The sequence below is a fragment of the Geobacillus sp. LEMMY01 genome, from assembly GCF_002042905.1.
In the GTDB taxonomy this organism is placed as follows: domain Bacteria; phylum Bacillota; class Bacilli; order Bacillales; family Anoxybacillaceae; genus Geobacillus; species Geobacillus proteiniphilus.
Window position 1 is genome coordinate 1 of sequence record NZ_MVKA01000041.1, and the last position, 48,169, is coordinate 48,169.

33 protein-coding genes and 2 pseudogenes are annotated in these 48,169 nt (G+C 51.0%); 9 read left to right on the forward strand and 26 right to left on the reverse strand.

Translation table 11 applies throughout. The features are described 5' to 3' along the window. Window positions 1-369: 369 nt before the first annotated feature. Together B1A75_RS16620 and B1A75_RS16630 are read right to left on the reverse strand one after the other, a co-directional pair. A pseudogene (locus B1A75_RS16620) lies at window positions 370-822 on the reverse strand (hypothetical protein); the annotation flags it as partial. A gap of 296 nt (window positions 823-1,118) precedes the next feature. Then, window positions 1,119-2,561 (reverse strand): NAD-dependent malic enzyme, encoded by a 1,443-nt coding sequence (locus B1A75_RS16630; protein WP_079936543.1) that lies wholly within the window; start codon window positions 2,559-2,561, stop codon window positions 1,119-1,121. Between the two features lie 373 nt (window positions 2,562-2,934). Between B1A75_RS16630 and B1A75_RS16635 the strand changes: the two genes are divergently transcribed. After that, a complete protein-coding gene (locus tag B1A75_RS16635) occupies window positions 2,935-3,828 on the forward strand; it encodes a DMT family transporter (protein ID WP_074044477.1) in 894 nt (297 codons plus the stop codon). Window positions 3,829-4,029: 201 nt separating this feature from the next. Here B1A75_RS16635 and B1A75_RS16640 read toward each other — a convergent pair whose 3' ends face one another. Beyond that, window positions 4,030-4,581, reverse strand: a complete 552-nt coding sequence (locus B1A75_RS16640; RefSeq protein ID WP_079936544.1) for a DJ-1/PfpI family protein — start codon at window positions 4,579-4,581, stop codon at window positions 4,030-4,032. 159 nt (window positions 4,582-4,740) lie between these two features. Here B1A75_RS16640 and B1A75_RS16645 point away from each other — a divergent pair, with 159 nt between their 5' ends. After that, window positions 4,741-5,469, forward strand: coding sequence for an NAD-dependent deacylase (locus B1A75_RS16645; protein WP_079936545.1), 729 nt, complete (start codon window positions 4,741-4,743; stop codon window positions 5,467-5,469). Beyond that, a complete protein-coding gene (locus tag B1A75_RS16650) occupies window positions 5,466-6,338 on the forward strand; it encodes a fructosamine kinase family protein (RefSeq protein ID WP_079936546.1) in 873 nt (290 codons plus the stop codon). The genes B1A75_RS16645 and B1A75_RS16650 overlap by 4 nt, the downstream gene beginning before the upstream one ends. Before the next feature lie 213 nt (window positions 6,339-6,551). On the opposite strand, the gene B1A75_RS16655 is transcribed toward B1A75_RS16650, so the two are convergent. From B1A75_RS16655 to gltB, 5 genes are all read right to left on the reverse strand, one after another. Then, a complete protein-coding gene (locus tag B1A75_RS16655) occupies window positions 6,552-8,645 on the reverse strand; it encodes a GDYXXLXY domain-containing protein (RefSeq protein ID WP_079936547.1) in 2,094 nt (697 codons plus the stop codon). 146 nt (window positions 8,646-8,791) lie between these two features. Next, entirely contained in the window at window positions 8,792-9,601 is an 810-nt protein-coding gene (locus tag B1A75_RS16660; RefSeq protein WP_079936548.1) for a hypothetical protein, read from the reverse strand. Window positions 9,602-9,777: 176 nt separating this feature from the next. Next, window positions 9,778-10,380, reverse strand: a complete 603-nt coding sequence (locus B1A75_RS16665) for a phosphatase PAP2 family protein (RefSeq protein ID WP_254866652.1) — start codon at window positions 10,378-10,380, stop codon at window positions 9,778-9,780. A gap of 92 nt (window positions 10,381-10,472) precedes the next feature. Continuing rightward, a complete protein-coding gene (locus tag B1A75_RS16670) occupies window positions 10,473-11,954 on the reverse strand; it encodes a glutamate synthase subunit beta (protein WP_074044483.1) in 1,482 nt (493 codons plus the stop codon). A 145-nt stretch (window positions 11,955-12,099) separates the two neighbouring features. Continuing rightward, entirely contained in the window at window positions 12,100-16,659 is a 4,560-nt protein-coding gene (gene gltB / locus B1A75_RS16675) for a glutamate synthase large subunit (protein ID WP_079936550.1), read from the reverse strand. 125 nt (window positions 16,660-16,784) lie between these two features. Between gltB and gltC the strand changes: the two genes are divergently transcribed. Further along, window positions 16,785-17,696 carry a glutamate biosynthesis transcriptional regulator GltC gene (gene gltC, locus B1A75_RS16680; RefSeq protein ID WP_011230926.1) on the forward strand — a complete coding sequence of 304 codons (912 nt, stop codon included), beginning with the start codon at window positions 16,785-16,787 and terminating at the stop codon, window positions 17,694-17,696. A gap of 308 nt (window positions 17,697-18,004) precedes the next feature. On the opposite strand, the gene B1A75_RS16685 is transcribed toward gltC, so the two are convergent. Next, window positions 18,005-18,991 carry an NADPH:quinone oxidoreductase family protein gene (locus B1A75_RS16685; protein WP_074044485.1) on the reverse strand — a complete coding sequence of 329 codons (987 nt, stop codon included), beginning with the start codon at window positions 18,989-18,991 and terminating at the stop codon, window positions 18,005-18,007. A gap of 218 nt (window positions 18,992-19,209) precedes the next feature. On the opposite strand from B1A75_RS16685, the gene B1A75_RS16690 reads away from it, so the two are divergent. Beyond that, the gene (locus B1A75_RS16690; RefSeq protein ID WP_079936551.1) at window positions 19,210-19,779 is read left to right on the forward strand and encodes a Uma2 family endonuclease; all 570 of its coding nucleotides are present in this window, start codon (window positions 19,210-19,212) and stop codon (window positions 19,777-19,779) included. Window positions 19,780-20,027: 248 nt separating this feature from the next. Here B1A75_RS16690 and B1A75_RS16695 read toward each other — a convergent pair whose 3' ends face one another. The 8 genes from B1A75_RS16695 to B1A75_RS16730 form a co-directional block, all read right to left on the reverse strand. After that, complete coding sequence (locus B1A75_RS16695) at window positions 20,028-21,380, reverse strand: aspartate aminotransferase family protein (protein ID WP_074044487.1); 1,353 nt, start codon at window positions 21,378-21,380, stop codon at window positions 20,028-20,030. Window positions 21,381-21,409: 29 nt separating this feature from the next. After that, the gene (locus tag B1A75_RS16700; protein WP_011230922.1) at window positions 21,410-22,876 is read right to left on the reverse strand and encodes a CoA-acylating methylmalonate-semialdehyde dehydrogenase; all 1,467 of its coding nucleotides are present in this window, start codon (window positions 22,874-22,876) and stop codon (window positions 21,410-21,412) included. A 284-nt stretch (window positions 22,877-23,160) separates the two neighbouring features. After that, complete coding sequence (locus B1A75_RS16705; protein ID WP_079936552.1) at window positions 23,161-24,789, reverse strand: PucR family transcriptional regulator; 1,629 nt, start codon at window positions 24,787-24,789, stop codon at window positions 23,161-23,163. A 306-nt stretch (window positions 24,790-25,095) separates the two neighbouring features. Beyond that, window positions 25,096-25,326: a hypothetical protein gene (locus B1A75_RS16710; protein ID WP_011230920.1), complete on the reverse strand. Its 231-nt coding sequence runs from the start codon at window positions 25,324-25,326 to the stop codon at window positions 25,096-25,098. 79 nt (window positions 25,327-25,405) lie between these two features. Beyond that, entirely contained in the window at window positions 25,406-26,821 is a 1,416-nt protein-coding gene (gene hydA / locus B1A75_RS16715; protein ID WP_033012436.1) for a dihydropyrimidinase, read from the reverse strand. Window positions 26,822-26,839: 18 nt separating this feature from the next. Further along, the gene (preA, locus tag B1A75_RS16720; protein ID WP_013523521.1) at window positions 26,840-28,129 is read right to left on the reverse strand and encodes an NAD-dependent dihydropyrimidine dehydrogenase subunit PreA; all 1,290 of its coding nucleotides are present in this window, start codon (window positions 28,127-28,129) and stop codon (window positions 26,840-26,842) included. A gap of 19 nt (window positions 28,130-28,148) precedes the next feature. Then, a complete protein-coding gene (locus B1A75_RS16725) occupies window positions 28,149-29,498 on the reverse strand; it encodes an NAD(P)-dependent oxidoreductase (RefSeq protein ID WP_011230917.1) in 1,350 nt (449 codons plus the stop codon). A 74-nt stretch (window positions 29,499-29,572) separates the two neighbouring features. Continuing rightward, window positions 29,573-30,463, reverse strand: coding sequence for a nitrilase-related carbon-nitrogen hydrolase (locus B1A75_RS16730; protein ID WP_014195599.1), 891 nt, complete (start codon window positions 30,461-30,463; stop codon window positions 29,573-29,575). 345 nt (window positions 30,464-30,808) lie between these two features. Between B1A75_RS16730 and B1A75_RS16735 the strand changes: the two genes are divergently transcribed. Then, on the forward strand, window positions 30,809-32,317 hold the full coding sequence (locus B1A75_RS16735) for an NCS1 family nucleobase:cation symporter-1 (RefSeq protein ID WP_079936553.1): 1,509 nt from the start codon (window positions 30,809-30,811) through the stop codon (window positions 32,315-32,317). A 265-nt stretch (window positions 32,318-32,582) separates the two neighbouring features. Then, complete coding sequence (locus tag B1A75_RS16740; RefSeq protein ID WP_074044626.1) at window positions 32,583-32,894, forward strand: hypothetical protein; 312 nt, start codon at window positions 32,583-32,585, stop codon at window positions 32,892-32,894. Between the two features lie 99 nt (window positions 32,895-32,993). Here the strand turns inward: B1A75_RS16740 and B1A75_RS16745 are convergent, their stop codons facing one another. Next, complete coding sequence (locus B1A75_RS16745; protein WP_074044625.1) at window positions 32,994-34,427, reverse strand: site-specific DNA-methyltransferase; 1,434 nt, start codon at window positions 34,425-34,427, stop codon at window positions 32,994-32,996. Window positions 34,428-34,627: 200 nt separating this feature from the next. Next, on the reverse strand, window positions 34,628-38,395 hold the full coding sequence (locus tag B1A75_RS16750) for a bifunctional RecB family nuclease/DEAD/DEAH box helicase (protein ID WP_079936554.1): 3,768 nt from the start codon (window positions 38,393-38,395) through the stop codon (window positions 34,628-34,630). A gap of 182 nt (window positions 38,396-38,577) precedes the next feature. Here B1A75_RS16750 and B1A75_RS16755 point away from each other — a divergent pair, with 182 nt between their 5' ends. Then, window positions 38,578-39,264, forward strand: coding sequence for a coiled-coil domain-containing protein (locus tag B1A75_RS16755; RefSeq protein ID WP_079936555.1), 687 nt, complete (start codon window positions 38,578-38,580; stop codon window positions 39,262-39,264). Between the two features lie 71 nt (window positions 39,265-39,335). Here the strand turns inward: B1A75_RS16755 and B1A75_RS16760 are convergent. From B1A75_RS16760 to B1A75_RS16780, 5 genes and pseudogenes are all read right to left on the reverse strand, one after another. Next, window positions 39,336-39,614 (reverse strand): annotated as a pseudogene (locus B1A75_RS16760) (sigma 54-interacting transcriptional regulator); the annotation flags it as partial. A 34-nt stretch (window positions 39,615-39,648) separates the two neighbouring features. Continuing rightward, the gene (locus B1A75_RS16765; protein WP_079936556.1) at window positions 39,649-40,230 is read right to left on the reverse strand and encodes a Uma2 family endonuclease; all 582 of its coding nucleotides are present in this window, start codon (window positions 40,228-40,230) and stop codon (window positions 39,649-39,651) included. Between the two features lie 133 nt (window positions 40,231-40,363). Continuing rightward, window positions 40,364-41,830, reverse strand: coding sequence for an alpha-ketoglutaric semialdehyde dehydrogenase GucD (gene gucD, locus B1A75_RS16770; protein WP_079936557.1), 1,467 nt, complete (start codon window positions 41,828-41,830; stop codon window positions 40,364-40,366). Between the two features lie 357 nt (window positions 41,831-42,187). Further along, window positions 42,188-43,909, reverse strand: coding sequence for an assimilatory sulfite reductase (NADPH) hemoprotein subunit (cysI, locus tag B1A75_RS16775; RefSeq protein WP_079936558.1), 1,722 nt, complete (start codon window positions 43,907-43,909; stop codon window positions 42,188-42,190). A 24-nt stretch (window positions 43,910-43,933) separates the two neighbouring features. Continuing rightward, window positions 43,934-45,763 carry an assimilatory sulfite reductase (NADPH) flavoprotein subunit gene (locus B1A75_RS16780; protein WP_079936559.1) on the reverse strand — a complete coding sequence of 610 codons (1,830 nt, stop codon included), beginning with the start codon at window positions 45,761-45,763 and terminating at the stop codon, window positions 43,934-43,936. A gap of 240 nt (window positions 45,764-46,003) precedes the next feature. On the opposite strand from B1A75_RS16780, the gene B1A75_RS16785 reads away from it, so the two are divergent. Continuing rightward, window positions 46,004-46,900 carry a LysR family transcriptional regulator gene (locus B1A75_RS16785; protein WP_079936560.1) on the forward strand — a complete coding sequence of 299 codons (897 nt, stop codon included), beginning with the start codon at window positions 46,004-46,006 and terminating at the stop codon, window positions 46,898-46,900. Between the two features lie 93 nt (window positions 46,901-46,993). On the opposite strand, the gene B1A75_RS16790 is transcribed toward B1A75_RS16785, so the two are convergent. Next, window positions 46,994-47,554 (reverse strand): hypothetical protein, encoded by a 561-nt coding sequence (locus B1A75_RS16790; protein WP_074044700.1) that lies wholly within the window; start codon window positions 47,552-47,554, stop codon window positions 46,994-46,996. A gap of 165 nt (window positions 47,555-47,719) precedes the next feature. Then, the coding region (locus B1A75_RS16795) for an IS66 family transposase (RefSeq protein WP_139761755.1) at window positions 47,720-48,169 on the reverse strand (450 nt) is incomplete at its 5' end.

Genomic DNA, 48,169 nt, shown 5'->3' on the forward strand with positions numbered 1-48,169 from the left:
ATCCTCCTTTTCGATGATCGAGTGCGCAACCAGCGAATCCACGGGAGAAATGCGGCAGTTTTCCGTTCGTCGTCACCTTTCCTCTATCACAGGAAAGGGCGGACAATGGGTGGTGCACCCAGTGGATTCAAACACTTTTCCGTACAGGGTCTAAGCCACCATTAAGCATAACGTCCTGTTGAACTGTTTGCGCCTATTCTTCATTATGGGAAGAAAAGGGGGATTTTCATGCCCGGGTGGAGAGCAAAAATTGCTCATGGAACTTTTTCGGAGAAATGAAAGTGAATCCGGTTTGGAAGTTCGTTTCGCTTTTCGCTCGGAAGCGCCGTTTTCTTTTTCGGGCTTATTTGGTTTCGAACGGTGCCAGTTTTTATTCGCGTGAGAATAATGCCAATCGCACCCTTGAATAGTGCGTGTTGCCCGTGACGAGGGCTTGGTTTTTTGGCAAATCGTATCATCGATCGAAACAAAAATGGGTGAATTCTCCCGTTTCGAGCTACGTTCGACACGACGAAGGATCCACTGCTGGAGTTTGCGAAGCAACGTCTCTTCCTCCCACGGGCTTTTCGTAAAAAAAAATGGCTGAGTGTCGTGCGATGGTTCGGATGAAAGCTTCCATGATGAAGATCGGTCAACGTTCCCGAAAAACCTTTCGTCACCATCGCATCCACGAGATGAACGAGATGCTTCATCACAGGTTTCGAGAAATAAAGCGCCAACCCTAACATCGTGAAAAACTTGTGAATTCCTTGATGATGTGCTCATCGATTCATGAGACATGAACCTCCTTGTGATAGTTGTGGGCACATCTATTCGAACCAAGGAATCGGGTTCATGTCTTCTTTTTTGTTTGGTTGTAAATTTGTGTTAGTGAATTTGCTCATCTACAGTCAAGAAAAAAATGAAACGGCCTTTTCTCGAAGAAATATCGAGAAAAGGCCCAAAAATATAACTTTGCGCAAAAATGCACCTTGCCTTGATGGGTCATTTTCATACCTAGGTGAAGAGCAAAATTTGCTCATGGAACTTTTCTGTGAAAAAACATATACGTTCATATTCACAATGGAGGAATTTACTTATATTGTGCAATAAAAAAGGGAGTTAACTACACACCTATTTTATTTTTGCTCCCCTGTATACCCACCTAAAGGAATATGATCTTTCCGCGCCACCCCAGTGCGGTAAGCGGCTTCGATGACCGCTTGTCTGACGCGTTCAACGACTTTGCTGTTGAAGACGCTCGGGATGATGTATGTTTCGTTCAATTCATCCTCCGTCACGACAGAGGCAATCGCCTTCGCGGCAGCGAGCTTCATTTCCTCGTTAATTTCTCTCGCCCGGCAGTCGAGCGCCCCGCGGAAAATGCCCGGGAAGCAAAGGACGTTGTTAATTTGGTTCGGATAATCAGAACGTCCGGTCGCCATAACGCGCACGTACGGTTCGGCCAGCTCCGGATCAATTTCCGGAATCGGGTTGGCCATCGCAAACACGATCGGGTCGCGCGCCATTTTTTTCACATCTTCCACTTTTAAAATGCCGGGAGCTGAGACGCCAATAAACACATCTGCGCCGGCGATGACATCGGACAAGCTTCCTTTCAGATTATCCGGGTTCGTGATTTGCGCATATTCTTGCCAATACGGATTTTCATACGTTTCATCGCGATGGATGGCGCCATGACGGTCGACCCCGATAATGTTGCGTACGCCGGCCACAAGCAAAATTTTCGTGCAGGCGATGCCAGCGGCGCCAATGCCGGTGAGAACCACTTTAATGTCCTCGAGCTTTTTGTCGACGATTTTCAACGCATTAAGCAACCCGGCCAAGAGCACGACCGCCGTGCCGTGTTGGTCGTCATGGAACACCGGGATGTCGAGCTCTTCCTTCAACCGCTTTTCAATCTCAAAGCAACGAGGAGCGGAAATGTCTTCGAGGTTAATGCCGCCAAACGCTGGGGCGATCGCTTTCACTATTTGGATGATCTCTTCCGTATCTTTCGTATTCAAGCAAATCGGAAACGCGTCCACTCCGGCAAATTCCTTAAACAGCATCGCTTTCCCTTCCATGACCGGCATCGCCGCATACGGGCCGATGTCGCCAAGCCCGAGCACCGCCGTGCCATCCGAGACGACGGCTACCGTATTCCGTTTAATCGTCAGCGAATACGCCTTGCGCGGATCCTCAGCGATGGCCGTGCAGACGCGCGCCACGCCCGGCGTGTACACCCGCGACAAGTCATCACGCGTTTTCACTGGGATTTTTGAATTTGTTTCAATTTTCCCCCCGATGTGCATCAAAAACGTGCGGTCGGAAACGTTGATGATTTTGACGCCTTGAATTTTTTTCAGCGCCTCAATGATCAAATCGCACTGCTTCGTGTCGAGCGCGCTGACGGTGATGTCGCGCACCGTATGGACTTTGCTTGATGAAATGACGTCAATCCCGACAATGTCCCCGCCCGCTTTGCCAATCGCGGCGGCGATATCGCCGAATGAGACGATATCTTTTTCGAACTGGAGACGAATCGTAATGTTCATCGCTGCCCCGCCTGGTAATGCCATAATGATCGTCCTTCCTTTTCTCTATTTTCATAAGTAAATCATCCTACGGTACAAATGTTATCCTATGAGTAGGAAAAAGACAACCCTTATTGTGCAAGCCTCTTCCTTGTGGGTGCATATTCTTGCAACGGTTTTTCCGCCAAAAAGCAAAACGAGCCAACATCATCGGTATACGCCTTGATCCGTCCGTGTCATCCCTATCGCTTCCCCCATACAAGCTGCCATTCGTTTCTCAGCATTGCCAAAAAGGCAAGGATGATGCATTGATGTTAGGAAAACAAACCGACCGGTGCCCAGCAAATGTTAAGAAGGAAATCAGGACGACGATGAAGTAAAAGTAAAAGAAAGGAAAACAAGACAGGAGCGAAAAAAAATGAAAGAAAAACTGTTTCTAGTGCTGGCAAACTTGTTTTGGGCTGGAAATTACGTCATCGGCAAGTCGGTGATCACGGAAACAGGCCCATTTTGGCTGACGTTAATTCGTTGGTGCGCCGCCTTCATCGTGTTGGTTCCCGTATCGTACTGGCTCGAGCGGCCGCGCTATCGGGATGTCATGAAACAATATTGGCTTCCGCTCGCTGCGGCCGGGGTGCTTGGCATCATTGGCTACAACTTGCTTTTGTACAGCGCGCTCGCCTATACGTCATCGATGAATGCGGCGATCGTCAACTCGCTCAATCCGGCTATCATCGTCGTGTTGTCATATGTATTGCTGCGCGAGCGGCTGTCGAAAACAAATATCGCCGGCTTTTTGTTGTCGCTCGCCGGCGTGCTCTTTATTTTAACAGACGGACACGTGACGCACGTCTTCCAAACAGATTATAACCGCGGCGATTTGATGATGCTCGCGGCCGGCGTCGTCTGGGCGCTTTATTCGATCATCGGCAAAAAGCTGCCCGTTCCGCCGATTACAGCGACAACGTGCTCCGTCTTTTTCAGTTTGCTGATGTTATGGCCGTTCGCGTTTTTTTATCCGTTTCCGGCTGGGCACATAAGCGCGGCCGGGCTCGCCGGGGTCGCTTATATTGGCCTGTTTCCGTCTGTTCTTTCCTTTTTGTTTTGGAACGTGTCAGTGCAAAAAGTCGGTCCGAGCCATGCCGGCGTGTATTTGAACTTGATTGCCGTCTTTACCGCCGCCATTACGTTTTTGCTCGGCGGCGCCCTGTCCGTCCCGCAGCTTGCCGGCGGCGCGGTCGTCTTATTTGGCGTCTATTTGGCGACGAAAGCACCGAAAGCAAAGCCGGAACAAGCGAATATCGCCGGATGAGGGAGATTGCCGCCGCACACGATCGGGCCGCTTGTCTCTGTTTTTCTTCCGTGCCGGCTGGCGTAATGGTAAAAACGGTTACACACCATGACAGGGGAGCCTTCGGCCACCAAAAGAAACAGCGCTGGCCGCCGGCCAAGGCTCCTTCGCCTCAAAAAACGGCCTCCCCATGCCATTGCAAAGGGGGAGACCGATTTTCCGCTATTGAAGCAATCGGAGAAACTCGCGCATAAACGCCGGCAAATCCGGCCACGCATGGGCAGAAACAAGGTTGCCGTCAACATGCACCGTATTGTCAGACACATACGTCGCCCCAAGCGCCTCTACCCCCGGTTTGCAGGCGATATACGCTGTCAAGCTTCGTCCTTTCAAGACATCCGGCATCGTTTCAAAAATGAGTGAAGCATGGCAAATTGCGGCGATCGGCTTATTCGCCTCAAAGAAATGGCGAACGATGCGCTGCACGTTCTCATCAAGGCGAATGTATTCCGGAGCGCGCCCGCCCGGGATGACCAATCCATCGTATTGCGCCGGGTCGACCTCGGCGAACGACGCATGAGCGTCGATCAAATAGCCTTGCTTTTCCACGTACGTATCCCAGTCGGCAAAATCATGGACGACGGTGTGCAGCTTCTTTTTCTTTGGCGCGGCAATCGTGACCTCATACCCCTCTTCGAGCAAGCGATAATACGGGTAGTACACTTCAAGCGCTTCAACAGCATCGCCGGTGATGATCAACACCTTTTTGCTCATTTTCCTTGCCCCCTTGTCCATTTTTTCCTTCTCTTTTATCATAATGGAAATGGACGGAAAGGAAAAGCAAAATGATTGTCGAACATTTCATTGGACTCGTTCTCTCACCGAAAGGCAAGAGAGCTCTTGCACATCCATCAGCATAAGGAGGAAAAAAGCATGACAATCGCTTCATGGCTTGCGGCCTCGCACCAGACAGTTGTGCTGACTGGCGCCGGCATGTCGACCGAAAGCGGGCTGCCCGACTTCCGCTCGCCGCGCACCGGGCTGTGGGCGCGCTTTAACCCAAGCGAGCTCGCTACAGTGGATGCGTTGCATCATCACCGTGAATCGTTCGTTGAGTTTTACCAATATCGCATCCGCATGTTGCAAGAGTGCCAGCCGCACGACGGACACCGCTTGTTGGCCGATTGGGAGCGGCGCGGGATCGTGCAGACGATTGTGACGCAAAATGTCGACGGATTTCATCAAGAAGCAGGAAGCCGACGCGTCATTGAACTCCACGGCTCATTGCGCACTGTCCATTGCCAGCAGTGCGGACAACAAAAACCCAGCTTCGCCTATTTGCACGGTGTATTGACGTGCGAATGCGGCGGTGTTTTGCGCCCGTCAGTTGTGTTGTTCGGTGAGCCGTTGCCGGAGAAAGCCATTGACCAAGCGTGGGAAGCGGCCCGTCGCGCCGACTTGTTCGTTGTGCTTGGCTCTTCGCTACAGGTGTCCCCTGCCAACCAGTTGCCGCTTGTCGCCAAACGGGGCGGAGCAAAGCTCGTGATTATCAATTGGGAGCCGACTGACCTGGACGATCTCGCCGACGCCGTCATTCATCAGCGGAAAATCGGCGAAGTGCTGAATGAGCTCAACGAGCAGTTGACGGAGGTGGATCAATGAACAAGGAAACGATGTTGCAAGTGGCGCTCCAATCGATCGGCGACCATTCCCGCATCCGCCATTGGCGCCGCGTCTCGGGCGGCGACATCAATGACGCCTACCGCGTCCAAAGCGACCAGTACACGTACTTTATCAAAATGCAACGTTTCCCGCCAGCCGATTTTTTCACCGCTGAACAGACGGGATTGGAGCTGATCCGACAAACCCATGCCATCCGCGTTCCCCATGTCTTTGGCTCTGGGAAAGCGGACGGCTGGGGATGGCTCGTCTTGGAATGGATCGAAGGAACAGAAACGGCGCAGACAGCCGAACAGCTCGGCCGCGGCCTTGCCCGCCTCCATCAATGCCGCGGGCCGGCGTTTGGCCTTGCCCGCGATACATATATCGGAACGCTGCCGCAGCGAAACGGATGGTACGGCCGTTGGCTCGACTATTACCGCGACGCCCGCCTCCTGCCGCAAATGATGCGAGCGGCGGAGAGAGGTCTCCTGCCCGCCAAGCGGCGCAAACGTCTCGAACGGCTGCTCGAGCGTCTTGACCAATGGCTCCCGGATGACTGTTTTCCGTCACTTTTGCATGGCGATTTATGGGGCGGCAACTGGATCCCAGGGCCAGAAGGCGTCCCATATTTGATCGATCCATCTGTTTTATACGGCCATCATGAGTTTGAGATCGCTTTTACCGAGCTGTTTGGCGGTTTTCCAGTCCGGTTTTATGAGAGCTATCGCGAGCTCATGCCGCTCTCTCCGGAGTATCATGAGCGGAAACCGCTCTACCAACTGTTTTACTTGCTCGTGCATTTGAATTTGTTCGGTGAGGCGTACGGTGGGGCGATCGACCGCGTGCTTGAACGTTATACGGAGGATTGACACTCCACACGGCTAAATCCGTGGGATTCTTGGGGCGTTAGCGTCCTCATCCATTTTTGTCCCCACGCCTGCCACAGCGATATATCGCAGCCCAAGGTCCACCCCCATGACTTTCGTTTACTTGTCATATGGCACGTCCAGTTGATCCAGTGATTCATTGAAACAATCAAAAAAAGCGAACGCCCCTAACGCCGAGCCCGCTCTCCGGCGGGCTCATTTTGCGCTGATCGCCTCAAGCAGTGCATCGCCATTTTCGCTCACGCGCACATAGGCAAAGCGGGCGCGCTCTTGCCATTGCCTTCCGGTCTTTTCTGGAACGAAATACGATTCAATGCCATACACCACTTGTGGGCCGTGAAACGTGCCGGTGATGATCACATCTCCCGGTTGCGGCGTGTATCCCGGCCTTTTTTCTCCATTGACCGCATATACTCCAGCCAAACGATGCACCCCGTCCGCTCCTTTTCGCAATCCAACTTGCACCCGTCCGCTGCCGTTCAACGATGGAATCGTGGAAATATCGTACCGAAGCTCGATATAATCTCCTTGCAACAGCGAGCGCGGGTCCAACGGCTCAAGCTCAAGTTTCACGACATCGCCATATTGCAACAGACGTTCCTTTTGCCATACGGTATAACCTAAGAACGAAAATTGGGCAGCAACTACAGCGAGCACCAGCAGCGAAACACGCCGGCCCCAGCGCGTCCCCTCAGACAACGCGGCCCCATTTCGTTTCTCCAGCCAGACCGTCCACGTAAGCAACACGACTCCCGCCGCGAGCAAACTGACCGATTTATGAAGCAAATTCCACGCCAGTTCATAATACTTCAACACAAGATAAAGCACGAAATACACCGAAGCGACCTTTCGCTCCGGCCGCCGCCCGCGAAAAAGAAAGAAGGCAAGCGCGGCAATCATGGTGATATTCAGAGCCATGTACAGACCATCAGCCGCAAACACATCAACGCTTGTCGCAATCCCAAGCGCGCCGAACGCCAAGACAAGCGGAGTGAGAAACGGCGTTCCACTCCAGCGGCCATACGCATACAGCCCGCCGTTGACAAAAGCCAGCGCGAGCAACACCATCCGTCCGTTATCCACAACCGAATCAAGCCCTGCTGCCAAATATAGCGTCAGCGCTACCGTTGTCAACCGGCGCACCGCACTGTCTGATGATCGGACGACCCCGATAGCGAGCCCGATGGCATAGATGAACAGCGCCGCCCGAGACACTTCCCACGCCATCGTCAATCCAAGCCCGTAGCCGACAGCAAGCAGCGTATAACGAACCGCCGTATTCCAACGCCGACCAAGCCAAGCGGGAACGACAAATCCAAAGACGGAAACGAAAAAGAGCACATACGGCGACCATGACTCCGCCCAAATCAAATACAAACCGAGTAGGCTCGCCGTTGCCAACGCCGATGCTGCAAGCGTGACAATGGCTTGAAACGCCGCCAAAAACCGCCTCCCGGCTTTCGTCTCCGCTGAAAACAGCCCAGTCCGCCGCAATAGCACAATTCCACCGTATAGCACTGCAACAGCCGCCATAAGCCCAATAAGAAGCAGCCACGTTTCAAAATGATCAGCGAGCAGGCGAATGTATTGAATCAACAAAAACAGTCCGGAAAACAAACTCGTCAACAACACATACGACCGCTGCTTAGCGATGACAAGAAAATAATAAAGCAACCCGGCAAGCAACGCCGCATAAACGTATGGCCACCAGACGTCGCGCCCATATGAAAAGCCGGTCACCCCAACAGCAAGCAGCCAGCCATGCATGGCAATATAAGCGAGATGGGCGACTAACGGCGTACGGCTGACACCAACCAGCACGCCGTTGATCGCTGCAAACAATAAGAGCAAACCAAACGACGACCATTCCGTCCATTCAATCCGATAAGCCGACGGAAAATAATAAAACCAGCACGCGAGTTGCAACAAACCAAGCGCAATAACCGACAGCGACCGTTCTTTTGTCAGTGGCGCTAACACAGCAGTCGGCACAAGCCAGGCAAGAAACAGCCAATAACTGTCAGCGTGCGAATTGTAAATTTGCCCAAGCAACGCCAACGCAATACCAAACGCCAACACCCCACCGATCAACATCCAGCGTCCTAAAAAACGATGGCGGCCCGCCAGCGCCGCGCTTGCCCCGTAAAACCCCACCATCATGCCGATGCTGATCCCGACTTTCGCCTCTCGCCCCATTTCAGGCCAGTTGGCGGCAAAAAAATAAACAATACCGGCAATGATGCACAAAAACGCCAACGCATACCCCGTTTTCACGATACGGGCCGCCATATCGCTTCCCCCTTGTGACTTTATCTTTTCTATAACATATGCTGAAAAAGCTGTCTAGAAGACCAGTGAAAACACGCCTTATTCAATCGCATTTTCCTAGTTACCACCGGCCTTTTGGACTTTTTTCTTTGTTGCGGTAAAGAACATTATGGTTGGAGATAATTTTTTAAGTGGAAAATTTCCATATCATGCTCTGTCACTTTTTTCATCAAATAATCGATGGATGCCTGTTTGGAAGAGAACTCGCGCGAAGCCATATCAAGAGCGGCCTGATGCTTATGGAGCATGTTTTCAATGTGGCGAAAGTGGCTCCGCATTTCTGTAGCAAGGTAGTCAACTTTTTCTTCGAGCCGTTGCTGTCCTTCTTTCAATGTTTGGACATCGTCCTTGACCGCGTCCATATCGGCTTTCAATGTTTGGACGTCGCCTTTGACCGCGTCCATATCCACTTTTAATGTGCGCACATCCTCCTCAACCCGGTGAAGCCGTTGTTCCAAGCGGGCTTGTCCCTCCTGTAACAACTGCACTTCATCTTCCAAGCGCGCCTGCCCTTCCTTGAGCGCTTGCACCTCGCCTTCCAGCCGCGCCTGCCCTTCCTTGAGCGCTTGCACCTCGCCTTCCAGCCGCGCCTGCCCTTCCTTGAGCGCTTGCACCTCGCCTTCCAGCCGCGCCTGCCCTTCCTTGAGCACCTGCACTTCTCCTTCGAGGCGTGCTTGCCCTTCTTTGAGCGCCTGCACCTCTCCTTCGAGGCGCATCTGCCCTTCCTTGAGTGCTTGCACTTCTCCTTCCAGCCGCGCTTGCCCTTCCTTGAGCGCTTGCACCTCGCCTTCCAAGCGCGCCTGTCCTTCTTGAAGCGCTCGGACATTTCCTTCGATCCGATCGAGCCGCACGTGGATGGGATTCAGCTTTTGGTCAAGCACTTCGGCCATCATTTGCACGAATTCGGCTTGCCCCATCGTTTCACCTCCTTTTCCCCATTGTATCATTGTCTCGATCAACGCGATAGTATAGAAAAAGAGATTTTCTCCTTCCTTTCGACAGCATCAAAGCACAATATAAAGCCGCAAATCGGCTTCACAACCGAATAAAAACGGGACAAAAATCGTTTTTTGTTATGACCCAACATATCGGACTATAAACGCCCGCATTGCTGGACCAGCGTACGATAAAGAGCAAGACAGGCCGATACGTAGGCACCCCCAAGCAAAAACCCGCCAAGCACATCAGACGGATAATGCACTTGCAGACTTAACCGGCTTAAGCCGGTCAACAGAGCAAGCGCTCCAAAAACGCCGTAAATCGCGGCCCGCTCGCCGCGCTTCGTGCGCGTTTGCGCCAAAAAGTACGCCAAAAGCAACAAGTAAATCGTCCCAATCATCGCGTGACCGCTTGGAAAACTGAACCCGCCGATTTCAGCATGAGGCGGTCGAGCCCGTCCAATGATATGTTTTAGCCACTCATTGATGCCATATCCCCCGCCAACAGCGACCACAACCAACACCATTCCGTAGACATCGCGGCGGAAGAACCATAAACCAATGACAAGCATCACACTAATCATGCCGATCGTTTCCCCGTTGCCAAAGAAGGTGAACGGATCAAGCCATTGCCATGAATCAAACAACCGCAGCCCACCTTCATCGATGGCCTTTGTCAGCCCAGTGGCCATCGCCGCCCAAACAAGCAAAAAAAGGGCAAGGCCTATGGCTGACGTGATCCATAATCGCCGATTCATGTTGAGCACCACTCTCCTCCTTCTATTCCTTTTCCAGCAAAACAAAAAAAATCCTCCTTAAAAAGCGCCACTTTTTAAGGAGGAAACAACCATTACGGCAATTTCGTCTCTCCCATCAGGAACCGGTCGACTTCACGGGCCGCCCCCCGGCCTTCATGGATGGCCCAGACGATCAAGCTTTGGCCGCGGCGGGCGTCGCCAGCGGCAAACACGCCCTCGATGTTTGTTGTATATTTGCCGTAAGGGGCTTTCACTTTGTTGTTGGTCGTTTCAACGCCAAACTGCTTCAACAACGGCTGCTCCGGCCCTTCAAACCCGATGGCGATAAACACCAAATCGCACGGCCATACTTGTTCCGTCCCCGGAATTTCTTTAAAGATCGCTTTGCCGTTTTCATCGATGATTTTTTCCATTTGAATCGTATGCAGCTCTTTCACGCGGCCGTGCTCGTCGCCAACGATTTTCTTTGTTTGAATGCAATATTGGCGCGGGTCGGCGCCGAATTTCGCTTTTGCTTCTTCGTACGCGTAGTCAAGCGTAAAGACGAGCGGATATTGCGGCCACGGGTTATCGTCCGGGCGCTTGTCCGGCAAAGCAGGGTGTTTGCCGAACTGGACGACGCTTTTGCAGCCTTGGCGCAGCGCGGTCGCCACGCAGTCGGCCCCCGTGTCGCCGCCGCCGATCACGATGACACGTTTTCCTTTGGCATCGATAAACTGGCCGTCGGCAAAATTCGAATCCAATAAACTTTTCGTCACGCCGGTCAAATAATCCATCGCAAAATGGACACCCTCAAGCTCCCGGCCTTCAATGGCCAAATCGCGCTGCTTTTGCGCACCGATGCACAAGACGACGGCGTCGTACTGAGCGCGAAGTTCGTCAGCCATAATATCTTTGCCGACTTCGGTGTTCGTAATAAACGTGATGCCTTCCTCTTCGAGCAGACGCACCCGCCGTTTTACAATCTCCTTTTCGAGCTTCATGTTCGGAATGCCGTACATCAATAAGCCGCCGATGCGGTCAGCCCGCTCATACACCGTCACCGAATGGCCGGCTTGGTTGAGTTGGTCAGCGCAGGCCAACCCGGCCGGGCCGGAGCCGACGATGGCCACCTTTTTCCCCGTGCGCGTCTTCGGGATGCGCGGTTTCACCCATCCCTCGGCAAACCCTTTATCAATAATGGCCCGTTCGATTCCTTTAATCGCAACCGCTGGGTCGGAAATGGCCACCGTGCACGATCCTTCGCACGGCGCCGGACAGACGCGTCCGGTAAATTCTGGGAAATTGTTGGTCTTTAAAAGTCGGTCAAGCGCTTCTTTCCAGCGCCCTCGGTACACCAAATCGTTCCATTCTGGGATCAAGTTGTGCACCGGACACCCCGAGGTAAGGCCGTTTAGCTCCAATCCCATATGACAAAACGGCGTGCCACAGTCCATACAGCGGGCGCCTTGGCGGGCCAGCACCTCTTCCGAAAACGGCTGTGTATATTCTTTCCAATCATCAAGACGGGAAAGCGGGTCGCGCTTTTTTTCTTCCTCGCGTGCATATTCCATAAACCCTGTTGCTTTTCCCACGATGGTTCCCCTCCTTCTTTCCGTACACGTCCTCTCTTCTCCCCGATGCGGCCTTCCCGCCTGTTAGGCCAGTTAAAAAGCGAGCCCCGCGCGGCCGCGGGGCCAAAGCGGCGCCGCCATGCCACAGCCGCCCGAAAGGAAGACCTTATTTCGCGGCCGCTTGCAACACATGGACACCGACGGCAGCCGCTTTTTTCCGTTTCGCCACCGTTTCAAACGCCGCCATGACGGCTTCTTCATGTGAAAACCCAGATTGCTCGAGCGTTTGAATCGTTTCAATCATCAGTTTATAGTTGCGCGGAATGACTTTGACAAACCGGCGGACATACGCATCCCACTCTTCGAGCACTAACGCCGCCCGCGGGCTTCCCGTATAGCGGTAATGGTTTTCGATCATCCGACGCACGTCGCGAATTTCTTCCCCGTCTTCGAGCCGCTCAAACGAGACGAGCTCAAGGTTGGCGGTTTGCTGCCAGCTGTCTTCGTCAGCGAGAACATAAGCGATGCCCCCGGACATGCCAGCGGCGAAGTTTTTGCCAACCGAACCGAGGATGACGACGCGGCCGCCGGTCATATATTCACAGCCGTGATCGCCGACTCCCTCAACAACGGCATGAACGCCGCTGTTGCGCACACAGAACCGTTCACCGGCGCGGCCGCGAATGTACGCCTCGCCGCTCGTCGCCCCGTAGAAGGCGACGTTGCCGATAATGACGTTGTCCGCTGCGGCAAACGGCGCCTCATGCGGTGGGCGGACGATCACTTTGCCGCCCGAAAGCCCTTTGCCGACGTAGTCGTTCGCGTCGCCGACGAGCTCGAGCGTCATTCCTTTCGGCACAAACGCCGCAAAACTTTGCCCGGCCGATCCGGTGAAATGGAGGCGGATCGTATCGTCCGGCAGCCCGTCTTCACCATAACGTTTCGAGATTTCGCTTCCCGTCATCGCCCCGACCGTGCGATGAACGTTGCGGATCATCAGCTCGAGCTCAACCGGCTCCTGCCGCTCAAGCGCTGGCTGCACCGCCGGCAAAATTTCTGTATGATCAAGCGTCTCTTCCAAACGATGGTTTTGCCCTTTGATGCAAGTGCGCGGTCCATCGACTTGGTACAGAAGACGCGACAAGTCGAGATGTTTCGCTTTCCAATGCGCTTTCGCCCGCTCGCTTACCTTCAAGACATCGACGCGGCCGACCATTTCGTCGATCGTGCGGAAGCCGAGCTCCGCCATAATTTCCCGCACTTCTTGAGCGACAAAGTACATAAAGTTGACGACATGTTCTGGCTTCCCGGTGAATTTTTTGCGCAGTTCCGGATTTTGCGTCGCCACGCCGACCGGGCATGTATCCAAATGGCAGACGCGCATCATGACACAGCCTAAAACAACGAGCGGGGCGGTCGCAAAGCCGAACTCTTCGGCGCCAAACAGCGCCGCCATCACGACATCGCGGCCGGTCATAAGTTTGCCGTCGGTTTCTAGAACGACGCGGTCGCGCAACCCATTGAGCATGAGCGTCTGGTGCGTTTCCGCCAATCCAAGCTCCCACGGCAGGCCTGCGTGCTTAATGCTCGTTTTCGGCGAAGCGCCCGTGCCGCCGTCATAGCCGCTGATGACAATGACATCGGCGTTCCCTTTCGCCACGCCAGCGGCGATCGTGCCAACGCCGGCTTTGGCGACGAGCTTCACGCTGATGCGCGCATCTTTGTTGGCGTTTTTCAAATCATAAATGAGTTGGGCCAAATCTTCAATCGAGTAAATGTCATGGTGCGGCGGCGGAGAAATAAGCTCCACCCCCGGCGTGGAGCCGCGCACTTTGCCGACCCACGGATACACTTTGTTGGCCGGAAGCTGCCCGCCTTCGCCTGGTTTTGCTCCTTGGGCCATTTTGATTTGCAATTCATCGGCATTGACCAAATAATGGCTTTTTACGCCAAAACGTCCGGACGCCACTTGTTTGATCGCGCTGCGGCGCCAGTCGCCGTTTTCATCTTTCACATAGCGGGCCGGGTCTTCGCCGCCCTCGCCGCTGTTGCTTTTTCCGCCGATCCGGTTCATAGCGATCGCCAGCGCCTCATGGGCTTCCTGGCTGATCGAACCGAACGACATGGCCCCTGTTTTAAAGCGGCGGACGATCGACTCGATCGGTTCGACTTCCTCAATCGGCACCGGCTGTCGGCTCGAATCGAAATCGAACAAATTGCGCAAGAACGTCAACTGTTCTTCATTGGCCAGTTTCGAATATTGTTTATAGAGGTTGTAGTCGTTTTTCCGGCATGCCCATTGCAGCAAATGGATCGTCTTCGGGTTGAACGCGTGATGTTCGCCGTTGCGGCGCCATTGCAGCTCGCTGCCCGTATCCAGCACATCGTCTTCGTACCGTGCGTCAAATGCGGACTCATGGCGCATTTTCGCTTCTTTGGCGATTTCCGCAAGCCCGATGCCGCCAATTTGCGATGCCGTGCCGGTAAAGTATTCATCAATGACATCGTTGCCGATGCCGACCGCCTCAAAAATTTGTGCGCCGCGGTAGCTTTGCACCGTCGAAATGCCCATTTTCGACATCACTTTGACGACACCGTCAACAGCGGCCTTGATATATGTTTTCACCGCTTCACGGTAAGACAAGGCGATCGTGCCGTTTTCTGACGCTTGGCGGATCGTCTCCAGCGCCAAGTACGGGTTGATGGCGTCCGCCCCGTAGCCGATGAGCGCCGCAAAATGATGCACTTCACGCGCTTCACCGCTTTCTACAAGCAGGCTGACGTTCGTGCGCGTCCCTTTGCGGACAAGATGCTGGTGAAGCCCGCTTGTCGCCAACAAAACCGGAATGGCGACATGTGTTTCATCAACGCCGCGGTCGGACAGCACAAGAAGCGCCGCCCCGTTTTCGATCGCTTCATCCGCTTTGGCAAACAGCTCATCAAGCGCCTGTTTCAAATCATCAGTAAACAGCGTCGGCAGCACCGCGCACGCAAATTCCGGGTACGGATTGGCTTTTAACGCTGCGAGCTCTTCGTTCGTCAATAGCGGAGTTTCCAAGCGGATGCGCCGCGCCGCTTTGGCGTCCGGATGCAAAATGTTCCCTTCTTTGCCAAGCAGCGTCATCGTCGAGGTGACGACATATTCGCGGATCGCATCAATCGGCGGATTTGTCACTTGGGCGAACAGCTGCTTGAAGTAGTTGAACAAACTTTGCGGCCGCTCCGACAGCACGGCAAGCGGAGCGTCCATGCCCATGGCGCCGGTCGGATCTTTTCCTTCCGCCGCCATCGGCAAAATCGTTTTTTCCACATCTTCAAACGTGTAGCCGAACGCTTTTTGCAGTTTGACGAGTTGCTTCGGCGCTTCGACGTCCTCCGGAATTTCCAGATCGCCAAGCGTGATCATTTGCTCGTTGATCCATTGGCGATATGGCTTTTCATGAGCCATTTCTTCCTTGATTTCCTGGTCGGAGATGATGCGCCCTTGCTCGAGGTCAACCAAAAGCATTTTCCCCGGGCTCAGCCGTTCCTTATATAAAATGTTGTTCGGGTCGACATCAATGACGCCGACTTCGGATGAGAAAATAATGTAGTCGTCTTTGGTGACGTAATAGCGGGCCGGACGCAAGCCGTTCCGGTCCAAAATGGCGCCGATTTGCTTGCCGTCGGTGAACGAAATCGCCGTCGGTCCGTCCCACGGCTCCATGAGACAGCTATGGTACTCGTAAAACGCCTTTTTCGCATCATCCATCTGCTCATCCCAAAACCACGGTTCCGGAATGAGCATCATCGCGACATGGGCCGGCTTCCGGCCAGCGAGAACGAAAAATTCGAACGCATTGTCCAAAATCGACGAGTCGCTGCCGTTCGTATCCAAAATCGGCACGACTTTTTCCAAATCCGCGCCGAACGCTTCCGACACAAATTGCTTCTCGCGCGCCGTCATCCAGTTGACATTGCCGCGCAGCGTGTTGATCTCGCCGTTATGGATCAAATAGCGGTTCGGATGGGCCCGCTCCCAGCTCGGGAACGTGTTCGTGCTGAAGCGCGAGTGCACGAGGGCAAACGCCGAACGGAACCGTTCATCTTGCAAATCCAAATAAAACGCATCGATTTGTTCCGGCGTAAGCAACCCTTTATAAACGATCGTCCGGCTCGAGAAGCTTGCTACGTAGCACTCGTTGTTTTCCACACGCTTTTCAAATTGTTTGCGAATCATGTACAGTTTCCGTTCAAACGCCAACTCATCGGCCACGTCATCACTTGCCGCGACAAACACTTGGCGGATGAACGGCTGGCTTTGCCGCGCCAGTTTGCCAAGCTTTTCACGATCGACCGGAACTGTCCGCCATCCGAGCAGCCGTTGCCCTTCTTGAGCGACGATCTCATTGAACATCGATTCATAGTACGCCCGTTTCGCTTCCTCTTCCGGCAAAAAGAACATCCCGACCCCGTAGCGCCCTTTTTCCGGCAAGTTCATCCCGCCGCACACCGCTTGAAAATACTCATGCGGAATTTGCGTCATAATGCCCGCGCCATCGCCCGTTTCCGGATCGCTCCCTTGTCCGCCGCGGTGTTCAAGCTGGCGAAGCATATGAAGTGCCTTTTTGATAATGTCGTGCGACGGTTTTCCTTTCAAATGCGCATAAAACCCGATCCCGCATGCATCATGTTCAAATTCCGGGCGATATAACCCTTGCGCTTCCGGCAATCCGTAGTGTTTCATGCTGCCTTCCCCTCCCGTTCCGAATTGTCTGTAATATTCATTGTAGTTTTCAAAATTAATATAAACAATATATAATTTAGATAAAATCCATCTCATTTTGCGATCAATCAAAAGGAGGGAGAAAAATGGAGCTGCGGCAACTGCAATATTTCGTGGAAGTCGCCCGGCGCGAACACGTCTCCGAAGCCGCCGATGCCCTCCATGTCGCGCAGTCGGCGATCAGCCGGCAAATCGCAAACTTAGAGGCGGAGCTTGGCGTGCAGCTTTTTGAACGGGAAGGGCGGAACGTGAAGCTCACCCCCATCGGCCGTCATTTTTTGCCGCACGCCGAAGCGGTGTTGAAGGCGGTCGATGATGCAAAGCAACAAATCGAAGAATATTTAGACCCGGAGCGCGGGACGATTAAAATCGGGTTTCCGACAAGCCTGGCAAGCCACATGATGCCCATGGTCATCTCCGCCTTTAAAGCGGAACACCCAAACGTCTCGTTCCATCTCCGCCAAGGGTCGTACTATTATTTAATCGAAGCGGTGAAAAAACGGGAAATTGACTTGGCCTTTCTTGGACCGATTCCCGCACGCGAAATCGGCATCAAAGGGGAAATTTTATTTTCTGAACCGTTTGCGGCCCTCCTGCCGAACAGCCATCCGCTCGCTCGCCGCGACCGGATCGTGTTAAACGAACTGCGCCACGACCCGTTTGTTACGTTTCCAAAGGGATACATTTTGCATCAAATCGTCATTGACGCTTGCCACCAAGCCGGATTTTCGCCCAACATTTCATCGGAAGGCGAAGATCTCGATGCCATTAAAGGGCTTGTCTCCGCCGGCATCGGCGTGACCCTCTTGCCGGAGAGCGCCCTGTCGGAAAGCTTGCTTCGCTACGCCGCCAAAGTGCCGATTGAAATGCCGCAAGTGAAGCGAAATGTCGGCATCATCGTCTCCGACCATCACGAGCTCGCCCCGTCGGTGAAAGTGTTTTACCGGTTTGTGAAAGACTTTTTCTCCGAGCTGGAGCGGTACCAATTGCGGGGATAAAAAAAGACGCAGGCGCTGCTTCCTGCGTCTTTCTCTTATTCTTCTGCACGCCTGCCTCCCCCGTCCCCTTCACTCTTTTTCGTTTAGAAGACTGGTGATTTAATGAAAAAATCAGCTCAACAATATCCCTTCTCAAGTTAAGAAACCTTGTAAAATTGGCTCTTCTTTCCCAACAAAAATCACCCATTTGACGAAAATGATCGTTTTTCACCGGCCTTTTAGGAAGTGTTAGTGTCAAGGACAAAACAAGAAGGAATGTGGAAGCATCGGGCTTTTGGCGTTGCTTCAAGCAGACCGCGTCCCGAACGTCATCCTAACCGCACCACCATCCGGCCGCGCAGTTCGCCACGCAAAATGCGCTTAAGCGCTTGCGGCAATTCAGCGAGCGAAATCTCTTGAGCAATCCGCTCAAGATCCGGCTTTAAGTCGCCAGCGAGCCGCTCCCAAATGCGGAGGCGCACATCCATTGGACAATAGACAGAATCGATGCCAAGCAAGCTGACACCGCGCAAAATAAACGGATGGACCGTCGTCGGCACTTCCGCCCCTCCGGTCAGTCCGCTCACCGCCACGGCTCCGCCGTAGCGGATGCGGCTTAACACCGTGGCCAGCGTCCGGCCGCCGACCGGATCGACTGCCGCTGCCCAGCGCTGCTTATCAAGCGGACGAATGTGCTCGGCCGTGACGTCCTCTCGCGTCAACACTTCTTTCGCCCCTAAAACGCGCAAATAATCGTGCTCCGCCGCTTTGCCTGTGCTCGCTTCCACCGTGTAGCCGCGCTTCGCGAGCATCGACACGGCCAGACTCCCGACTCCGCCCGTCGCCCCCGTGACAAGCACCGGTCCGCGTTCCGGCGTCAACCCATGCTCCTCAAGACGGTGAATGGACAGCGCCGCTGTAAACCCAGCCGTCCCGATCGCCATCGCTTCTTTCAACGTCAACCCTTTCGGCAGCGGAACGAGCCATTCGCCGTGCAGGCGAGCATATTCACTGTAGCCTCCGAAATGCGTCACGCCGATTTCATAACCGGTCGCAACCACTTCGTCCCCTTCGCGAAAACGCGGATGTTGCGACGAAACAACCACCCCGGCCAAATCAATTCCCGGCACAAACGGATACGTTTTCACAATTTTGCCGTCCGGAATGGACGCCAATCCGTCTTTGTAATTGACGCTCGAATAATGGACGCGGACAAGGACGTCGCCTTCCGGCAAATCATCCATGGAAATCGTCTGCACACCGGCGGTAAATTCTGTTTCGGTTTTGTTGACAACAAACGCTTGAAATGCGGACATCATTCTCTCCCTTTCCCCATACATTCTTCACTCATGTCATTCGACAAACAAACGCCAGATTCCTTTTTTATCATCCTGAACCAAGAAGACCCTCACTCCCGCTTGTGAGCGTAAGCGGGTGATAAATAAACGTCTAATGAAAGTCCTCCCTACACTTCCTTGATTTCTTTTGCTAAACTGTAAACAAACGTATTCTTAAAATGAAAGAGGGTGAAACAATGGGCAATATCCCTGACTCGAACAAAATTTACACTTACGCTGACTGGAAAACATGGGAAGGTCGCTGGGAACTTATAAATGGAAAAGCATATAATATGACACCTGCTCCATCTTCGGAACATCAATTTGCAGTCGGAGAATTGTATTTTGCTTTGCGCCATTTTTTCCAAAACAAACATTGTTATGTTTTTATGGCGCCGTTTGATGTATTCCTTAGCAAAAATGAAACGTATGAAACCCCTGATGACATTGTCCAACCCGATATTGCCGTGATTTGCAATAAAAAACAGATTGTCCAAAAAGGATGTTACGGGGCACCTACACTGGTTGTTGAAGTCTTGTCACCTTCAACCGCTTTAAAAGACTACAACGAAAAATTTTATACTTACCAACACTATGGAATTGCGGAATATTGGATTGTTGATACTGCTAATAAAATGATTCATGTGTACTATTTGCACGAAGGTACATATCAACGACATGCAACATACGGACAACAAGACACGCTGCATTCCGCACAATTTAAGGACTTAGCTATTCCATTAACGTATGTATTTGAATGGGGTTAAAACGGCTCTTGTTCGGAATGACCATTCAGTGTTCATGATCGATCTTTCGTCAAACACACAGGAATCGATGATCGGGCAGCCTGCCCTGAGGCAGGTGTCTAAGAATCTCCCATCTCGAAGAACAAGCGCATAGGCGGGAGAACGTTCAGCCCTAGCGACAGCCGCCTGCTTCTATGTTTTTCCGAATGTCTGCACGAAGGCAAACAAAACACCAGCCTGTCGACCCAAGCTGGCGTTTGTCCTTCTTCTTATTGAATGGCCGCTAGCGCCCCGGTCAAGACACGCACCACAAACGAAAGTTCGTCATCCGTGATGCAAAGCGGCGGCGATAAGGTGAGTACGTTGTTGTATCCGGCGACCGTCGTTCCGTTCTTGCCAATGATGAGGCCGTTTTCTTTGCATCGATTGATCACTTGATTGACAAGCGACACATCAAGAGGCTCTTTCGTCGCTTTATCAGCGACAAGCTCAATGCCCACAAGCAGCCCTTTGCCGCGCACATCGCCGACATACGGGTGGTTGGCCAAATTCGTTTTTAGCTCATCAAGCAGCCATTCCCCGGCCTCTCGCGAACGATCAAACAACCGCTCCGTCTCCATGATCTCGATGTTTTTCAGCGCCACCGCACAAGCAGCCGGGTGGCCGCCAAATGTATTGACATGGCGGAAATAGTCGTATTCGCCTGTTCCTTTGAACGCGTCATAAATATCCTTGCGAACAGCGGTGGCCGCCAACGGCAAATACGCGCTCGTAATGCCTTTCGCCATCGTGATGATGTCCGGCTTGACGCCGTAGTTTAGAAATCCGAACGCTTTTCCCGTCCGGCCAAAGCCGCAGATGACTTCATCGACAATAAGCAAGGCGCCGTGTTTTTCACATACTTCTTTGACCGCTTTCATATACCCGTCCGGAGGAATGAGCACGCCACCCCCGGTGATGATCGGCTCCATAATGACGGCAGCGATCGTTTCGCTCAACTCCCACGTCATGACATCATCAATGGCCTTTACCGCCCGCAGCTGGCGCGGATCGTCAGCTGAATCGGGGTCGCGGTAGACATCCGGCGGCGGCACATGGATGAAACCTGGGGCGAGCGGCTCGTATTTGTATTTCCGCTGCGCCTGCCCGGTGGCTGAGAGCGCCCCCATCGAGTTGCCGTGGTACGCCCGGTAGCGGGAAATGATTTTGTACCGATGATGCTCCCCGCGCTGCTGGTGGTATTGGCGGGCGATTTTAAACGCCGTTTCGTTCGCTTCCGACCCGCTGTTTGAGAAGAAGATGACATACTCATCGCCCAACAGTTCGTTAAGCCTTTCCCCAAGCTGGATTGCCGGTAAGTGGCTTTGCGTCAACGGGAAATACGCCAGCGTCTTCAGCTGCTCATACGCCGCTTCGGCGAGTTCCTCGCGCCCGTAGCCGACGTTGACGCACCAGAGCCCGGCCATCGCATCCAAATACTGATTGCCAGCTGCATCCGTCACCCAGCAGCCTTTCGCTTCGGCCGCAATCAGCGTTGCTTGTGGGTTATATGGCTTCATCGAATGCCAGATATATCGATCATCTTTGTCGAGCCACAGTTGGTGGGTTTGTTCAGTTTGCATGATTCTCTGCCCCTTTCACCCAACACAGGTTAAAAATCAAACCGGGAAGTAATCATCTTTTTGCGCGTGTAAAAATTCACGCCATCTTTTCCATTCACATGAAGATCGCCGTAAAACGAATCTTTCCAGCCAGAGAACGGGAAAAACGCCATCGTCGCCGGCACGCCGACGTTAATGCCCAACATCCCCGCATCGGCCTCTTCACGGAATTTCCGGACGGCCTTCGCATCCTTTGTATAAATCGTCGCCCCGTTCCCATACCGAGACTTCCGAATATAGCTGAGCGCTTCATCTAAATCATTGGCCCTCAGCAAACTTAATACAGGTGCGAAGATCTCTTCTTTCGCGATCGTCATATCCGGGGTGACATAATCAAAAATCGTGGGACCTAAAAAATTGCCTTCGGGTCTATCATCCATTTCCTTTCGCCCATCGCGCAGCAATACCGCGCCCTCTTCAATCCCCTTTTGAATGTAGCCTAGCACCTTTTCACGATGAGACTGCCGAATGACCGGGGTTAATAACACTTCCGGATCCATGCCATTCCCAATAATCAACTCATCCGCTTTTTGTTTCAACCGACGGACGAACGTTTCATTTTCCCCGACAATCACGACTGCACTGCAAGCCATGCAACGCTGGCCCGCGCTGCCAAACGCTGAGCTGATCACATGTTGTACGGCCGTCTCTACATCCGCATCTGGCATGACAATATGATGATTTTTCGCCCCCGACAACGCCTGCACTCGTTTGCCTTGCGCTGCTGTCCGTTCATACACATACTTGGCCACTGGCTGTGAACCGACAAATGAAATCGCACGAATATCCTCATGATCAATCAAGGCGTTGACCACCTCATGCGCTCCATGAACGACATTGAGCACCCCAGGAGGGGCACCTGCCTCCGTAAACAGTTCTGCTAACTTATTGGCCAAAATGGGCGTCCGTTCCGATGGCTTCAATACAAACGTATTGCCGCACACAATCGCCAACGGGAACATCCAAAGCGGCACCATCATGGGGAAGTTGAACGGAGTGATCCCTGCCACAACTCCCAACGGATAACGAAACATTTCCGAGTCAATCTCTTCCGCAATATTCGACAGCGATTCCCCCATCAGCAAAGTCGGAGCGCCGGCCGCAAACTCCACGCATTCAATCCCCCGTTGAATTTCTCCGTACGCTTCTTTATACGCTTTGCCATTTTCCTGTACGACAAGCTCCGCTAATTCCTCATGATGCTGGTTTAACAAATGGTGAAATGAAAACATAATCCGCGCTCGTTTGGGAACAGGGACATCTTTCCACGTCGCAAACGCTTTCTTGGCTGCTTGCACCGCTTGATCGACATCCTCTTTGGTTGAGATCGGAACACGCGCCAACACTTCCCCAGTCGCCGGGTTCGGGACTTCTAGCGTTTCTGTGCCACTCGATGCCACCCACTGTCCACCGATATAGTTTTTGAGAACCGTTGTTTCCGGTTTGGTGATGGACATCAGATTCTCCTCCTTATTCCTATCTTTGTTCATGATCTAAATATTTTGTATTGTTACACAAAATTATCCTCCAGTTTTTGATTGCCTTCACTAGACAAAGCGTAAAAGCGATTAGCCTATTTATTCCACAATGTGACCAAATTTTGAAAATGTGCGCGCCTTGGACTGAGATTTTCATGTCGGTGGAGAGCAAAAAATTGCTCATGGATGTTTTTACGAAAGAAATCCCCCTAGAAGCCTACGGCATCTTCTGCTTTTCGCTTCTCAGGGGGGAGACTTCTTACTTACAATCTTCGCAACCGATCATGCTGCACATATTTGTTTTCCATACTTTGCGATTGTAAATATTCATATGCCTTGATCATAAACTCAATAGCGAGCCGTTTTTCCGGATTCATAAAATCCTCTCCTAAAAGCGACTCTAGTTTTTGGATTCGATGATACAGCGTTTGCCTAACGACAAATAGTCTTTGTGCGGTTTCTTTTTTTGAACCGTTACACGCCAAATATACCTTTAACGTTTCCAACAAGTTTCCATTATATTTTTCATCGTATTGAAGAACAGGCTCTAAGTATTCCATGACAACTTCATACAAATCATTGTATTTATGAATAAGGGAAATAATTCGATAGATATGCAAATCCTCATAAAAACAGCTATTGGCTCTGCCGCCAAGATGATGTTGAATTTTGATCGTCTCTAAAGCCGTCCGATAACTTTTGTCCATATGAGAAACATTTTCGATAAATTTTCCGACCCCGACAACAAATTGAGGTAATTTCTTCTTTTGAATATAATCCGATTCAAGCAAAGAATTCAGTCCTATTTTCATTCGACTTTTCCATGTTTTCATTTCCCTGTTATTGATCATAATAAATACGATGCTGCTGTGAAAATCGACAGGAAATGTCGAAAAACCTTGTTGTTCAAAAATCGTCCGGCATAGCATTTTAAAATAAATCATGTCTAAATTCGAGCATTGCTTCATTGAAGATTTAAAACGGACAACAAGCACTGTCCCTCCTTTTGGATTTGGCTCTGCCCCATACTCAGCCAAATAACTAAACACATTTTCAATGGGATGCTCTCCCTCTAGCCAGCTTTTCAACCACTCATTTTCTTCTACTCTCTTTTTTTCATCGACATACAAATCACGAAGCAGATGCTGTGCCAGCGCAGTTGCCGTACGATCCAAAATCAGCAGATCAAATTCGCTGATTTCCTTTCCGGTTGACACAATGGATAGCTCGGCATATTCATTCCCGAGAAATTGGATCGGTTGGGTGGCCACTCTTTTCTTGGAAGCTGCGTTGTCGTCAACTATCAACTGTTCTTCCTTAAATGTTTTGCTGTATTTAGGAAATATCTCCACCTCTCTGCCGTTTATTTTAAAAACCACTTGATGTCCCGAATAGTGGTGCAATAGTTTTAAAATTTCACTATAATGGTCCATTGAAAGTAATTTTTTGTTTAATTGCTGTGAATATGATTCTAGTCCGGAGATGATTTCATAGTGTTGGTTAATTAAATAAGTGTGGATGTCTTGGGTGATCTCAACGAAAGGCACTTCTTTGAGAAAGAGAATGATCGGAAAGTGATGCGCATTCGCTAAATCGATTACTTCTTGCGGAACAGAAGGAGTATGCATACCGATTTCAATACATAATCCCGAAGCGTCACAGTTGATAAGCTGTTCTACAAACGATCGAAACAGTTCCCTATTTTCCTTCCATCCTACCCCAGTAGATAAAATCAGCTCTTTTCCGTTTAACAGATGATGGATTTTCGCAACCTCGACAACATGAACCCATTTTACAGTGCGGTTGAGCCCATTATGCCCTGCAGCCACTTCAACATGTTCAAAATGTTTCCGCTTTAGAATATCAGAAACCGTTAATGTAGGAGTCTTCATACACTTTGTTTCACTCCCCTTACAGCAATCATGGCAATGCCATTTTAATATTAGGCAGCGTAAACGGTCGCTCCTGCTTCTATCACAAATTTTTATGTAACGGCTTGGCTATATATGGCCTTCTACGTTTCATTATACAGAAAGCAACATCATCGATCTCGTTTTATGTTATGAGATGTGACATTCATTTAGGCGATTCGCGCTCTGTTTCATGAAAATCAAAGCGCCGGCCCTGCCTCTATAATGATTGAGGATATATAGAGGAACTCGTTCCGGCGCTTATCGCGATGTGCATCGCTCTTCTCTCTATTCGTGGTGTTTTCTGAGCTGGCGGATTAATAATGACGAAAAATATTTGCGTGCATCAGCGTTTGTAATATGCAGTGTTTGGATATCTCTTGTTTCTGACAAAGAGTCTTCTTTCTCAAATTCAACAAACGATCCGCTTAAATTTTCTTTTACGCTTTTCATATAGTATCCTTGTTCAATTAAGTAATCGATCTTTTCTCGCTCACGTAGAAACTGATGGTAAGTCATCACACACCCCCCGCTTCTCGTCGTGACCCGCATCCTTACCGCCAGGCACAGCTTGTTGGTGTTCAATGATTTATTTACGTTAGGACATTTTCACCACATCTTGGTCGGCCATTAGCGCCCCATATTTCGCGCGTTTAACATATTGGCCGTACCCCGGTTTCCCGACAAATTGTTTATCACGTACCACAAATTCTCCTCTACATAAAACCGACACGGGTTCCCCTGTTACTTTCATCCCTTCAAACGGATTATAATCCACAGCCATATGGTGTGTTTCGGCTGAAATCACCCGTTCAACCGTTGGATCAAAAATGACTAAATCCGCATCCGCACCGACGGCAATGGTTCCTTTCTTCGGGAATAGACCAAACAATTTGGCGATTCTTGTTGATACAATATCAACAAACTGGTTGAGGGTAATTCTCCCTTTTTTCACTCCTTCACTGAAAAGAATACTTACCCGATCCTCAATAATAGGACCACCATTTGGGATTTTGGTAAAATCTCCCCTTCCTAATTCTTTTTGGCCTTTAAAATCAAATGAGCATTGGTCAGATCCGAGCGTTTGCAGCTGGCCGTTTTTCAAGGCATTCCATAGCACTTCTTGATGCCATTTCTCACGAAGCGGCGGTGACCATACATATTTAGCACCTTCAAAATTCGGCTTTTCTAAATAGGACTGATCGAGCACCAGATACTGGGGACAAGTTTCGCCCCATACATTCAACCCCTTATTGCGCGCTTCAGCAATTTTCTCTACCGCTTGAGCACACGATACATGAACGACGTACAATTGCGAACCAGCGAGTTCTGTCAATTGACAGGCGCGCCCCGTCGCTTCTCCTTCTAGCTCTGGAGGTCTCGTTAATGCATGATAAATCGGATCAGTATGCCCGTCCTCCAAGGCTTTTTTCGTTAAATAGTCAATCACGTCTCCATTCTCGGCATGCACCATGACAAGCGCTCCGAGTTCTTTTGCCGCGACTAGCGTCCGATACAAGGTTCCATCATCAGCTTGAAACACGTTTTTATACGCCATAAATACTTTAAAGGAGGTAATTCCTTCTTCTTCGATCACTTTTGGAAGCTCTTCAAGCACATCGTCCGTTATTTCACTGATCATCAAATGGAACCCGTAATCGATCACCGCTTTCCCCGTCGCTTTGTTATGCCAAGTTTCAATCGCTTTTTTCAGGGGCTCACCTTTATTCGTTAAGCAAAAATCAATAATGGTCGTCGTCCCGCCAAATGCGGCGGCAATCGTCCCCGACTCAAAGTCGTCTTTTGTCACAGTGCCGCCAAACGGCATATCTAAATGGGTGTGCGGATCAATGCCTCCTGGAAACACATAACAACCTGTGGCATCAATCACTTCCGCTCCGCTCTCATCTAAATTTCTCCCGATTACTGCAATTTTCCCATCTTGAATGAGGAGATCGGCTTCATATATATCTGTAGCGGTGACAATTGTTCCATTTTTTATCAATTTTGTCATCATGATACCCTCCTTCATTTATAATGATTTGATATCCACACTGCAACCGCTTAGCCGGCCAAGGGCCGCTTGCCGTTCATTCCATGTCATCGGGGGATGTTCGCTTGGCACTTCGACCATCTCAATCGCCCCGTCAACCGGACAGACGATAGAACATAAATTGCATCCTACACAATCTTCTTCGCGCACTTTTAAATATTCTTTTCCGTTTTCGTCTACGAGACGCTCAATGCATTGATGGGAAGCATCTTCACAAGAAATGTAGCACTTATTGCACTGAATACAGCGCTCACGATGAATTCGCGCCACAACCTTATAATTGAGGTCCAAATCTCCCCAATCAGAATACTTTGACACTGATTTCCCTACAATATCCATTACGGAAGCAATTCCTTTTTCATCAAGATAGTGATTCAACCCTTCAATCATATCCTCGATGATCCGAAACCCATGGTGCATAACCGCCGTGCACACTTGAACTCCTGTCGCTCCCATTAACATGAACTCAACGGCATCTCTCCAATTGGAGATCCCGCCAATTCCCGAAATCGGAATGCGGATACGCGGGTGTCGCGCGCATTCGGCCACCATATTTAAAGCAATCGGTTTTACTGCTGGACCGCAGTATCCCCCGTGCGCCCCCTTTCCTGCTACATGTGGAATCGTATTCCACGTATCTAAGTCCACCCCCATGAGACTATTGATTGTGTTGATCAAACTGATGGCATCTGCCCCGCCTTGGGCAGCCGCTTCAGCGGTCGCCGTAATATCGGTAATATTAGGAGTTAATTTGACAATGACAGGGGTGCGTGCCACCTCTTTGACCCAATATGTTTGTCGTTCGACCAATTCTGGCACTTGACCTGATGCCGATCCCATCCCCCGTTCCGCCATTCCATGCGGACAGCCAAAATTGAGTTCCAACCCATCCACGCCCACATCTTCTACTCGCTTCACAATCTCATGCCATTTTTCGCGCTTGGGCTCGACCATCAAAGAAGCAACGACAGCCCGGTCAGGAAAACGTTTTTTCGTCTCATAAATTTCCTTTAAATTTTCCTCAAGAGGACGATCCGTGATTAATTCAATATTGTTAAAGCCCATGACTCGCTGTCCGTTAAAACTGATTGCCGCAAATCGGGACGATACATTCAAAATAGGTTCCCCTAATGTTTTCCATACCGCTCCTCCCCAACCCGCCTCAAATGCCCTTTGCACTTGATACCCCGAATTGGTGGGAGGGGCGGAAGCGAGCCAAAATGGATTGGGGGACTTGATTCCCGCTAAGTTAATGCTTAAATCAGCCATTGCCGTTCCCTCCTCTCATTTAGGCCGTTTCGCTTACTGCCTTTGTCAAATATCGATGAATCCCGTAAGCTGCTTCCTTCCCTTGCTGCGCTGCCACCACCACCATCGCTTCGCCTTTTCCTCTTTCAAAAATCACATCCCCACAAGCAAACACCTTCGGATTCGACGTTTGATAAGTTTCAGGATTCACCTTGACTACGCCATGATCATGCTCTAATCCAAAAGCTTCAATCAATTCGATATGGCGCTCTTGCCCAATGGCTTTAATGACAACATCAACCGGCATAATAAATTCCGATCCCTCAACCGGAAGAGGGCGGCGGCGGCCATCAGCGTCTGGTTCTCCCAATTCCATCCGAACGCATTCAACATGAGTAACCTTGCCCTTACTGTCGCCAATAATCCGTTTGGGGGCTGTTAGCCAGCGAAATTCGACACCATCCTGTTTGGCAAACTCATACTCAAATTCATAAGCTGTCATTTCTTCTTTGGTCCGGCGATATAAAATTTTTACATTTTCCGCTCCTAGACGCACTGAACAGGTAGCTGCATCAATCGCGGTATTTCCCGCACCTATCACAACTACCCTTTTCCCCACCAGCCGATCAGTCAATGGTTTTGTTTTCGTCTCTTTAATCAACTCAATGGCATCATATACTCCGTCCAAATCTTCTCCCGGGATTCCTAACTTTGGCACTTTCCCCATGCCAACAGCTAAAACAACAGCATCATAATTTTCTAGGAGCTCGTTTACTTCAATATCCTTACCAACCCTTGTATTCGTGCGGATTTGCACGCCTAAGCTTTTGATTTGATTGACTTCCCACAACGAGATATTTTGAGGGAGGCGGAAAGAAACAATGCCATACGTGTTTAGCCCGCCTGCTTGGTTCTCCGCTTCAAAAATGGTCACTTCATATCCAAGACGAGCTAGTTCTCTGGCCGATGATAATCCAGCAGGGCCGCCGCCGACAACCGCCACTGTTTTTCCATTTTTTCGTCCCGCTTGGAATAACACTTCTTTATTTCGGATCGCCCAATCGGTCGCATATCGCTGCAATTTTCCAATCATAATGGGTTTTGTAGAATGATTTAAAACACAAGCCCCTTCACATAATTCCTCTGTCGGACACACTCTTGCACAACTGGCGCCAACCGGGTTTGACAACATAATGGTTTTCGCTGACCCTTTTACATTCCCAGAAGCAATTTTTTTGATAAAAGCAGGGATATCAATCCCTGTCGGACAAGCCCGAATACAGGGAGCGTCATAACAGTACAAACATCGATTCGCTTCTTCCATTGCTTCTCGATCTGTCAAGCCAGGCTCTACTTCTTCAAAATTCTTTTCCAAACGTGATTGCTCCATCTCCATCCCCCTCCACGCGTCATTTTTAAAGAAAGGGAATAGAGTCATTCCCTCCTCCCCTTTCTCATTGCTTTCTATGGAAGTAAAGCCGTCATTTCACTATAGGTTTCCGGACGACGATCACGGTAAAATTGCCAAGTATCGCGCACTTCCCGAATCATCTTCTTATTCATGACGCCAATCACCACTTCATCTTGATCACGGCTGCCCATGGCCACAAAGTTCCCTCTAGGATCAACCAAGTAAGACTGCCCGTAAAACTCTCCCATGTTCCACGGCGCTTCATATCCAACCCGATTGATGGCAGCCACGTAATAGCCATTGGCAACGGCATGAGCCGGTTGTTCCAGTTTCCATAAATATTCGGAGAGACCTGCTACCGTAGCGGATGGATTGAACACAATTTCAGCGCCTTTTAGTCCTAAAATTCGCGCTCCCTCTGGGAAATGACGGTCATAACAAATATAAACGCCGATCTTGGCAAATGCGGTATCAAATACCGGATAGCCTAAATTTCCAGGCTTAAAATAAAATTTTTCCCAAAATCCACAGCCCTCGTTTCCTACCCCGACATGCGGAATATGCTGTTTGCGATACTTTCCTAAGTAGGTTCCATCGGCATCAATGACAGCTGCCGTATTATAGTAAGTAGCAATTCCTTCCCTTTCATAAATCGGTAGAACGATCACTACCCCCAGCTGTTTTGCTATTTCCTGAAACATTTTGGTCGTCGGACCATTTGGAATTTCTTCCGCCGCCTCATACCATTTTGTATTTTGCTCGGCACAGAAATACGGGCCATAGAAAATCTCTTGCAAACAGATGATTTGTGCTCCCCGATCTTTTGCCTCCTTGACAAGCTTGACGTGCTTTTCAATCGCCTTTTCCTTATGAACCTCGACCGGCTCGTCCCCATGCACATTATGAGAAGCTTGGATCAAACCAATGGTCACTTGATCAGCCATGCTCCAATCACTCCTTCTTCATTTTATCTGGTTTCACAATTAGGCTGAACTTTAAGAATATTCTACATAGTAAATCACCAGCTTTTCATTATACACTTTGTTAAATAATAGAAAACATTGATTGTTCACTATGTAAATTTCAGCGAAATAAATATACAGCTAGACGAAGCTGCTCCCTAGGGTTGAAAACATCAAAATGTGAGGAATATTTACACATTTTACATAATGAATAGATTTCTCTTTTTCTTATTTGACAAATCGTATAATGAAAAATTTACATAGTATAGATAGAATTTTCTTAAATTTCGCTTTTATACACTGGATTTTTAAAAAAGGGGGATATGAATGAAAACACAAATTGAACACAATGGGATTGTGGTCTTGACGGAGGAAGCCGCACAAGAAGTCAGTGGAAGTCCTTTATGGAATGATGACTTGCGTCCGACAACAAGGCAAGAACATTCATGGAAAGGAATCAATTTTGCTACATTGTGGATTGGAATGTGTTTATGCATTCCTTCATACACCATGGCCAGCGGCATGATTGCTTTAGGAATGAACTGGTGGCAAGCTGTTGGTACCATTTTTCTGGGGAACGTGATCGTCCTTATTCCGATTTTATTAAACTCCCATGCAGGAACAAAATTCGGGATTCCTTATCCTGTGTTTGCCCGGCTTTGGTTTGGAGATAAAGGCGCCCATATTCCCACTTTAGCCCGGGCCCTTGTAGCAGCCGGATGGTTTGGAATCAATACGTGGATCGGAACAGAAGCCATTGACACATTACTCATGGCATCATTCTCTTCGTGGGTGAATTTACCAGGACATACAGCCATTGTATTTGCATTATTTTGGATCTTAAATATCAGCGTTGCTTATAGAGGCCCAGAAGGCATCAAAAAGCTAAGCGCAGTGGCTGCACCTGTTGTCGGGATTTCTTCCATCATTTTGCTCATTTGGGCATTTACGAACGCCGGAGGATGGGGACCGATTTTAGAGACTCCTTCTAAGTTCGAAACAACCGGTGAATTTTTGAAAGTCTTTTTCCCTTCTTTAACTGGCGTCATCGGCTTTTGGGCCACATTGGCATTAAACATCCCTGATTTTTGCCGATACGCACAGAGTCAGAAATCACAAATGGTCGCCCAAAGTTTATCCTTGCCTATTACAATGACTGTTTTTTCATTTATCGGAATTGCCGTAACCTCAGCAACCATTGTGATTTTTGGTCAAGCCATTTGGGATCCCGTGCAGCTGTTAGCTAAATTTCCCCCATTTGTCATTCTATTAGGAACTATTATTATTGTCATCTCTTCTGTAACTATTAATGTGGGTGCCAATGTGGTTGCCCCTGCCCGAGCGATCGAAAATTTATATCCGAAGCGAATTACATTTGGAATTGGCGCGATTATCACAGGACTATTCGCTATTTTATTGCAACCATGGTATATTATGTCCAACTTTGGAAATTATATATTCGGCTGGCTTGGCACATACGCCGCTTTGCTCGGACCCATTGACGGCATTGCTATTGCGGACTATTGGCTCGTTCGCCGAAGACAGTTGCACTTAAAAGAACTGTACAAACCGAATGGCCGTTACAATTATGCAAATGGGTTTAACAAAAACGGAGTGTACGCACTGATTGTGGGAGTCGTTATTCCTGTACTTGGTTTATTCATACCACCGCTTCGTTTTCTTTGGGACAACGCGTGGACATTTGGATTGTTCATTGCAATTGGTGTCTACACCTACTTAATGAAAAACGACCAAAGCGTATTAAAGGAAGGCGAGTATGAACAAATCACCCTTTTCGATTCAAAACATAACAGTCCGACAGAAATCGCAAAATAATGAATCATTTACACCTAAACAGCCTATCGATGACAAAAGGCAAGCAGTGTCACTGGTTAAACGTTGACATCGCCCTCCCACGAGGGCTCTTTCTTTTTGCAGGAAACTGCTATTTTCCCCTTATCAATCCTGCACCCAACCTTATCTACGCTTGGCATACAAACATGACAACTTTTCGAACTTTCCACGGCATCTATTATATCGACAGCGACTACGTTATATACTGACATTGAGAATGATTTCACAAGTTAGGAGGACTTAAATAATGATTGTCCACGAACTGACAGACATCGAACATCTATTCACTGAACAATTGCAGGAAGGCTACTACGTGATTCGTGAAACATACCAAAACGTACTCGTTGAGCCGGAAGACGGCGACACCGTCCGGCAAGTGGACGCCGGAACGGAAGAAGTCGTCACCATCGTATTTGATCCCGGCGACGAATACTCCCTCATTTGCCTTGACACCTACACTTTCGCCGACGGCATCCCGTCTTTAGCGGAGCTCAAAGAAACGATTGCCGCGGAGTACGACGTCTTTGTCGACCACCGCTGGGCCGCGCCGTCATTGTAAAAAACGCCCGAAACGATGGACATCGGAGACTCGGAAAACACGGGTATCACCTCAACCAAAGCGCCTTTCATCAACCTAGTCAAGGAACAGCCCGTTCGCCTAGCGAGCGGGCTGGTTGGTTCTCTCAATCCGAAACACTTTAAAGCCGATATCAAGCTCCGTCTTCCCCGTTTCATAAACGATTTTCTCCCCCGCGCGGCGGATGCGCTCGCGGCCAATGTCGCAAATCGTCCGAAACCCCACCCGATACGCCTCGGACGTTTCCGCAAGCCGTTCGGGAAGCTGCACCATCATAAACGACCGCCGGCCGCCGTCTTCTGCGTTTTGCTGCATGACGGCATGGGCCGTTGTCGCCGAGCCGGAAAAAAAGTCGAGGATGAGATCATCATCCCTCGTTGTCAACGCCACCATGCGCTGAATGAGCTTCACCGGCTTCGGGTAATCCATCACCGCGAGCCCATCGAACAGCTCCTTCAGCTCCTTTTTCGCCTCCTGCGAATGGGACACCTCGTCATGCGTCCAAATCGTAAGCGGCGTCACCGTCGGCTTCACTTCGCTTAAAAACCGCTTCAGGCGCGGCACCCCGCTTCCGTCTTTGCCAAACCAAATGCGGTTATCCGCCGCCAGCTCGGCGAAGCGCTCCTTCGTCACCCGCCAGCAATACCCGTTCGGCGGAGAAACGACCCGACCGCTTGGCGTCACAATCTCATAAATCTTTTCCGAAATCGGCGGACCCACCGACAAATCGCCTGACGTCCATGGACCGCGCGGGTCATTGTCTGGGTTGGCATACCGCCCATCCGCTTCCGGATGGCGCGGCAAGCCGTACCAAGCCAGGCGATCGATGTTTTTCGCATAACATAAAATGAAATCATGGTTGCGCGAGGCGAACTTGTTCATATTCACGGGCGAAAACGCCCGCTGCCAAATGAACGTGGCGACAAAATTCCGCTCGCCAAAAATTTCATCGCACATTTTTCTCAAATTCGCCTGCTCCGTATCATCAATGGAGATAAAGATGGCCCCCGTCTCGGCCAACAGCTCCCTCGCCACCCAAAGGCGCGGGTACATCATGTTGAGCCAGCCGGCATGGGCACGCGCTTCTTCCTGGATTCCGCTAGGAACAACGGCTTTCCCCTTGCGCCAATTGTCTTTGTACGTGAGCACTTTTCCTGTATTGTACGGCGGATCGATGTAAATCATTTGAATGGTTCCCGCATGCGACGTTCGCAGCAGCTTTAACGCCTCTAAATTGTCTCCTTCAATATACCAATTGTTCGTTGTCTCCCACTGTTTGCTCGCTGCCCGGTCCGGCCGCAATACTCCGGACGCAGGCAGCTCAGCGAGCCGCCTCGCCTCCGCCTTCCCCGGCCACGTGAACTCATATGCTTCTTGCCGTTCGTGACCGCCAAACACTCTCTTCAGCAACTCCCAATCGATGCCCCCATCCACAACCGCTTCCGGAAAGAGCTTTTTGATCGCCTCAAGCCTTGCATCCGCTGCCGGTTTCCTTCTCCCGCCGACGTTTGCCATGGCACGCCCCCTCTCCTCTTGCACCGCTCTGTGCGCGGCGCTTCTTGTCCGCGAAAAAGAAACCGTATTTCCATTATTTCGCCATGGCTCGGCGGTTTCCTGCCAAAAAACCCGCCTCCTACGAAAGGAAGCGGGGACGAAAGACGCTAAGCGGGTTCTTCTTTCAAGCGTTAAAGCAACGCGCCGATTCACTTTTCACACTACCCGTCGTAAGAAGCCGCTCCGTCGGGCGTACGGCAGCCGACCCGATACATATACAGTTTGACGCCGTCGATCATGAATGCCCGGGCTTCCCCATGCCGTGAAGCGTAGTGCTCGAGCCCGAGCATAAAGTTCACTCCTTCACGGTATTCCTCGTTGCCGATTACGTGAAGCGACGGCGACATGAGTTGGCGCGAGAGGAAGAGGATCGCCTTTTTCCGCGCCCGTGTGAGCGAAACGTTGAGGCGGTTCAAACTGTAGATAAACTCCCCTTCCATCATGGCCAGTTCAGGGTCGGCGACGCCGTAGCTAATGATCGCCGCATCCGCCTCTTGCCCTTGCATTTTATCAACCGTATCGACGAAAAACGGCGGGCGCAATTCTTGGCGTTCAAGCTCACGGCGAATGGCGCGGATTTGCGCCCGATGCGGCGAGATGATAAACAGCCCGTGGCGCCAAAACGCTTGATCGCCATCCGGCGTGTCATCATACCGTTTTCCATCACCATCGAGGAGCCGTTCCCGAAGCACCCTCGTTATGTTGGCCACCCAGCGCGCTTCGGCCTCATTTTCTTGCGTGCCGTGCGCACCATCATAAACGCAAACAACAAGCGGATAATCGGGATCGATGGCCGCTTCCACCCATTCATCGGCAGGCGGCGCGGCGGCGAGCGCCAATGTTTGCTCGGCAATTTGGCGGGTGAACGCCGTATAGCCGGGTCCGTAAATCTGCTCGGCCGGGTAGCGGCAAAGCGCCTCATTCATACGGAAATTGTCCGTCAATTGGCGGGTATACCGCTTCTCGACATCAGCGTCAAACAACAGGCGGAAAATCGAGTCGAACAAGTGCGGCTCCTCTTCGCCGGCCGCATACGTCCCTTGAATGATCGGCGGCAGCTGGAAATGGTCGCCGACAATGAGCAGCCTACCTGCTTTTTTGACATGACGTAACGCCAACAGTGAATCGGCCACGCGGATTTGCGACGCCTCATCAAGGACGACAACGTCAAACTCTTCTATATAGCCCTTTTCGTATGCCCTTTGAATGCCGTACAGCGTGGCGCCAAGCACCCGATGGCCGCCGCTGCCAAGCCATCCGAGAAGGTCACGGTCCGCCACCTCGGCAATTCCTTTGGCGTTTTCCGTCTGAATCTCGCCGAGCTTGGCAATGTGGACACGACGCCGCGGCACAAGCTCCTGAATTTTACGCAGGCAGTTTTCGATCGCCGCGTGAGTGAAGCCGGAGATGAGAATAGCAAGCCTCCGCCCCTGCTTTTCGTAAATCGCCATAAGCAACTGAAGAGCGGCGGCGATAAAGTGCGTTTTTCCGGTGCCAGGCGGCCCCCAGACGAGTGTCAACGTATGACGAAGAAACTGAAGAAACGCCTGGCGCTGGCTTTTGGTCAGCCCGCTTTGGCGGAGGAGCGCCTTCACCTCCTCTACATCCCAGTTGGGACGAAACGTTTTCCGATACCGGATCGGATCGCGAATCAAGTCCAAGATGCGATGATTTTCCTGATCCAACTGTTGCAACGCCTGCAAGACGCGCCGGGTGGTAAAATCGGCATGCCGGATCGACAGCCAATACTCCTCTCCTTCCACAAGCGGGAACCGGTCGAGCCATTTGGGCAACTCGAGCTCGAGTTCAGCTGTCTTGCCATCATCTTCGATGGCGCGAATGCGGACAAAATAGACATTGGCCCATTGGGGTGGCTTCCATTCACTGGCGTACTTGTGATCAGAAAACGTCTGTTGCGCCTTTTCCCCTTCCTCATTGCACTCGGTGAGCAGCCAGCTCGCCTTTTGGTCGATCGCTTCAAGCGCCTGCCGGTTGTTCAGACGGAACCGCCCGTCGCCAAGGTACGTGACATGAAGCGTCACTCCGTTCTCAAGCCGCTCCGAAAGCGGGAGCAGGCGGCTTCGGCGAATTTCCAAGTAGTTTAATAGCGCCTCGTAGCGCGCCATAAACGCCAGCTTGGACACAAGCGGATCACGGTAATCAGCCAGATCGGGAAAAGCAAATTTTTCCGGCCAGACAATAAGCGGCGAAGGATGGACGCTCTCAGCCCAGACGCGGATGCCTTGGATAATGCTGCTTGCGGCCCAAAGCCGACGGCTCAGCTCCACCTCAACCGCTTTCCTCTTTTCTTCATCCCCCTTTTGCCATGCGTCGTGCAACACATCCATTTTCATGACGTTCGTCAAGCGGAACGAAAAGCGCTCGCTCGCCCGATACGTAAACGGCGAATCACCGTAAGCGGCGATATACCCGGATAAGTCCTCGAGCCGGTAAGCGACGTGCACCGGCAAGGCAAACAGCTGGCTCGCTACCGTTGTCAGGACAACGACAGGAAGCGGAACCATTTCGCATGGGTGATCGCTGGCGCTTGATAACACGCTGCTATGAAAATAAGACAGCAATCGAACCGCTTTTTCGTTATATTTCGGATCCAACAAAAGCTCATGAAGCAACTGTTGCACATTTTCCCATTCATAGTTGTCGACGACATACGCCTGCACTGACTTTTGCGCCCGCCACTCTCGTTCTCGGTTGTAATCGTGCACCGTCTGAAGCAGGCGGTCAAGCGCATCGGCCAACTTTCGGCCGACCTCGTCACATTCCTCAAACGAACCGGCGATAAAATGATGCATTTCCGATCCCGTTCCAAACACGTCTGTTCCACCAACACGGTACAACGATGCCGCCGCAACCTTTCCCGTCAACTGATCGCGTTGAGCGGTGAGAATAAGGCGGATGTCTTCCCATATGGGCATATGTGTCACCGCCCGATCATACGGAACGACTTTTTCTTGCGCGATGGCCTCAAGCTGCGCTTCAAGCCGCCGAAGTTGGCGCGCCAGCCCGGCGTTTTGTTTCAGCACATGCCTGTTTTCTTGACGTTCAAGAAATTGGCGAAACTCATCGATCGTCTCAGGCAGCTGCCGCTCACGGATGAAGCGGGACGCGTAGTTCGATAAGTACGGAACGAGGGAAATGTGCTTCTGTTGCCGCGCTTTGTCGAAACAATAGTCATAAAACGGACACCATTCACACCGGTAATCTAAGTGCCAAAACAGCTCATCGGGTTGCTTCTCGGCCAGCGCCGTCAGTTCGCCAGCCAAAAACTGTTCGAGATACGGGAGCAACTGGCTGATATCGGCTGCTTGCGGCTGCTCGGTTTTGTACGTCCATACCCCCGCTTCGCGCCAATCCACATTGCCCCTAATGCCGTGCTCCTCTAAAACGGAAGACAAAATCAAGGCGTACAACGCCGTTTGCACGCGGTGGGAAAGCTTCAACACGTCTGATGATTTGATGTCGATGATGCGAAACACAATGCCGTTTTGTCCCGGTATGCACTCAATCAAATCCGGACGGCACGCCGCAAAACGGATCACATCTGAGTCCAGCCCGTACCGTTCGTAAAAACGCGGTGGCACAATCAAGGTCGGCTGATACAAATACCGCTTGCTCGGCTGTTTCAGCTCGCCAATCGTCTCTTCGCCATCCAAATAGCAGTGGGAAAGAGGCATGCCATGCAACCGCCCTCCCATCTTCACTTGGCCGGCTAAATATGTCGAGATCACTTCTTCTTCCCACTCAACGCCACGGCGCAGCACGCTCTCATGAATCGCAGGCCGCTCAAACAACTCTTCAGGCACATCGAGCTCCTCGCGCCGTTCTTTCGCCAACGACTGAAAGTAAAAATTCCGCTCGCATTCATGGTAAAAATAGCTCGCGATTTTCGCCGGGGAAACGTAAAGCATACATCGATTCCTTTCCTTATCTAAAAAGTATTGGCCGACGCCTGTGCTGGAATTTGTCATTTTGTTCATTCATTGTATCATATGTTTGTACGCTTTCCTATATACACCATACACCATTCCTGCTTGTTCAACAAGAACATATGTGCTATAATAAAGGAAATTAGGATAAAAGAGGTGCCAAAATGAGCGAAGAGATCCTCTTGCAACTGTTCGACCGGCTCGGTCATATCGAAAACACGTTGCATCTCCTCGTCGAAAGCCACAAACGGCTGGAAGCGGAACAACAAGAAATGCGAAAAGAACAGCAGGAGATCCGAAGAGAACAACAAGAAATGCGAAAAGAACAGCAGGAGATCCGAAGAGAACARCAAGAAATGCGAAAAGARCAGCAGGAGATCCGAAGAGAACAGCAAGAAATGCGAAAAGARCAGCAGGAGATCCGAAGAGAACAGCAAGAAATACGGAAAGAGCAGCAGGAAATCCGAAGAGAACAGCAAGAAATGCGAAAAGAACAGGAAGAATTCCGACGGATCCAGCAAGCTCTCCTTGAAGGCCAAAAGCGGTTAGAAGAAGAACAAGCCCATATCAAAGCCGGCCAAAAAGAGCTGTATGATCTGATGTCTGCTCTTCTTCACCGCCAGGATGAAACCGACGCTGCACTCGACGCCCTCGCGATGGACGTGCATAAACTTCACGGTGAAGTCTCTTCCATCCACCAAAGACTCGACGCCTTAGAGAAAAAAGTCGATTCCCATGCCCAATCATTCACCGAACAGCTGAACAACATCAAGCTTGACATCACCTTCCTCTCGAACAAAGTCATCGAACACGAACGGGAAATCTACAAAATTAAGAATGTCATTTTATGACGATAAAGCAGGCGGGCCGCCTAAGCCCGCCTGTCCGTTATCTAAGCTCTTGTTCAACTTATTTAACCATTTCCCCCGTCCGCCAGTTCAAACAGCCCGATTTTTCCTCCTTTTTTCGCATGTGTAAACGATCCCTCCACATAGCCGAACAATTCGCTTTCCAGCAAAGCGTCAGGAATGGCCGCACAGTTTACAGGAACGAATGGGCGGTCAGCCCGCGGGCTTTCCTGATGAATCGCCTGGGCGAACAGCTCCTTGCCGGTTCCGCTTTCCCCCATAATTAACACTGGCAAGTCCGACTCTGCTGCCCGTTTCGCGATACGGATCATTTCTTTGAGTCGGCCGTTATGCTTGTTGTTATTTTGTATGTGCCTGTGCCGCTCTTTACGACGACAAAAACGCAAAAATCTCCTTCACGGAAAAACGCACCTCGGGAAACACGGTCGATGCAGCCGCCCCGTTGGCTGCATCGTACACGTCTTCTAGCTGAAACGTCCCCGATTGCCAAACATATTTTTCCATCACCTGGTGCTGATAATCGACAAGCCAGTACTCGCGGACTCCTGCTTTCTCATAATAATGACGCTTAAGCAGCCGATCGTTGCGGGCCGTGCTTGGCGACAACACTTCCACCACCAGGTCGGGAGCGCCGTAACACCGCCCTTGGCGCAGTTTCGTTCGGTCGCAAATAATGGATAGGTCGGGCAACACCGTTACATTTTTCGTTCCTTTTTGTTCATCTTCAAACAAAAGGACGACTTGGAGGTTGCTGCCGAACACAAGGCAAGGACTTCCTTTTAACGCCATGCGAAACTCGGCAATCAAATTGGCGACCACCCCTTCATGCTCATAAGGAGCTGGGGACATCAACACAATCGTTCCTTCGTACAGCTCCATCCGCTCGTCTCCAGCTAAAGAAAAGAACTCGCCGAGCGTATACCGGCGTTGCTCACCTGGTTGGCTCATGCCGCTCTCCCTCCCGCACATGCTTTTTCCTCTATTGTAAGCAAACCGTTTGCTCGCCGACAATCGCCTTTGCCAATTCCCTCACGCTAAAAAAAGCGCCCTGCCCAAACGGCAGCGCACTTTCCTCAACTTCTTATCCTTTTACAAACACCGTTTTAATCGCCGTGAAAAACTCGATAGCCGCCCGCCCTTGTTCCCGTGAGTGGGAGCTGGACTGCTTCATCCCGCCAAACGGCGCTTGCAGTTCGACTCCTGCGCTTTCTTCATTAATCCGGACGAGCCCGGCCTCGATGTCTTGGATGAACGCGAGCATCTTGCCGATATTTTGCGTGAAAATCGAGGCGCTCAATCCAAATGGCGTGTCATTGGCGAGAGAAAGCGCTTCTTCCAGCGAATCCACTTTGATTAACGCCAACACCGGGCCAAAAATTTCTTCGCGGGCGATCGTCATGTCGGGCGACACGTTTTCAAAGATCGTCGGCTGCACGTAAAACCCTTTTGCCCGCTCCCCATCCGTCAAACGTTGGCCTCCGTAAACGAGCGTCGCCCCTTCTTCGATTCCTTTTTGGATGTAATACAGAACCGTCTCAAACTGCTTTTGGCTGGCGCACGGCCCCATCCAAACGCCGTTCTCGAGTCCATTGCCGATGTTCAGCTGTTTCACTTTTGCCAACAATTTTTCCTTAAACTGATCATAGACGGTGCGCTGGACGAACACGCGGCTTGTCGCCGTGCATTTTTGTCCGGTGGAGCGCAACCCGCCGCTGATTGTTGCCTCGACGGCGCGATCAAGGTCAGCGTCCTCGAGCACGATCACCGGATTCTTCCCGCCCATTTCCAGCTGGTATTTCGCCCCTCGGGCCACCGCTTTTTGGGCGATCGTTTTGCCGACTTCATTGGAGCCGGTGAAGGTGATGCCATGAATGTGGGGATGTTCGGCGATCGCATTGCCGATGACCGATCCTTTGCCTGTCACCAAATTCACAACCCCGGCCGGCAGCCCCGCTTGATCAAAGCACTCCACGATTTTCGCGGCGGTGACGGCTGTTTCTTGCGCCGGCTTAAACACAACGGTGTTTCCATAGACGATGGCGGGTGCGATTTTCCAAATCGGAATCGCGACTGGAAAGTTCCACGGCGTGATGACCCCGACCACGCCAAGAGGCACGCGCGTTGTAAACATAAGCGCTTCGCTGTCCGTCGATGGGATGACCTCGCCGATAGACCGCATCCCCTCCCCAGCATAGTAGCGCAAAATATTGACTCCCCGCTGCACCTCCCCTTTCGCTTCTGGGAGCGTCTTCCCCATTTCCCTTGTCATCGTTTCCGCGATCTCATCGAGCCGTTTCTCCAAGAGATCCGCCGTGCGGAACAAATACTCTCCGCGTTTCGGGCCGGACAGCTTCCGCCATGCCGCCTGCGCCCTTCGCGCCGCCTCCACCGCGGCGTTCACATCTTCCGCGCCGGACTCTTGGACATAGCCGACGATGTCATCGATGTCGGCTGGATTGAGGCTGGCTTCCGTTTTCCCGGATGCAGAAGGGACCCATTCTCCGTTGATGTAGTTCAAGTATGTTTGTTTTTCTGTTCCCATCTTCATAATATCTTCTCCCCCTTTCCATTCACGTGATCGCTGCATACGATCTTGGAAAAAATGTTTGCCCTTGGTCATGATCTGAAAAATACAAGTTCATAACACTACTATAATATAGTTGAAATATTTTGTGAATTATATAAGTTGCAATTTTTTTACATGGCATTGTTCGCTCTTTTTGTCACCGTGCCAGCTTTTCAAGTGATAAAGATAGGACATGGAGATCGGAAATCCTTTATTACAACCTAATATAGATTGAATGCGGCTACAATGAACAAAACACCGAATCCATTGCATGAAAGCAACGAAAAACCAACCTCCCCTAAACAAGGAGAGGCTGGTTTCCATTTCACCCTGACCACCTTAATCATGGAAATTCGTCCCATCCGTCACTTCTTTGACGATGCCGGCGCGGATGACGAAGTCGCCGAAGTGTTCACCGTCAAGCCGCTCTTTTGCATAGCGGGATAGGAGCATGCGCAGTTCGCGCAAAATTTCCTCCTCGCCGATGTTTTCGCGGTACAGTTTGCCTAAGCGCGTGCCGTTGAACGCGGCGCCAAGGTACATGTTGTATTTGCCGACCGCTTTGCCGACGAAGGCGATTTCCGCGAGCACGTGGCGGGCGCAGCCGTTCGGACAGCCCGTCATGCGGATCGTGATTTCTTCGTCGCGCAAACCGTTTTCATCGATAATTTCCTCGATTTTATCGAGCAGTTTCGGCAAGTACCGCTCCGCTTCCGCCATCGCCAAGCCGCACGTCGGCAAGGCGACACAGGCGAGCGCGTTGCGGCGCAAGGCGGTGTACCGGCGGCCGTCGGTCAAGCCGTATTCGGCGATGAGCGCCTCGATTTCCGGCTTTTTCTCGCTCGTGACATTGGCGATGATCAAGTTTTGGTTTGGCGTCAACCGGAAATCGCCGGTATGGACTTTCGCGATTTCGCGCAGGCCGGTCATCAGCTTGTAATCGTCGTAGTCTTTGACGCGACCGCCTTCGACAAAGAGCGTGAAATGCCACGTCCCATTGACGCCTTCGACCCAGCCGTAGCGGTCGCCGCTATGCTCGAAATGATACGGGCGCGCTTCGCCGAGCTTCCAGCCGAGGCGGCGCTCCAACTCTTCTTTGACCGCATCTAGGCCGAGCCGGTCGATCGTGTATTTGAAGCGGGCATGTTTGCGCGACGAGCGGTTGCCGTAGTCGCGCTGGATTGTCATGATTTTTTCCGCCACCTCAACGACTTGATCGGGCTTGCAGAAGCCGATCACTTTCGCCAGCTGCGGATACGTCGTTTTGTCCCCATGGGTCATCCCCATGCCGCCGCCGATGGCGACATTAAACCCGGCGAGCTTGCCGTCCTCGACAATGGCGATCAACCCGATATCTTGCGAGAACACATCGACATCGTTCGACGGCGGAATGGCGATGCCGATTTTAAACTTCCGCGGCAAATACGTCGGACCGTAAATCGGTTCTTCTTCACCGTCGACCGGCGGCGTGCCGGCGACTTTTTCATCATCAAGCCAAATTTCGTAATACGCCCTCGTCCGCGGCAGCAAATGGTCGCTGATCAGCTTCGCCCATTCATACACTTCCGCATGCACTTCCGACTGGTACGGGTTCGGGTTGCACATGACGTTTCGGTTGACGTCGCCACAGGCGGCGAGTGTCGTCATCAAGGCGCCATTGATGGCTTGCATCGTTTTTTTCACGTTCCATTTCAAGACGCCGTGCAGTTGGAACGCTTGGCGCGTCGTCAGTTTCAACGTGCCGTTGGCGTATTTGCAGGCGAGTTCATCCATGACAAGCCACTGCTCCGGCGTCGCCACCCCGCCCGGCGTGCGCACGCGGATCATAAATTGATAGGCCGGTTCGAGTTTTTGTTTTTGCCGCTCGGTGCGCACGTCGCGGTCATCTTGCAAGTAGCTGCCGTGGAACTTCATCAGCCGGTTGTCATCATCTGGGATGCCCGCGCTGAGCGGATCTTCCATCGTTTCGGCGAGCGTGCCGCGCAAGTAACGGCTTTCCTGCTTGATGCGCTCGACATCGCTCGGCGGTCCGTCCGGCGCTTTTAACTCGACTTTCGCCATTTCCGATCCCACTCCTTTTGATGATTAATAGACGTCGCGTTGATACCGTTTTTGCTTTTGCATCTCGGTGACATACGCTTCCGCCTGTTCGCGGCTCATGCCGCCCTCTTTTTCGATAATCTCGATCAACGTCTGATGAACGTCGCGCGCCATGTGTTGCTTGTCGCCGCAAACGTAGACGACAGCGCCTTCCTCAAGCCAGCCGAACAGCTCTTTGCTTCGTTCAAGCATCCGATGCTGCACATACACTTTCTTCTCCGTATCGCGAGAGAAGGCGACATCCATTTTGGTCAGCACGCCGCTTTTCAACCATGCGAGCCATTCGGTTTGATACAGGAAGTCGGTCATAAAATGTTGGTCGCCGAAAAAGAGCCACGATTTTCCTTTCGCCCCGATGGCCTCGCGCTCTTGCATAAAGGCGCGGAACGGCGCCACCCCAGTGCCTGGACCGATCATAATGATCGGCGTGTCCGGATCCTTCGGCAGCTTAAAGTTCGGGTTCGGCTGCACAAAGACCGGCAGGGTATCGCCGATTTGGACGCGTTCGGCACAGAACGTCGAGCACACCCCTTTGCGCAGGCGGCCGTGCGACTCATAACGGACCGCGCCGATCGTCAAGTGCACTTCATCTGGATAGGCCGCTAAGCTGCTCGCGATCGAATACAGGCGCGGTGGCATTTTTCGCAAGATGGAGATGATTTGCTGCGGCGCGGCGTCCCATGGGCCGAAATCGCGCAGCGCATCCAACAAATCGCGGCCTTTGGCGTATTCTTTCAATTTGGCTTCATTGCCGGGCGCCACAAGCGCTTGGAGCTCGCTGTTTTTTGACAGCGTCGCCAGTTTTTGCAACAGCGCTTTCGTCAGCACCGTAATTTCAAAATGCGAGGTGAGCGCTTCTTTTAACGACCGCACTTCCCCATCTTTGTCGATCGTCACGGTTTCTTCCGGATTCCATTTCATTTCTTGAATGATCAGCTCAACCAGCTCGGGATCATTTTTCGGGAAAATGCCAAGCGCATCGCCCGGCTCATACTTCAACCCCGATCCCTCGAGCGACAATTCCAAATGGCGCGTTTCCTTGTTCGACCCGCGGCCGTTTAAGTTGACGTTTTCAAGCACCTCGGCCGGGAACGGGTTTTTCCGCGAATAGACGACAGCGGGTTCAATTTTTGGCGCCACGGCCGCAACGGACAAAAGCGGCGTGGCCCCAACATGGGCATTCGCTTCTTTGCTTAACTCGCCAAGCACGCCATCAAGCCATTTCGCTGCCGCTTCTTCGTAATCGACATCGCAATCGACACGCGGATAAAACCGCGTTCCGCCCAGCTCCTCAAGCCGTTTGTCGAAATCTTTCCCCGTCTGGCAAAACTGCTCGTACGATGTATCGCCAAGCGCCAAGACGGAAAAGCGCAGATGATTCAGCTTTGGCGCCCGCTTGCTGTGGAGAAATTCGTAAAACGATACCGCATTGTCCGGCGGATCGCCTTCTCCGTGCGTGCTCACAACAATGAGCAGCGTCTCCACTTTCTTTAATTCGTTTGGCTTAAAATCAAGCATGGACAACACTTTCGCTTCGAAACCGCGCTCCTTGAGCGCTTTGCCGGCTTTCTCAGCCAGCTTTTGCGCATTGCCGGTTTGCGAGCCGTACAATACCGTCACTTCTTTCGAAACCGGTTTGCTGCTTCCAGCAAACAGCACCGGCGCTTCGGCATCCAAAACGGTGACCGCCGCCTCGGCAGCAGCCAAATACCCGCTCAGCCAAAGCTTTTGCGACGGCGTCAACGTCGGCAACAAACGATTCAAGAGCTCAATCTGCTCCTGGGTAAACGGACTGTTGGTTACTTGAAGCTGCAACGATGCCCACCCCTCGACTATAAAATGAAATGGAACGGTGGCGCGACCTTTGCCCATTAGGCGCTGCCGCCCAATATCCACTTATTCCTATAAAACAAGTATACTTTAAATGCGATATTATATTTACACTTTACCGCAAAACAAAACATTAGTAAAATAAATATAAATTATTGAAACTATTAATATTTATAATAGATACTCTCTGCAACAACTATCGAGCGATGGGCAGGAGGAATGAAGATGTACTATGACGAACTAAAAACATTTATTACGTTGGCGGAAGTGAAAAATTTCACAAAAACAGCGGAAATTCTCCATTTGTCGCAGCCAAGCGTCAGCTTGCACATCAAAAATTTAGAAAAAGAGTTTCAAACGAAACTGTTCATCCGCTCCCCGAAGCGGCTGCGCATGACGCCGACCGGCGAGCTCCTATACGACCGCGCCAAACAAATGGTGGCGCTTTATGAACAAACGAAACAAGACATCTTGGAGCACCATCACGCGATCAAAGGGGAGCTGAAAATCGGCGCCAGCTTCACGATCGGGGAATATATTTTGCCGCCGTTTTTGCTCGACTTCCAAGAGCACTATCCCGAACTGGAGCTTGAGGTAATGATCGGCAACACGAAAGAAATCGTCGAGCTCGTCAAGTCGTACCAAGTCGACATCGGCTTGATCGAAGGGCAAACGAACGAAAAGGAACTGTCCGTTCATCCGTTCATGCAAGACGAGCTCGTCATCGTTGCCTCCAACCGCCACGAACTGGCGCAAAAAGGCGAAGTCACGATCGCCGAGCTGCAAAACGAAGCATGGGTGGCGCGCGAAGTCGGCTCCGGCACGCGTGAATATTTCAACCACTTCATCCGCTCAAACGGACTGAAGGTGAAATCGCTCATGATCATTAGCAGCAACCAAGGCATTAAAGAAACGTTGATCAACGGCAACGCCCTGTCCTTGTTGTCGCGCAGCGTCGTCGCCCGCGACATCGAGCACGGCCATCTGTCCATCGTTCGCCTGAAGCACTCTCCTTTTTATCGGATGCTTTCCTATGTCTATATGCCGATTATGGAAACTAAGCAAAATATGCATATTTTCATTCAAGCGCTCAAAAAGAAGTGGGCGTGCACTGAAAAATAAGCGGTGCAAAAGATGCACCGCCTTTTTGTCATCACAGTCCCGCCGTGTTTTATAACTAAAAAATTTTAGCAGCTCGTCTCATGTGCTGAAATTTTAGGATAAAATATGGATCGCGACTAAGATGCCCGCGGCTAATAATAATCCAATATGTGTTGACCGGATCAAGGAGCTTGCTTTATTTTTTGAAAGAACAGCTCCAAAAACCGCCGCCACTCCCGCGAATACTATAGCCATAATGCCCATGTACTCCCTTATTTCCAACTCCCCTTCAGAGAAGTACATAAGGGCACCATGCGCTATAGCAAGCGCCAACGCAGCTGCGCCAATAGGCATATGCCATGTTGCTAACCATTTTAAGAGAGAGACAAAGAAAGATTTTATGTTCGGAACAGTTCTCATAATGAATTTAGCATTTCGTCTCAATGGCAAAAGCGCCCCTGCCAATAAAGCAACAGAAACCGCTCCCCATCCTAACATCTCTCCGCTTTCCTTGGCCATTCCTTCCCCCTTTTCCCTAGGTTCTTCGTATTGCTCTCCATGCTCATAGAAATGCTCTCGTCCATCATCTGCAAACACACGATTGACTTGCACCGCCGCAAAACAAATTAACAAATATGCAATTGAAATGCTTAATGCCACCATCCATTTTTTCATTGTTTACCCCTCGCTTTCAATAATGGTTGGTTGCGGAAGCGTCACAATGAATCGGCTTCCTCGTTTTTCTTCACTTTGTACATTAATCGTTCGTAACTATTCACCCCAGTGCTAGTGTATAAAAAAGCCCAGCACAAATAGGGCATTTCGGTCATAGAAAATGCCCTAGGTAGCGGAAAGAACTCGATCGATCGTTTCGCCTGCCAACAGAAGACATAACGAATCCCACACGTTTTTTTCGTGTTTCGTCAGTGTGGAAACGATGCTTCTTGCGATGCAAAACGACTGCGCGAATGTTTCTTCGCGAAACGTACCCGAAATGTTCTCTTTGACTTTGACCATGCGAAGATCGCGTTCGGCKTGGTTGTTGTCAAAGGGAACATGTACTTCMCGTAAGAACCGCAGCGCTTCTTCCTTTCGTTTTTGAAGCCGTCGAACAAAAGCAAGTGCTTTTTTCGGAAGAGGCGGCATCGTTTCTAATCGGTGTTGTGCTCTTTCTAGGATGCGATCATACACTCGTTCCCACCGTCTCGCTTCTTCTTCGGAAAGTGCACCGTGATGGGCTTCGACGGCTTGCTTGGCGGCTAACAGAAACGTGGTCATGCGCATCGCCCA

Coding starts and splice junctions, on each gene's coding strand:
- B1A75_RS16735 (WP_079936553.1), top strand. CDS start 30,809: ATGAAAACACAAATTGAACACAATGGGATTGTGGTCTTGACGGAGGAA.
- B1A75_RS16660 (WP_079936548.1), bottom strand. CDS start 9,601: ATGGGGCAAGCCGAATTCGTGCAAATGATGGCCGAAGTGCTTGACCAA.
- B1A75_RS16630 (WP_079936543.1), bottom strand. CDS start 2,561: ATGGCATTACCAGGCGGGGCAGCGATGAACATTACGATTCGTCTCCAG.
- B1A75_RS16650 (WP_079936546.1), top strand. CDS start 5,466: ATGAACAAGGAAACGATGTTGCAAGTGGCGCTCCAATCGATCGGCGAC.
- B1A75_RS16690 (WP_079936551.1), top strand. CDS start 19,210: ATGGGCAATATCCCTGACTCGAACAAAATTTACACTTACGCTGACTGG.
- B1A75_RS16725 (WP_011230917.1), bottom strand. CDS start 29,498: ATGGAGCAATCACGTTTGGAAAAGAATTTTGAAGAAGTAGAGCCTGGC.
- cysI (WP_079936558.1), bottom strand. CDS start 43,909: ATGGCGAAAGTCGAGTTAAAAGCGCCGGACGGACCGCCGAGCGATGTC.
- B1A75_RS16695 (WP_074044487.1), bottom strand. CDS start 21,380: ATGCAAACTGAACAAACCCACCAACTGTGGCTCGACAAAGATGATCGA.
- B1A75_RS16705 (WP_079936552.1), bottom strand. CDS start 24,789: ATGAAGACTCCTACATTAACGGTTTCTGATATTCTAAAGCGGAAACAT.
- B1A75_RS16710 (WP_011230920.1), bottom strand. CDS start 25,326: ATGACTTACCATCAGTTTCTACGTGAGCGAGAAAAGATCGATTACTTA.
- B1A75_RS16790 (WP_074044700.1), bottom strand. CDS start 47,554: ATGAAAAAATGGATGGTGGCATTAAGCATTTCAATTGCATATTTGTTA.
- B1A75_RS16655 (WP_079936547.1), bottom strand. CDS start 8,645: ATGGCGGCCCGTATCGTGAAAACGGGGTATGCGTTGGCGTTTTTGTGC.
- hydA (WP_033012436.1), bottom strand. CDS start 26,821: ATGACAAAATTGATAAAAAATGGAACAATTGTCACCGCTACAGATATA.
- B1A75_RS16700 (WP_011230922.1), bottom strand. CDS start 22,876: ATGTCCATCACCAAACCGGAAACAACGGTTCTCAAAAACTATATCGGT.
- B1A75_RS16765 (WP_079936556.1), bottom strand. CDS start 40,230: ATGAGCCAACCAGGTGAGCAACGCCGGTATACGCTCGGCGAGTTCTTT.
- B1A75_RS16685 (WP_074044485.1), bottom strand. CDS start 18,991: ATGTCCGCATTTCAAGCGTTTGTTGTCAACAAAACCGAAACAGAATTT.
- B1A75_RS16750 (WP_079936554.1), bottom strand. CDS start 38,395: ATGCTTTACGTTTCCCCGGCGAAAATCGCGAGCTATTTTTACCATGAA.
- B1A75_RS16665 (WP_254866652.1), bottom strand. CDS start 10,380: ATGAATCGGCGATTATGGATCACGTCAGCCATAGGCCTTGCCCTTTTT.
- B1A75_RS16740 (WP_074044626.1), top strand. CDS start 32,583: ATGATTGTCCACGAACTGACAGACATCGAACATCTATTCACTGAACAA.
- B1A75_RS16635 (WP_074044477.1), top strand. CDS start 2,935: ATGAAAGAAAAACTGTTTCTAGTGCTGGCAAACTTGTTTTGGGCTGGA.
- B1A75_RS16785 (WP_079936560.1), top strand. CDS start 46,004: ATGTACTATGACGAACTAAAAACATTTATTACGTTGGCGGAAGTGAAA.
- gucD (WP_079936557.1), bottom strand. CDS start 41,830: ATGAAGATGGGAACAGAAAAACAAACATACTTGAACTACATCAACGGA.
- preA (WP_013523521.1), bottom strand. CDS start 28,129: ATGGCTGATTTAAGCATTAACTTAGCGGGAATCAAGTCCCCCAATCCA.
- B1A75_RS16730 (WP_014195599.1), bottom strand. CDS start 30,463: ATGGCTGATCAAGTGACCATTGGTTTGATCCAAGCTTCTCATAATGTG.
- gltB (WP_079936550.1), bottom strand. CDS start 16,659: ATGAAACACTACGGATTGCCGGAAGCGCAAGGGTTATATCGCCCGGAA.
- B1A75_RS16745 (WP_074044625.1), bottom strand. CDS start 34,427: ATGGCAAACGTCGGCGGGAGAAGGAAACCGGCAGCGGATGCAAGGCTT.
- gltC (WP_011230926.1), top strand. CDS start 16,785: ATGGAGCTGCGGCAACTGCAATATTTCGTGGAAGTCGCCCGGCGCGAA.
- B1A75_RS16640 (WP_079936544.1), bottom strand. CDS start 4,581: ATGAGCAAAAAGGTGTTGATCATCACCGGCGATGCTGTTGAAGCGCTT.
- B1A75_RS16645 (WP_079936545.1), top strand. CDS start 4,741: ATGACAATCGCTTCATGGCTTGCGGCCTCGCACCAGACAGTTGTGCTG.